Origin of the sequence: Algoriphagus sp. oki45, from assembly GCF_036245605.1 — a bacterium.
Classification (GTDB): Bacteria; Bacteroidota; Bacteroidia; order Cytophagales; family Cyclobacteriaceae; genus Algoriphagus.
The window spans coordinates 230,687-288,357 of sequence record NZ_BTPC01000004.1; the positions used below are offsets into that span (position 1 = coordinate 230,687).

Annotated in this window: 47 protein-coding genes (2 of these 47 running past the window's edge); 26 read left to right on the forward strand and 21 right to left on the reverse strand. The window is 42.9% G+C overall.

The window, feature by feature from the left end; genetic code table 11:
• Positions 1–125, forward strand: partial view of an acyl-CoA-binding protein gene (locus AAA942_RS17000; protein WP_338221497.1) — the end only. It extends 136 nt beyond the left edge of the window; only the last 125 of its 261 coding nucleotides appear in the window; its start codon lies beyond the left edge, outside the window; it ends in the stop codon at positions 123–125.
• A 170-nt stretch (positions 126–295) separates the two neighbouring features.
• The gene (locus AAA942_RS17005) at positions 296–2,893 is read left to right on the forward strand and encodes a mechanosensitive ion channel domain-containing protein (protein ID WP_338221498.1); all 2,598 of its coding nucleotides are present in this window, start codon (positions 296–298) and stop codon (positions 2,891–2,893) included.
• On the opposite strand, the gene AAA942_RS17010 is transcribed toward AAA942_RS17005, so the two are convergent.
• Together AAA942_RS17010 and AAA942_RS17015 are read right to left on the reverse strand one after the other, a co-directional pair.
• Positions 2,890–3,879 (reverse strand): bile acid:sodium symporter family protein, encoded by a 990-nt coding sequence (locus AAA942_RS17010; protein WP_338221499.1) that lies wholly within the window; start codon positions 3,877–3,879, stop codon positions 2,890–2,892. The two genes, AAA942_RS17005 and AAA942_RS17010, sit on opposite strands and share 4 nt — an antisense overlap.
• Positions 3,879–4,625: a TrmH family RNA methyltransferase gene (locus tag AAA942_RS17015; RefSeq protein WP_338221500.1), complete on the reverse strand. Its 747-nt coding sequence runs from the start codon at positions 4,623–4,625 to the stop codon at positions 3,879–3,881. The genes AAA942_RS17010 and AAA942_RS17015 overlap by 1 nt, the downstream gene beginning before the upstream one ends.
• Before the next feature lie 20 nt (positions 4,626–4,645).
• On the opposite strand from AAA942_RS17015, the gene tamL reads away from it, so the two are divergent.
• Genes tamL through AAA942_RS17030 form a run of 3 tightly spaced genes read left to right on the forward strand, consistent with a single transcriptional unit; the run spans position 4,646 to position 8,549 of the window.
• Entirely contained in the window at positions 4,646–7,063 is a 2,418-nt protein-coding gene (tamL, locus tag AAA942_RS17020) for a translocation and assembly module lipoprotein TamL (protein ID WP_338221501.1), read from the forward strand.
• A gap of 5 nt (positions 7,064–7,068) precedes the next feature.
• Entirely contained in the window at positions 7,069–7,977 is a 909-nt protein-coding gene (hemF, locus tag AAA942_RS17025; RefSeq protein ID WP_338221502.1) for an oxygen-dependent coproporphyrinogen oxidase, read from the forward strand.
• Positions 7,974–8,549: a phosphatase PAP2 family protein gene (locus AAA942_RS17030; protein ID WP_338221503.1), complete on the forward strand. Its 576-nt coding sequence runs from the start codon at positions 7,974–7,976 to the stop codon at positions 8,547–8,549. Before hemF ends, AAA942_RS17030 begins: the two co-directional genes overlap by 4 nt.
• A 15-nt stretch (positions 8,550–8,564) precedes the next feature.
• Here AAA942_RS17030 and AAA942_RS17035 read toward each other — a convergent pair whose 3' ends face one another.
• From AAA942_RS17035 to AAA942_RS17075, 9 genes are all read right to left on the reverse strand, one after another.
• The gene (locus AAA942_RS17035; RefSeq protein WP_338221504.1) at positions 8,565–9,371 is read right to left on the reverse strand and encodes a hypothetical protein; all 807 of its coding nucleotides are present in this window, start codon (positions 9,369–9,371) and stop codon (positions 8,565–8,567) included.
• A gap of 13 nt (positions 9,372–9,384) precedes the next feature.
• Positions 9,385–10,350, reverse strand: coding sequence for a transporter (locus AAA942_RS17040; protein WP_338221505.1), 966 nt, complete (start codon positions 10,348–10,350; stop codon positions 9,385–9,387).
• A 9-nt stretch (positions 10,351–10,359) separates the two neighbouring features.
• A complete protein-coding gene (locus tag AAA942_RS17045; protein WP_338221506.1) occupies positions 10,360–11,958 on the reverse strand; it encodes an arylsulfatase in 1,599 nt (532 codons plus the stop codon).
• Between the two features lie 165 nt (positions 11,959–12,123).
• A complete protein-coding gene (locus AAA942_RS17050) occupies positions 12,124–12,510 on the reverse strand; it encodes a hypothetical protein (RefSeq protein ID WP_338221507.1) in 387 nt (128 codons plus the stop codon).
• A 28-nt stretch (positions 12,511–12,538) separates the two neighbouring features.
• A complete protein-coding gene (locus AAA942_RS17055; protein WP_338221508.1) occupies positions 12,539–14,941 on the reverse strand; it encodes an arylsulfatase in 2,403 nt (800 codons plus the stop codon).
• Between the two features lie 101 nt (positions 14,942–15,042).
• Complete coding sequence (locus AAA942_RS17060) at positions 15,043–15,642, reverse strand: helix-turn-helix domain-containing protein (RefSeq protein ID WP_338221509.1); 600 nt, start codon at positions 15,640–15,642, stop codon at positions 15,043–15,045.
• A 710-nt stretch (positions 15,643–16,352) separates the two neighbouring features.
• Positions 16,353–17,357, reverse strand: coding sequence for a DUF6515 family protein (locus AAA942_RS17065; RefSeq protein ID WP_338221510.1), 1,005 nt, complete (start codon positions 17,355–17,357; stop codon positions 16,353–16,355).
• A gap of 5 nt (positions 17,358–17,362) precedes the next feature.
• Positions 17,363–18,091: a DUF2092 domain-containing protein gene (locus AAA942_RS17070; RefSeq protein WP_338221511.1), complete on the reverse strand. Its 729-nt coding sequence runs from the start codon at positions 18,089–18,091 to the stop codon at positions 17,363–17,365.
• 800 nt (positions 18,092–18,891) lie between these two features.
• The gene (locus tag AAA942_RS17075; RefSeq protein ID WP_338221512.1) at positions 18,892–20,292 is read right to left on the reverse strand and encodes a sugar porter family MFS transporter; all 1,401 of its coding nucleotides are present in this window, start codon (positions 20,290–20,292) and stop codon (positions 18,892–18,894) included.
• Between the two features lie 388 nt (positions 20,293–20,680).
• On the opposite strand from AAA942_RS17075, the gene AAA942_RS17080 reads away from it, so the two are divergent.
• The 11 genes from AAA942_RS17080 to AAA942_RS17130 all read left to right on the forward strand — a co-directional run bounded on the left by AAA942_RS17080 (position 20,681) and on the right by AAA942_RS17130 (position 31,235).
• Positions 20,681–22,246: an arylsulfatase gene (locus AAA942_RS17080; protein WP_338221513.1), complete on the forward strand. Its 1,566-nt coding sequence runs from the start codon at positions 20,681–20,683 to the stop codon at positions 22,244–22,246.
• A gap of 51 nt (positions 22,247–22,297) precedes the next feature.
• Complete coding sequence (locus tag AAA942_RS17085; RefSeq protein WP_338221514.1) at positions 22,298–23,320, forward strand: HAD family hydrolase; 1,023 nt, start codon at positions 22,298–22,300, stop codon at positions 23,318–23,320.
• Between the two features lies 1 nt (position 23,321).
• Entirely contained in the window at positions 23,322–23,864 is a 543-nt protein-coding gene (locus tag AAA942_RS17090) for an outer membrane beta-barrel protein (protein WP_338221515.1), read from the forward strand.
• A 204-nt stretch (positions 23,865–24,068) separates the two neighbouring features.
• Positions 24,069–25,229, forward strand: a complete 1,161-nt coding sequence (locus AAA942_RS17095; protein WP_338221516.1) for a helix-turn-helix domain-containing protein — start codon at positions 24,069–24,071, stop codon at positions 25,227–25,229.
• A 34-nt stretch (positions 25,230–25,263) separates the two neighbouring features.
• Complete coding sequence (locus AAA942_RS17100; RefSeq protein WP_338221517.1) at positions 25,264–25,812, forward strand: TetR/AcrR family transcriptional regulator; 549 nt, start codon at positions 25,264–25,266, stop codon at positions 25,810–25,812.
• Between the two features lie 372 nt (positions 25,813–26,184).
• On the forward strand, positions 26,185–27,240 hold the full coding sequence (locus tag AAA942_RS17105) for a hypothetical protein (RefSeq protein ID WP_338221518.1): 1,056 nt from the start codon (positions 26,185–26,187) through the stop codon (positions 27,238–27,240).
• 116 nt (positions 27,241–27,356) lie between these two features.
• Complete coding sequence (locus AAA942_RS17110; protein WP_338221519.1) at positions 27,357–27,965, forward strand: outer membrane beta-barrel protein; 609 nt, start codon at positions 27,357–27,359, stop codon at positions 27,963–27,965.
• An 8-nt stretch (positions 27,966–27,973) separates the two neighbouring features.
• Entirely contained in the window at positions 27,974–28,627 is a 654-nt protein-coding gene (locus AAA942_RS17115) for a porin family protein (RefSeq protein ID WP_338221520.1), read from the forward strand.
• A 119-nt stretch (positions 28,628–28,746) separates the two neighbouring features.
• On the forward strand, positions 28,747–29,985 hold the full coding sequence (locus AAA942_RS17120; RefSeq protein ID WP_338221521.1) for a BamA/TamA family outer membrane protein: 1,239 nt from the start codon (positions 28,747–28,749) through the stop codon (positions 29,983–29,985).
• Between the two features lie 119 nt (positions 29,986–30,104).
• A complete protein-coding gene (locus AAA942_RS17125; RefSeq protein ID WP_338221522.1) occupies positions 30,105–30,578 on the forward strand; it encodes a hypothetical protein in 474 nt (157 codons plus the stop codon).
• Between the two features lie 18 nt (positions 30,579–30,596).
• Positions 30,597–31,235, forward strand: coding sequence for a hypothetical protein (locus tag AAA942_RS17130; RefSeq protein WP_338221523.1), 639 nt, complete (start codon positions 30,597–30,599; stop codon positions 31,233–31,235).
• A 56-nt stretch (positions 31,236–31,291) separates the two neighbouring features.
• Here the strand turns inward: AAA942_RS17130 and AAA942_RS17135 are convergent, their stop codons facing one another.
• Positions 31,292–33,826 (reverse strand): phosphoenolpyruvate carboxylase, encoded by a 2,535-nt coding sequence (locus AAA942_RS17135; protein ID WP_338221524.1) that lies wholly within the window; start codon positions 33,824–33,826, stop codon positions 31,292–31,294.
• Positions 33,827–33,997: 171 nt separating this feature from the next.
• Here AAA942_RS17135 and AAA942_RS17140 point away from each other — a divergent pair, with 171 nt between their 5' ends.
• A complete protein-coding gene (locus AAA942_RS17140; protein WP_338221525.1) occupies positions 33,998–35,161 on the forward strand; it encodes a lactonase family protein in 1,164 nt (387 codons plus the stop codon).
• Here AAA942_RS17140 and menC read toward each other — a convergent pair.
• The gene (menC, locus tag AAA942_RS17145; RefSeq protein WP_338221526.1) at positions 35,158–36,237 is read right to left on the reverse strand and encodes an o-succinylbenzoate synthase; all 1,080 of its coding nucleotides are present in this window, start codon (positions 36,235–36,237) and stop codon (positions 35,158–35,160) included. The two genes, AAA942_RS17140 and menC, sit on opposite strands and share 4 nt — an antisense overlap.
• Before the next feature lie 62 nt (positions 36,238–36,299).
• Between menC and AAA942_RS17150 the strand changes: the two genes are divergently transcribed.
• Positions 36,300–37,508, forward strand: coding sequence for an S-adenosylmethionine:tRNA ribosyltransferase-isomerase (locus AAA942_RS17150; protein WP_338221527.1), 1,209 nt, complete (start codon positions 36,300–36,302; stop codon positions 37,506–37,508).
• 59 nt (positions 37,509–37,567) lie between these two features.
• Here AAA942_RS17150 and AAA942_RS17155 read toward each other — a convergent pair whose 3' ends face one another.
• The gene (locus AAA942_RS17155; protein WP_338221528.1) at positions 37,568–37,987 is read right to left on the reverse strand and encodes a LytR/AlgR family response regulator transcription factor; all 420 of its coding nucleotides are present in this window, start codon (positions 37,985–37,987) and stop codon (positions 37,568–37,570) included.
• 133 nt (positions 37,988–38,120) lie between these two features.
• Here AAA942_RS17155 and AAA942_RS17160 point away from each other — a divergent pair, with 133 nt between their 5' ends.
• Entirely contained in the window at positions 38,121–39,650 is a 1,530-nt protein-coding gene (locus AAA942_RS17160) for a hypothetical protein (protein ID WP_338221529.1), read from the forward strand.
• Here the strand turns inward: AAA942_RS17160 and pgi are convergent.
• The gene (gene pgi, locus AAA942_RS17165) at positions 39,647–41,296 is read right to left on the reverse strand and encodes a glucose-6-phosphate isomerase (protein ID WP_338221530.1); all 1,650 of its coding nucleotides are present in this window, start codon (positions 41,294–41,296) and stop codon (positions 39,647–39,649) included. The genes AAA942_RS17160 and pgi overlap by 4 nt on opposite strands.
• Before the next feature lie 249 nt (positions 41,297–41,545).
• Between pgi and AAA942_RS17170 the strand changes: the two genes are divergently transcribed.
• The 3 genes from AAA942_RS17170 (at position 41,546) to AAA942_RS17180 (ending at position 43,889) form a co-directional block, all read left to right on the forward strand.
• A complete protein-coding gene (locus tag AAA942_RS17170) occupies positions 41,546–42,007 on the forward strand; it encodes a hypothetical protein (RefSeq protein WP_338221531.1) in 462 nt (153 codons plus the stop codon).
• 24 nt (positions 42,008–42,031) lie between these two features.
• Positions 42,032–42,784 carry an energy transducer TonB gene (locus AAA942_RS17175; RefSeq protein ID WP_338221532.1) on the forward strand — a complete coding sequence of 251 codons (753 nt, stop codon included), beginning with the start codon at positions 42,032–42,034 and terminating at the stop codon, positions 42,782–42,784.
• A gap of 67 nt (positions 42,785–42,851) precedes the next feature.
• The gene (locus AAA942_RS17180; RefSeq protein WP_338221533.1) at positions 42,852–43,889 is read left to right on the forward strand and encodes an endonuclease/exonuclease/phosphatase family protein; all 1,038 of its coding nucleotides are present in this window, start codon (positions 42,852–42,854) and stop codon (positions 43,887–43,889) included.
• A 25-nt stretch (positions 43,890–43,914) separates the two neighbouring features.
• Here the strand turns inward: AAA942_RS17180 and AAA942_RS17185 are convergent, their stop codons facing one another.
• Genes AAA942_RS17185 through AAA942_RS17200 form a run of 4 tightly spaced genes read right to left on the reverse strand, consistent with a single transcriptional unit; the run spans position 43,915 to position 46,879 of the window.
• Positions 43,915–44,895 (reverse strand): MlaD family protein, encoded by a 981-nt coding sequence (locus tag AAA942_RS17185; protein ID WP_338221534.1) that lies wholly within the window; start codon positions 44,893–44,895, stop codon positions 43,915–43,917.
• Entirely contained in the window at positions 44,892–45,650 is a 759-nt protein-coding gene (locus tag AAA942_RS17190; RefSeq protein WP_338221535.1) for an ABC transporter ATP-binding protein, read from the reverse strand. Before AAA942_RS17190 ends, AAA942_RS17185 begins: the two co-directional genes overlap by 4 nt.
• 4 nt (positions 45,651–45,654) lie before the next feature.
• A complete protein-coding gene (locus tag AAA942_RS17195) occupies positions 45,655–46,452 on the reverse strand; it encodes an MlaE family ABC transporter permease (RefSeq protein WP_338221536.1) in 798 nt (265 codons plus the stop codon).
• Positions 46,453–46,510: 58 nt separating this feature from the next.
• Entirely contained in the window at positions 46,511–46,879 is a 369-nt protein-coding gene (locus tag AAA942_RS17200; RefSeq protein WP_338221537.1) for a response regulator, read from the reverse strand.
• Between the two features lie 386 nt (positions 46,880–47,265).
• On the opposite strand from AAA942_RS17200, the gene AAA942_RS17205 reads away from it, so the two are divergent.
• On the forward strand, positions 47,266–48,639 hold the full coding sequence (locus AAA942_RS17205) for a TIGR00341 family protein (RefSeq protein WP_338221538.1): 1,374 nt from the start codon (positions 47,266–47,268) through the stop codon (positions 48,637–48,639).
• An 11-nt stretch (positions 48,640–48,650) separates the two neighbouring features.
• Positions 48,651–49,106 (forward strand): YciI family protein, encoded by a 456-nt coding sequence (locus AAA942_RS17210; protein ID WP_338221539.1) that lies wholly within the window; start codon positions 48,651–48,653, stop codon positions 49,104–49,106.
• A gap of 70 nt (positions 49,107–49,176) precedes the next feature.
• Here AAA942_RS17210 and AAA942_RS17215 read toward each other — a convergent pair whose 3' ends face one another.
• Both AAA942_RS17215 and AAA942_RS17220 read right to left on the reverse strand, forming a co-directional pair.
• Positions 49,177–52,014, reverse strand: a complete 2,838-nt coding sequence (locus AAA942_RS17215) for a PD-(D/E)XK nuclease family protein (RefSeq protein WP_338221540.1) — start codon at positions 52,012–52,014, stop codon at positions 49,177–49,179.
• Complete coding sequence (locus AAA942_RS17220; protein ID WP_338221541.1) at positions 52,011–55,256, reverse strand: UvrD-helicase domain-containing protein; 3,246 nt, start codon at positions 55,254–55,256, stop codon at positions 52,011–52,013. Before AAA942_RS17220 ends, AAA942_RS17215 begins: the two co-directional genes overlap by 4 nt.
• A gap of 175 nt (positions 55,257–55,431) precedes the next feature.
• On the opposite strand from AAA942_RS17220, the gene AAA942_RS17225 reads away from it, so the two are divergent.
• On the forward strand, positions 55,432–57,591 hold the full coding sequence (locus tag AAA942_RS17225) for an alpha-glucuronidase family glycosyl hydrolase (RefSeq protein WP_338221542.1): 2,160 nt from the start codon (positions 55,432–55,434) through the stop codon (positions 57,589–57,591).
• Between the two features lie 11 nt (positions 57,592–57,602).
• Positions 57,603–57,671, forward strand: partial view of a VOC family protein gene (locus AAA942_RS17230; protein WP_338221543.1) — the beginning only. The gene runs 420 nt beyond the window's last position; 69 of the gene's 489 nt are visible here — the first part of the coding sequence; it begins with the start codon at positions 57,603–57,605; the stop codon falls past the right edge of the window.

Below are 57,671 nucleotides of genomic sequence, written 5' to 3' on the forward strand. Positions count from 1 at the left end.
GAGGATTTGATTTTAAGGCAGCAGCAAAATATATGTCTTGGCTGAATTATAAAGGAAAATCTAAGGAAGAAGCAAAAGAAGCTTATCTAGAGCTAGTGGAAGAATTGTCAAAAAAATACATGTAACTAAAATGGAGAGCGATGCTCTCCATTTTCATTTAATTGAACTATTTTTTCTATGGCAATTCTTTTCTACATCATGAGCATATAATTAAAAAGTCATATTGGCGGGGAACAAAGGTTTTTGGTTATTAACCCTCTTTTATTTAGTTTAATGATCATTTGAATCCTCAATAATGAGAAAAAAAATCTCTAAAACAGCCCTGTTTTCAGGAAAGTCTCTGACATCCATTTTTGTCTTTCTCATTTATTCCTTCCCTGCATTTTCTCAAAATCCTGATTCGATACCAGCAAATGATTCCTTGAAAATCCAAGAGCTCTCTTCAGAGAATCAACCCTCATTTACTCGAATTTTCCCATCAGATTCCTCTTTGGTCAATTTGCAAAAAACACAAGAGATTGATCTGATGAAGATCATGGAGGTAGAATTGAATAAAGCTTATACCAAAAATCTGGAGAAATACCAAAGCCGCAAAAATTACCTTACTCAAAACCTTCTGATTGCTGATTTCAGAAATGAAATCAATACACTGAAAAGAATCTTGGCCAATCACCCCGATTTTGACCTCATTTCTGATGAACTTCTTGAAATTCAAAATCTTCTTCCAAAAATTTTAATCGGGATTAATGACAATTTTTCAACGGTCAAATCAGAAAGAAACCTAGCCGTGTCCTCGGCCATCTTACGAGAAATCACCCAAAAAACTGAGGCCAGAAAGGAGGAGGTAGATTCTTACGCGAAAGAAATGAGACTTTCTCATTACAGAATCGACTCCATTTCCGCCCAACCAGAACTTTTCAAACTACCCTTGGATACTTTGGAGGCAGTTCAATACACAAAAGATGTAACTGAAATATCCATCCAAACACGCCCAGTAGAAGATTCCTTACTTTCCAGAAAAAAACAAGTAGACGAGATCCAAACTTCATTAAACGAATTGATTTATCAACTCAATTCTCTCATTGATGGAATTGAAATATCCAGAAGTGACCTGAATTCCAAGATCTTTGAGTCCGAAGTTCCTTCTGATCCTCAAGACCGATACTATACTCAATCCCTGAAAGAATCTATAGAAGCTTCGATAATCAAGGAAAAATACGCCTTAAGGTACTATGTAAATATTTATCAAGGCAGAGTCTTATTCACAGTAGTGATTTTCTTTATTGTTTGGCTTTTTATCAATCGGCTTAAAAATAAACCGAGTGAAAGTCTAAGTCATGACCCTATTGATGAAAACAACCTAATCTTAAAGAGTCCAATCCAATCGGCCTTGGTCATTACCTTGGGGATTTTCCAATTCTTTTTCATCAACCCTCCTTTTATCTTTTATTGGACAGTTTGGTTGATTTCTAGCATTGCTCTCTCTCTAATCTTTAAAGGGTATTTGAAAGCCTTCTGGCGCTTTTTCTGGGTTTGTACTGTGATATTTTTCCTTTTGGCAGGCTTGGCAAATATGATTTTACTCCCTACAATTCAAGAACACTACTTGATGTATGGAATAGCATCCATCGGTGTAATCTTTCTGATCTACATGGTTTTCAATAAAAAATCTGAAGACCTCAAAGAAAAAAGGATCATGTATTTCATTTGGCTTTTGGGTATTCTTGAATTTATCTCCATGGTCTTAAACTTCATGGGAAGATTCAATTTAGCCAAGTCTTTTATGGTCTCCGGATATATGGGGATAGTCTTGGGGATTCTTCTTCTTTGGACTGTCCGATTAATCAACCAAGGTTTAAATATTGCCAATAAAGTCTATGCTACTCCAGAGAAAGACATGTTCTTCATCAACTTTGATAAAATAGGGACTAGAGCACCTGGGATATTTTATTTCTTCTTGATCCTTGGCTGGGCCTTATTGATTGGTAAGAATTTTTACGCCTTCACCCAAATTTCACAGAATATCAATGAGTTTCTCACTGAGGAAAGAGTAATTGGTTCTTATGCTTTCTCAATTAATGGGGTCTTTGTTTTTTTGGTCATCTTGTTTATTTCTGTACTGATTTCGAGGCTACTGTCTTTATTTTCTGCAGATCCGGATTCTATCAATTCTGATGATCAGCGAAAGAGAATCAGTTTTGGAAGCTGGCTGCTATTAGTCCAAATCTTTGTCATTTGCCTCGGATTATTTTTAGCGTTTGCAGCTTCCGGAATTCCTTTGGATAAAATCACCATCATACTCGGCGCTTTATCGGTGGGGATTGGTTTGGGTCTGCAGGGCTTGGTAAACAACTTGGTCAGTGGATTGATCTTAGCCTTTGAAAACACAGTAAAGGTTGGAGATTTGATTGAAATTGACGGTAAACCAGGAACAATGAAGTCCATTGGATTCCGAAGTAGCGTGGTCAATATGTTTGAAGGATCCATGGTAGTAATTCCAAACGGCGATTTGATCAGCAAGCAATTGATCAATTGGACTACAGGCAAAGGAAGAAAGCTCAGCTTGATCGTTGGAATTTCCTACGAATCAGACCTTCAAAAAGCTGTCGCCCTTGTCAAAGGAATTGTCTCTGAAGATACCAGAATCAGAAATTTCCCTGTCCCGAGAGTAGTTCCTGTCGAATTTTCGGACAGCAGTATTGAAATCGAAGTGGTATTCTGGTTGAATAATTATTTTGATTATCCTTTTGTCAAAGGAGATCTGGTGAGTAAAATCAATGAACTCTTCAAACTAAACGGCATCAAAATTCCATTCCCGCAGCGGGATTTACACCTCATTTCCCCTCAAGGAAATTTGGAAATTCCAAAGAAGAAGGATCAAGAGGGAACTTAATTTGGTTTTCTTCCAAAGTATCCTGCCAGCATGCTTCCAAAAATGAGCTGTTGAATATGATAAAGCATTACAGGTAGCAGGACCAATCCCAATACTGCGGGATTGGGGAAAATCACTTTTCCAATCACTACCCCATGAACCAGGGATTTTTTGGATCCGCAAAAAAGTGTGGTAACCCGATCCTTAAAGGAGAATCCCAGAGTTCGGCTTAATACTTCTAAAATCGCCATCACAAGGATAAAAATCCCCAGCATGGTCATTGCGACTAAGACTAAGGAAGATATTTCATAGGATGAAAAAATATGTTGAGCAAAAGATTCTGCAAATGAAGTAAATACGATGATCATAATTACGGATTGATCTACGTATTTCAATTTGAGCAAAACTCCCTTCAACTTAGGGAAAAGCCAACCATGACTCAGAATCCCTAAGCAAACCGGCAAAATTACTTTTAAGGAAAGCTCGCCCAAAGTAGACCAAAAATCCAACTCCCCCTCCACTCCTCCTGCCATAACTCCCATCCATGCCGGGGTGAAAATCACACCCAAAAGACTGGATATGCTGGCATTGAATATCGCAGCAGGTAGATTACCCCCGGCAATAGATACCATGACCACGGATGCACTGACCGTCGAAGGAAGAACCGAGAGGTAAATTATTCCCAATTTGAAATCCTCATCAATCCAAGGAATAAACTTCATCAAAGCCCAAACCAAAACAGGGAAAAGCAAGAATGTGGCCGACTGGATAAGCAGATGAAGTTTCCAATTGCTAAGGCCAGCCTTAAGTTGTTCTGGATTTAGCTTGACTCCATAGAAAAAGAAAAGCAAAGCGATTCCCACATTGATGATGGGTTTCCAAGGAATAACTGCTTGCTCAGAACCTATTTCCGGAAACCAGGATGCGAGTGCTATAGAAAAAAATATTCCCAACAAAAACCCGTTGATCCCAACTTTGGAGAGCGTTTGGAAGAGCTTGAGCCTCATCACTGCGAAAGACGTTTGAAATTATCGCAGATAATGGCCGTAGCAATAGCCACATTGAGAGATTCGGCCTGTCCAAAGCCCGGGATGGTCACTTTCTCTGTCACCCATGTGCCGGATTCTTGAGAAATGCCATTGGATTCATTTCCCATCAGTATCACCCCAGGCTGGACATTTTGAAGAGAATGGATGTTTTTGCCATCCAAAAACGCCCCATATACAGGGAGCTTCCAGCGATTGAAGACTTTTGCCAAATCTTCGTAAAAAAACTCCACTCGGGTGAAGGATCCCATCGTAGCTTGGATGACTTTTGGATTATAAAACTCGGCTGTATGAAGAGAAAAAACCAGGCGCTTGATGCCATACCAGTCAGCAATTCGGATTATGGTCCCCAAGTTTCCCGGATCTCTTATTTCATCCAAAGCCAAAATCCACTCACCCGGAGAGGGGTTGAATGCTTGATTAACCTTCATTTTAACCAATGCAAGAGCAGAATCGTTGGATTGAAACTGACCTATTTGCTCAAGTTGGTTTTGAGTGACTATCTCCACAGATCCTGAAGAAGACTTTAGAAGAGTAAAATGCTTCTGCTCAAAGGACTCAGTGATGAAGAGCTTTTCAATCAAAAAATCCGAATCCAACACCTCCAAAACACTCTTTTCACCTTCCACAAAGAACATCCCGGATTCGGTACGGTATTTTTTTTGATGTAAGGATTTTATAAACTTAACCGTATTTTTGCTTAGCATCCTTTCCGATTATTCCCAATTTGAAATCCTCCAAATATATACTTTTTATTACTCTGCTTGGAATCTGTTTCGGTTGTTCACTGACCAGAAACTTAGAGGAAAATCAATATGTAGTTTATGAAAACAAGCTCCAAGGCGTAGAAAATTCAGATCAAGAAGCCTTGTCTGGCCTTCTGGACCAAGAGCCAAACACTCGATTTCTTGGGACCTCCTTGGGTGTAAACATTTATCGTTTCGGGGAGAAGTTTTATGATAGTCTGGAAATCGCAGATAATCTGGAAGCGCTCAAAAAAGAGAAAGCAGAAATTGAGCTGGCCGAAGAAGAAAGCCCCAAAGATAGGAAACTGGAAAAAAGAGAAGAAAAGCTAAGCTCTAAAATCGAGAGCTTAACCAAAAAACTGGAATACGGAAATGCACTCATGCGGACCGGAAATCCGGTGGTACTACTGGACAGTAATTTGACAGATAAATCATCCAAAAACCTCGAAGCCTATTTGGTCAATCACGGCTTCTTCGACGCCAAAGTAGATTACGGAGTGGAAGTAAAAAATCAAAAAGCGACTGTGACCTATGAGATCGTGGAGAAAGAACCTTATCGTATCGACTCTCTTCAGTATAGACCTTCCAGCGAAAATGTAGAAGCCATACTCAAGGCAAATCGGGATAAAACTCATCTGAAAAAAGGAAATATCTACGTACAGGACGATATCATCCGAGAACGAAACCGAATAGAAGAGGTCCTGAAAAACAACGGGTTTTTCATGTTTTCCAAGTCCTATATCAATTACATTGTTTACAAGGACACTGCAAAAAAGATCGTCAATGTAGAACGGATTATTCTTGACCCAACCTTTGCTGAAAAACACCACGCCTACACCCTTGACTCGATCACCTTCCGAATCAATGCTCCAAGTAACGATTTTACTGACCGGAGAGTCCTGCGAAGTTTCAACAATATAGATTTTTCTTTTTATCTAGACCGATACTCTGAAAAGGTCCTTGCTTCTAGGATTTTACTTCAGGAAGGCACCACCTACAGCCGAACCAATGCAATAGAAACCCAAAGGTTGTTGAGCAATTTGGACCTTTTCCGGTTTGTCAACATTACTTTTGATACGTTAGGCACTAGACTGAGGGCTGATATTATCACCCAACCCAATCAAAAATACCAATTGACCAATCAGGCGGGATTAACCATTACCGAACAGCTTCCAGGGCCGTTTTTCAGCACTGCTTTGAGAAATAGAAATTTTTTCCGAGCCGGGGAAATATTGGAGTTTAATTTCCGGGCTGGGCTAGAAGGAGTGGCTTCGGCTACAGGGCAAGGTGTATATCAAAGCAGTGAAGTGAATGCTGGATTTGCCGTGATTTTTCCCCGGTTTTTGATTCCATTTGCTCCACAAGCACTTCAGAAGTTTGGAAAATACAACCCCAATACCCGAGCTCAGTTTGGTTATAATTACACCAATCGCCCTGAATACACGCGGAACTCTATCAATGGAAAGCTCTCCTACAATTGGCAGACTCGGGATAGCAGACAAATATTCACCTTCAATCTTGCGGATATCAGCTACGTCCGTACTCCACGAATTCAGGATGAATTTTCAGATATTTTGCTGGAACTTCAAGAGCAGGGCAATAATTTGATTTGGTCTTTTCTCCCCTCCTTTGTCAGTAGTATTTCTGGACAGACCATCATCAATTTCAACAAATACGGGAATTTCAATACCAATAAAGCATCCCTCCTCAAGCTGTTTTTTGAAAGCGGTGGAACTTCCATCAACTTTTTTGAAACGCCAAGCAATGACGAGCCGGGAATTGAATTTGCCAATTTCCAATGGCTCAAGACCCAGATTGATTTTCGGAGGTACTACCCGGTAGATAAAAAGCAGACCTTTGCCTATCGATTTAATTTTGGCTGGGCAAGGCCCTACGGGGTCAGTGCAGGAATCCTTCCTTATGAAAAATATTTCTTTGCAGGAGGGGGTACCAGTATACGGGCATGGCAAGCGAGACGACTTGGCCCGGGGAGTTCGGTACCACAGACCGGTGAGGGAGGCGAATATGACTACACCAATGAGCAACCTGCCGAGATGATCTTGGAGTCCATGCTGGAATATCGAAGAAATCTTTTTGGCTATTTTGACATGGCCTTGTTTATCGATGCCGGCAATAGCTGGATGATCGGAGTGGATCCGGCAAGACCCGGAGCAGATTTTCGTTGGGATAGATTTTACAAGGAAATCGCCGTTGGAGCGGGAATCGGCCTTAGAATGGACTTCGACTTTCTGGTCATCCGACTGGATTTGGCTACCAAAGCGGTGGATCCATCCAAGCCAGAAGGGGAAAGATGGGTCTTTGACAATATTTCCTTCAAGAGCCCCTTTGGGCGAAGAGGGCAGACTGTATTTAATTTTGGCATAGGGTATCCTTTCTAATCATCATGAGAAAATCTAAAGAACAAATAGCGGATATATACCGAGGCATACAGGACCACATCTGCAAGGAGCTAACTCTTGCGGACGGAAAGGGAGAATTTAGGGAGGATGCTTGGGAAAGACCCGAAGGAGGAGGCGGAAGAACACGGATTTTTGAAGGCGGAAAAATCATCGAAAAAGGAGGTGTTGCTTTCTCTGCCGTCTATGGACCCACTCCTGAGAAAATCCTGCAAAAACTTGGGCTGGAAAAGGCTGAATTCTTTGCCACAGGTGTATCCATTGTTTTGCATCCCTTCAGTCCCATGGTGCCGATCATTCATATGAATATCAGGTATTTCGAGATGGAAAATGGAGTGCATTGGTTTGGTGGAGGAATTGATTTGACTCCCCATTACATCAATCCGGAGGATGCTAACTATTTCCATCAGGAAGTAAAAAAAGTCTGTGATCAGTTCGATATGAACTATTATCCCAAATTCAAGAAATGGGCAGATGATTACTTTTTTCTGAAGCACCGAAATGAAACCCGGGGAATCGGAGGGATTTTCTATGATCGGTTGAGTGCCAAATCTGATGAGGAGTTTCAGAGTCACTTAGATTTTTCTTTATCCATCGGAAGGCTTTTCCCGGAGGTCTATGGATATTTCATGAAGAAAAATCACTCCTTACCATTTGGAGACCAAGAAAAAGCATGGCAAAACCTCAGAAGGGGTCGATATGTAGAATTCAACTTGGTTTGGGATGCAGGGACAAAATTCGGGCTCGACACCAACGGTCGTACGGAAAGTATCCTAATGAGTATGCCTCCACAAGCCGAATGGGAATACATGCATCAGCCTGCTCCGGGCAGTCCCGAAGCTTTTACCCTGGAGCATCTGAAAAAAGACCTCGATTGGTTAACTTATGAGCTATGATAGAACTTTTTAAACAATGGGATGAGGAGTTTTTCCTCTGGCTAAACTCCTTTCACGCAGACTGGCTGGATCCAATTATGTTTCAAATGACCGAAACAGTCACCTGGATTCCCCTTTATGCTTTTTTGGCTTACAAAATTTACATAGCAGACCCCAAAGCAAGTTGGTGGGTATTTGGTGGAGTGATGTTGACTATTTTGGCAGCGGATCAATTTACCTCGGGTTTTTTGAAGCCCTTAATGGAGAGACTTCGCCCCTGCCATGACCCTAGGTGGGAAGGAATTATGCATAATTATGGTAGATGCGGAGGTTTGTATGGATTTGTCTCTTCCCATGCTGCAAACACCTTTGGATTGGCCACCTTCCTCAATCTGAAAATGAAAGGGAAAATCAAGCATCTGGGCTGGCTGTATCTCTATGCGGTGGTCGTTAGCTATACCCGAATTTACCTTGGAGTCCACTACCCTTTTGATATTCTTCTAGGCGCTAGCATCGGGGCTATTATAGGGTTTATTTCTTGGTTTTTTATAGTGTTTGTCAAACGGGAAATCATCAAATCAGCTTTGAAATAATAAGCTCGGAGAAGCTTATTTCCCGCTTGGTGGGAACATGGCATTGAGCTGAAACCGAAGGGTAAAATCTCCCTGATTCGGGCCTGAAAGCATCACTTCTGGAGCAATGAAAACACTTAGGTTTTTGGCGAAAGCTTTTCCAAAGGCCACCGAAATCGGAATATTGTAAGTTTTATTCGTCCAATTGAAATTCATGATCGGGTTAAATTGAACAAACTTACCTCCACCAAGAATCTTGTTGAAAATGGGCTGAAATAGCATAAAGCTTTGATTTGGGCGATTTTCATTTCCCCCAGAAGTGAAGTATTGCTGCGCCAATGCTCCCCATTGCAATCCTTTTGTTCGCGTATTTAGGGCAACCATAGCCGGTCCAACTCCCCATTTTTGCCCACTGATTTGGGAAGGGTTCATAGTAGGAATAATGAATCCAGGACCCACACCCAGCAAGCCCCATTTTTGCTTGAAAACCACTGCATCCAATAGCACCAAATCTCCCAGACCAGTTCCATTGGATTGAGGAGATTCCGGAAAAGTCTGGCCAATTAAGGGTAGTTCAAGTCGGTAAATGGTATAAACTTTCTCTGGATTTTTACTTTTGATAAAAGGCAATCCAATCGTGGCCGTAGGCTGGATAATCCTGGAGGTCAAATTGATCTGACGGGCCCCATCACCCTTCCATGTAAAATTGGGTTGCACCTGCAGTTTGGTGACGAAGGCCAGTGGGTTTGTTGCATTGGCAGCTGCATCTCCATTGTCTTGAGCTTTAGCGGGACGACTAAAGGACAAGATCAAGCCAATAAATAGGATGGACAAAAATTTCATAACATGGCTAGATTTAGGCTCCTTTTTTCAGATTGACATAGGTGAAAATCAAGCTCATTCTGAGCATATTTCCCTTCAATTCATTTTGGCTTAATAAGACTCCCCCATAATCCACCTCAAAACCAAGCGGGGGAAGGAGTTGATAGCCAAAGCCAACTCCTCCACCTAAAGCAGTGACGGAATTTTCATCCTTCACCCCATCTGCAGAAGTTTGTCCTCCGGTCTGAAACCTCAGATTGAGCAAACCCCAGAATTTGGGATTAAAATTATGAGAGAGGTGGTTTTCAAGAATCAGCATGGGCTTTTGTTCAATTCTGCTAGTCGAGGAACCCCTTGCAGGATCTGTATTGGCTGAGAAAATTTGAAGTGAAGGGGCTATCTCCAGCCAGGTAGCTTTGGCCCTGATTTTATTTAATGGGATCGCCATGGGAAGTCCCAATTGAAAAGTTCCCCTATTAGTCCCAAGATTAAATAGCTTTTCAGAAGTGTAGGTCCCTGAATACCAAAACCTCAATTCCCCAAAAAGGGAGAATTTCATATCACTGGTCACAAAGGTCTGAACATCCAGAGCGGGTGCACCAAGAAGGCCAAGTTTGAAGGCAAAAAAACCATCTGAAGTTCCAGAAGCTGAAAGTTCATTGACTGGAATAGGCCCGATCGGAGGTCCTATAGTTGCTCTAGCGGTAGAGGATCCGGGAGGAACCATGAAGAAAACTTGCGCAAATCTACCTTTGACCGAAAAAGTATGAAAAAGGGTAATCGGAAAAATATCCGCAGTAATTTTTGCACCGGGAACTAACACGCTCCCCGAAGGGATCAAATTTCCTGACATTCCTAACCACTTCACATTGATTCCGGTCACTCCTTTTGGAGAAAGCAGATAAGACCGTGGTCCATCGCCTTGGGCAAAAAGGGCATTTGTTCCCCCCATCAGGCAAAATGTGAGAAACAGGAATGTTTTTAAATATCTAACTTTCATGAAGAAGATTTATTGACCCAACCCCACATCCTTTGGAGGGAACTTTCGGAAGCTCGCTGCATGATATTTGGCCTCTGCTGCCAAGACCGCTGTCCATGGACTCAGGGCATGTCCCATTACTCTGGATTCTTTTGGATCTAGGTATAGATTGAATAACCAAGGAGCCAAGCCGGTTTTGGTGACTGTAGATTGATCAATCATCAAGTGCGGGTCTTGAGATTCAGTTACCTGAAAATACATTTTGTATTCATGGAGGCGGATAGAAACCAATTGGGTTTCCACCCAAGTATGAATCCGGTCTCTTTTCGATTGCCCATCATCGGCCAAGAGGAATGAGGTCTGATTAATCCCGTCGATGGGGCGGTCGGTAGGAATTAGATCTAAAGCTCCAGCGATATAAGCCGAGGTATTGTATAAATCCATAAGGTCAAAAAGCTCAGCGCTTTCCCTTCCAGGTCCAATCATTCCTTTCCAATAGGCAACACCTGGAACTCTGGTACCTCCTTCCCAAGCCGAACCCTTGGTGCCTCGAAAGGGAGTAAATCCCGAATCCGGCCAAGCATCCATCTGGGGACCATTGTCTGAAGTGATGAAAATAAAGGTGTTTTCAAGCAGCCCTTGCTTTTCTAATTCTGCGACGATTTCTCCTATAATGGCATCGACTTCTACAATACCATCTTTGTAGGGGTATTTGCTTGCACTCTTGCCTTCAAATTCCTTGGAGGCCCATACATCAGTGTGAACTTTCATGAACGAATGCTCCAAGAAAAAGGGCTTACCTGATTGAGCAAATTCTTTGATTTTTTTGAGAGAAAATTCTTTGAGAACTTGGTCCGCCTGTGCCATATCCTGAGTCCCAGTGGTTTCCTTGACCAGCTCCTCTTTCCCTCCTTTTTTGCCATAGACCAAATCTTTGGAAGCTCCCATTTGCTGGTACGCGTTCAATTTGAAAGGATCCAGAACCAAATCCGGGTAGCGTCTCTTGTCAAATGATTGGGAAATTTCCTTCTCAGCAGCATAGTATCCATAATATTCATCAAATCCGACTTCAAAAGGTCGCATGCCCTCTAACTCACCAATGTGCCATTTGCCAGTCAACACGGTGGAATAGCCCGCTTGGCTAAGAATCGCAGGAAGACTCATTTCATCAGTCCAAGGATTTTTGGTCAGCTTATCTCCTGCTAAAATCGGACGAGTCAAGCCCGTACGCGCGGGAATTCTCCCGGTAAGAATTGCTGATCTGGTTGGGGTACAGGTGGGTTGGGAATAGGTAGAAGTTAGCTTGAGTCCCTCTTTTGCCAATCGATCCATATGTGGAGTAGCTGCTCCTATGCTGGCTCCCCCTCCATTGAAACCCGGATCACCATAGCCCATGTCATCAATCAAAAACCAAAGGATATTGGGCTTCTTACCGGTCTTCTTTCGCAAAGCTGCTAGTTTATCAGCCGCGATTAGATCTTGTTTGGGTCTGGGAATTTCAGCTTGCCAGTTTTCTTTTCCCTCTATTGGCTTTGCCATGCTGAGCGGTGTCTCCTGAGCAAAAGTGGAGAACGAGATCATTCCAAAAACCAGAAGGAATACTAAACGTGATTTTTTCTTGGTATACATATGCAGTGAATTAGTCTAGGGATACTTTAACTTTTTTAATCTTCCCATTGAAAGCAATGGGGGCTTTTTCATGGTATTTTAAGGAAACTAGTGAGCCAAAATTTTCCCTGATATTGAAGGGAAGTGTTAAAAGCAATCAGCTTTTTGAAACAGTTCAATTTTTTCTCACAAAACCAGCTTTGCTGCTTTTATTTTAAGTCGAAGGCCTCTGGTTTTCTTTCGGTAGGTTTTTCGGGTATCCTCTATTTTGGAATCAATACCAAAAAGACCTTCCACATCTTTATCTCGCTTATCAAAAATCCGATCCACTTCTTTATCTCGATCAGCCTTGGGAAGATTTTTCTTCTCCAAGTCAAGCAGACTATTCGCAGTGGAATTATTTATCGATTTGTATTCCTTTTTCTGCTTGTCATCCAGCACCATGCCTTCTGTATCGTTCAAATCTTTTAGCAGAGACTTTTTATTGATGATTTGAGCTTGAGCTTCCACAGTTCCGAGACTGTACAAAAAGATGGAAAGAATGGAAACAAGAATAAATTTTGAAGTTTTCATTGGTCAGATCGTTTAATCCAAATGGATTTTAATTCAAGGATACTTTTACAGATTGAATCTTCCCATTGAACGCAAAGGGAGCTTTTTCATGGTATTTTAAGGAAACCGGTGAACCCAAATCAACTCCCACATCGAAAGTTTCTGTCGCGCTGAATGCTGCTGGAACTGTTTGTTTTACATTACATACAGCGACTTCCTTCCCATTCAAAGAAATAGTGACTGTAGCAGGGGCTCCGGGTCTTTCCAATTCGGTCTTTAATTTAATCTGATGCTTACCTGCTGGGATTTTATCGGTAGTGACCGAGTAATTTTCAATCAAAAACATATTGTACTCGTAAGTCAGCTTGCCATTTTCCATAAAAACAGTCAATCCACCTCCTGAGCCTCCCAGGGCATACAAGACTCCGTTGGAATTGGCTGGTACCTCCAGATCTATCACCACAGTATTATTGGCTTTACCTAAACCTGGAGCCGAGAATTCAGGCATTCTTCTGGTACTCTGAGTAAAAGTCCATTCACGGTATGGAGACTTAATCACATCTTCCGGATGCAGACGCAGCCAGTTTCCGGCACCTATTGGAAGGTCTTTATTCTTTTTAGCTTCTTCCATGAATAAGGCTTTCAACTCAGCCAGCTTTTCGGGTTCCTGTGCAGCCAAATCATTCATCTGGCTGAAATCTTCTGCAATGTGATACAGTTCCCAAACATCATTCTTGGGATCCCAGGTCTTCAATCCTGGACCTCCACCAGGAACCCAAGGAAGAAAAGGTCCAAAGGTGCAAGCATACCATCCATCTTTGTAAATTCCTCTGCTCCCATTGTTGTCAAAGAATTGAACCTTTGGAGCTGGTGTAGCTTGCGGGTCATCGAAGGTATATTTCATGCTAATTCCATCCATAGGCATTTGGGCAAAACCATTGACTACTTTCGGCGGGGTAATCCCAAGAATATCGTAAAGGGTGGGTACGATATCATTCACATGGTGAAACTGTGATCTTGGCTTAGAGTCAGGTTTGATGTTATTGGGCCAGCTGATGACCATAGGATTTCGAGTTCCTCCAAAATGAGAGGCAACCAATTTGGTGTACTTGAATGGAGTGTTTCCTGCCCAAGCCCAACTTCCATGGTACATATTTTCTGTGATTCTTCCTCCCAGTGCATCTAAGCCGCCAATTTTCTCCAAGGCCGCCAATTGCTGCTCCACGGTATTGGGAATGAGGTTTTGGGCTAGCAATTCACTGATACTACCATTTTGCCCTTCTGCACTGCTCCCATTGTCTCCCCAGATGTAGATGAAGATCGTGTTGTCTTTTTCTCCCATCTCCTCGATGGCATCATAGACTCGTCCAACTTGGACATCTGCATGCTCTACAAATCCGGCAAAAACCTCCATCAGTCTTCTTTGAAAAGGACGTTCCGACTCAGGAATACTTTCCCAAGAAGGTTGAGTTTCAGATCGGGGAGTTAGTTGCGCATTGGCAGGGATCAAGCCTAATTCCTTTTGACGCTGGAAAACCCGCTCTCGATAGGCATCCCATCCATCATCGAATTTTCCTTTGTATTTATCTGCCCATTCCTTCCAAATATGATGTGGACCATGACCTGCACCAGGTGCGAAATAGAGCAGAAAAGGTTGATCATCGGCAAAAGCTTTTTGATTTTCCAGCCATTGAATGGCGTGATCAGCCAAATCCGTGCTTAGATGATAATCCTCAGTCCGAGGGGCAGAAACAGGTGTGAAATCATTGATCAATGCAGGTTCCCATTGGCTGGTCTCCCCACCCAAAAATCCATAGAAATGCTGGAATCCATAATTCACAGGCCAATAGTCAAACGGTCCTGCAGCTGAGGTTTGGTTAGCTGGAGTATTGTGCCATTTTCCCAAAGCAGCGGTTTTGTATCCGTAGTTTTTAAGCACTTCAGCTACAGTTGCTGCCTCTTTGGGAATAATTCCGGTATAGCCATCCCAATCCACGGCCCGTTCTGCTATTGTCCCACTTCCTACACGGGTATGATTTCGTCCGGTAAGTAAAGATGCCCGAGTTGGAGAACAGATTGCTGTGGTATGAAACTGATTATAAGCAATTCCATTAGCAAGCACTTTGCTTAAGGTCGGAGTATTGACCTCGCCCCCGAAGGTGGAAGAAACCCCAAATCCCACATCGTCCATTAATACGATAACTATATTCGGGGCATCCGCTGGCAATCGTCTGGGGTATTCCCTTCGTTTGTGCTCACTTTCGTATATGGTTTCTCCATAAGTACTTGCAGATGGTGGTTCCGGAAAAGGAAGAATGGAGCCATCTGTCGCATTTTTTGAATTTTCTGAATTAGATTCATTTGATTGGGAACAGGCACCCAAAATCAAAAAAAAGAGTAGGGAGAAAATTGAAGGAAAAAAAAGAGTTTTCCCTTTAGACTTTTTTATCATAAACAGAAGAATTGGATAAGAAGTAAATTACCCAATTACTAGTGCCTATGCGCTCCCATCAGGATTCAAAAAGTAATCATTTCAAAAATCCGAACAGAAATTCAAGATTTTTGACTTTTTAGACTTCTGAGGTAATTCCCCGGGGTATTCCCAGTTTGCTTTTTAAAAGAATTGATCAATGTCGTTCTAGAGCTAAACCCACATTGTTGGGAAAGAGAATCCAAGGTATATTTTTCACCTTCTCCACTTTCTATCAACTGAATGAAAAAATTTACTCGGTAAATATTTAGCCAAGAATTAAAATTCGTTTTGGCTATCCCATTGATGATGGTGGAAATTTTATAGGCAGGGATATCCGTTTCCTGCGCGAGCATATGAATCGTAAATCCAATCTGTTGGAAGGATTTATTTGATAAAATATGCTTCTCTAAGTTTTGGTAAATTTTTATTTCATCTTCTTGAATCCCTTCGGTGACATCATCCCTCTTTTTGTTGGAATCAATGGTATCATTTACAATTTTAATCTTCTCTAATTCTCCCTTATAATCCCAGATATAGCCGTACAAAAGAGAGGGATAAAAGAACAAGCTCAGGGAGATTAAAATGAGCACCATTGCTAAAGTGACTGTAATAAAATATACAGTATATACCTGTAATTTAACTACCAAATTAAATACAGCAGGAACCAAAAGAAGAATCACAAAAATCCCCCAGATCAGAACCAAAAACTGAAAGAAAGACTTTTCACGTCTTGAGCTCTTGAGGAATTCTGATTTATAATTCCAAAGAATTTTTCCGATCAAAATCAAAAAAGAAGTCCCCCATAAAGTCCTGAAGACAAAATGGAATTTTTCAATCCCAAAAAGGCCCTCATCTGCCTTAAATAAGGCTTCACTATTGCTCACTTTTCCTGAAAAGATTTGGATTTTCTCTTGGGAGTCTAAAACAAAAAAAGTTGAGAAATCTATTAGATAAACTAATGAGGGGAGAAAAAACAACCAATATTCAGGTTTCCATTTTTTTTCTCCGGTAATAGCTCCTTTGTAAAACAAATAGAGAAAAGGGAAAATCAAATAGGTAGGAATATGTCCTGTTCTGATGAGGTAAGGAAATTCTAAAATTTTCCCAGTCCCATTGAAATAGGATATCAATAAAACGTATCCGAGAAAGATTACCGTAATTCCCAGATACTTATTGAGGCTTTTTCTCGAAGCTGGAAAAAAGAGCAACAAGCAACTTGTCAGAACACCAAAGAATACCCCTGCGAATACTAAAAACTCCATTTTATCTCTAAAACCCTCAAGTTAGGAAAGGCTTTGGAAATTATACTAGAAAAAATTGGTCTTTACCCTATAACTAAAAAGAAAACCCGAAGTCTCCTCCGGGTTTACTTAGGTTGGCGGTAATATTCTTAATCCTCCTCCTCTACCTGCACAATCTCATACATATTCTTTCCATCTACTTCTACGGGCATATAATAGGTGTCTCCGTATTTCACAAAGGTTTGATCACCTACTTTTACTTCTTCAGCTCCTTCAGGAAGGGCTGAAACTACAGAACCTGCCGGAGGTGGCACCACGGTGTAGGTTCCATCTTTTTGTTCATAGAAGGTACCCCCATAGTAGTAATTATTGACTGTTGGACTCACTTCTACCACTTCCGATTCTTTTGGAATTACGGTAACATTCGCGCCCTGAGGGGCTTCTACCACCACATAGCCATCAGTTTCTTTGACATAAAAAACACCTTCATCGTAGTGATAATCCTGATTATCCACCGAAACCACAATGGCAGTCACTGCCAATGTCGCTACGAAAAAGCCCCATGGATGCCATACTGGTCCCCAATAGAAAGGAACAAATGGATGATAGTAATAGGGTCGATACCAAGAAAAACCAAATCCTCCCCACATGTATGGAGGTCTTGGATAAGGACGATAGGGAGGTCTGTAGGCAACGTTTCGATTGTTTCTGACATTGACATTGGTACGCCGGCTATTGTCTACATTAATATTGACGTCTCCTCTGCTTTTGTCAACATTGACCCGATTGTTTGATCCTCTATCACCGGTATTGATGTTGTTGGTTCTATTGCCTGAATTATTGCCTTTCAGTGTACCAACTTTACTTTCAGGCTTGGAAGGCCTAGTGACTCGATTGGATCCTCCATTCAAAGATTCCTTATTGGTAGGTCGAGAGGTAGGTCTTGCCTGACTTGTCGTCGGTCTGGATTGGGTAGGTCGGCTAGCCGGTCTGGCTTGAGTAGGACGTGAAGTCGTAGGTCTCGAGGCAGCAGGTCTTGCTCCTCCTCCACCTCTTCCGGCAAATCGCTGAGCGAGTCCCTGCTCTGCAATCGAAAAAACCATCAGAAATATTAAGCCAATGGCAAGTGAAAATTTTTTATTCAAGGTCTTCATAATCTTCAGTCTTTTTTAGTCCAAATAATTTGACGGGAATTCGGAGGAGGCATAAATTCAAAAATTGACTCGGGATAGCTTTGATTGATTTGCCATTCTTCAAATGTCACTTCCAATTGACGGGCATAAGGCTCCTCCAAATAGGTAATCACGACCCGCTTGGGTCTCATCACCAAATCCTGAGAAACCCAAATCTGAAAAGTCATGGAAGAATTGGCACCACCTATATGGAGGTATTTTTCCCCATTCACTTCAGTCTTTCCCAAAAACTCAATATAATCCATACTCTCCATCAGATTGGCTGTGAAATCAGGGTAAAGAAAATCAGCGACGACCAACTCAATCCCAAAATCTTCACTGACCTGATCCAGCATGTCCAAAGTATTGGCCGGGGCCTCTGCTGCTGCATACGTATTGTCTTCTAATGAGTAATAGACCATTTGTTTGCCATCATACAGATAGAATTGATCCTTGCCGTTATGAGAGACTTTTGCCAACAAGCGGTCAGGGCCCTGAAAAATGTATTCTCCGGATTTGTAGTCTTTGATTAAATAATCCTTGCTAAAGGCTACATCTTGGGAGGTTTGAGTTTTAAACTTGAGGGATTTCAATTCCCCGATAGTCTGACTCATCTTGTCCAAAATCGCAAGGGCAGTAGAGTCATGATAGGTTTCCTGAGCCTCAGCAAGGAGAAAACTCAGAAAAGCTAAAGTGAAAAGAAGTGTTTTTTTCATAGAACAAGGTTTTGGTAAAAATCAAAATTCGCTTGGAGATCAGATTAGCATTTAGATGTCAAGCTGTCTGAATTTACCAAATGTTGGCAAATGAAAAAAATGACTGGATTTTTTGCCTTAGGTATTAACCAATCTCTTTAAATGATTATCCACAGTGATACCACATGACAAATTAAATTAGTAGATAGGGATACCCATGTTTAGTAGCCTAAGATCCAAAGGATCGACACAATTCATAACCCCCAGTGTAGCCGGGGGCAAAGTCAGAATAGTAGAAAATGAACCCTGAAGGGGTGAATGGTCGAAGTTTCACCCCTCCAGGGCTCAACGAAGGGAAATTTTCAATGGCTGCCCTACACTTCGTACAGGGTCATGAATGGTTTGGCTCCTTCGGAGCTACTTAAAAATTCTGTGAAATTCTCAATCTCAAAATCTTAATCTGTAGTTACTTTAGTGCTGGTACAATTGCGGATATACATTCTCTTTTAATATCAAACTTTCCGACCTTCCACTTTTAAAACCACAAAAGGACTTGGAGAATTGCTCTAGGAAAAACCGAAATAAAATATCGAGAGTTTCGTCACTGCGAGCCTGTCTGCCAACGAGGCAGGGAGGAACGACAGCCTGTCCGCCTAGGTGGAAAGCAGTCTTTTAACTTCTAATGAGATTGCTTCGCGACTCGACTGATTTCATCTCACCTTTAGATTTTCAAGTGTCACTCGCAATGACGCAATATCGGTCATCGGTCATCCAACTTCCTAACTCACTCCAATGCTCCCAAACTGCCTACCGCCTACTAATCATCCTAACTCCCGGTCCAATTCCTCCAAGGATTTCCCCTTAGTCTCAGGGAGTACCTTCCAAAGTACCAGAAAACCCAAGGCACAAATCGCCCCATAGAGCCAGAAATTATTGGCCCAACCTAGGTTTTCTTTGATTGCAGGGAAGAAATAGGTCAGCGTGAAGTTGCCTACCCAATGGGCCAAAGCACCAATAGAGATAGCTGCTCCCCTAACCCGATTGGGAAAGATTTCCGACAGCAACACCCATAACAAGGGTGCTAAAGAAATGGAATAAAACATCACATTCGCCAAGACCAGGACCACAACTATTCCTCCTCCCAACTCTGCAAAAAAAGAGTACCCAATTCCCAAATAAAGCAAGCTCATCGCTCCTAAGCAGGTCAAAAGAATGGACTTTCTGCCGTACTTATCTACTGTCGCCAAAGTGACAAAAACCGAAAGAACCATTACACCTCCTATCACCACGATATTGAGCATCATCTGCTTTAGGGTAAAACCGGCTGCCTGAAAAATATCCGCGGCATAATAAATGACCACATTGATTCCACTCCACTGCTGAAGAAAGGCCAGAAAGATTCCTAATGCCAAAAGCTTTATAATCTTTGGCTGGAACAAAGCACGTAGATTGATTTGGGATTCATCGCCTCTAGAGAGGGTATCCAAAGTCTCCCGAATGGAATCCTCGGCATAAGTAGCTCCACCCAGCTTGGTCAATACGGTCCTAGCTCGCTCCACTTCACCATTTTTGATCAGCCATCGGGTACTCTCTGGGACAAAAAACATCAGAATGAAAAACAAAGCAGCGGGAATCACTTCCGCTCCAAACATCCATCGCCAGCCTTCCTGCCCGCTCCAGCTCGCCGCGATCTGATCAAAAGAAGCTCCCTCTACCAACCCGGTATCCAAAAGGGAAATCTGCCAATTGACTACTTGGGCGAGAAGCACCCCAAACATGATCAAAAGCTGATTGATGGTCACCATTCGGCCACGCTTCTCCGCAGGAGACATTTCCGAGATATAGAGCGGAGAAAGATTGAGTGCTATTCCCATAGCCGCTCCTCCCAAAATCCGATACAGGTTAAACCCAAAGAAACTTTCAGTCAGGGCTGTTCCGACGGCAGACAGAGAGAAAAGAAAACCAGCAGCGATCAATAATCTCTTTCTACCCAATCGGTCGCTCAGGAATATACATCCCGCTGCCCCGACCATACAGCCTACCAAAGCTGAACTCGTCGCCCAGCCTTGATCAGCCGCAGAAGTAATGTCAAAAAAAGGTTCATAAAAAGGCTTGGCACCCCCGATGACCACCCAATCGTATCCAAACAAAAAGCCTCCCAGGGCAGCAGTCAAAGTGATCAACCAAAGATAGGTCGGACGATAAGTAGAGGTTTGGTCCATGCGAATACAAGAAATAGAAAGTCAAAAAATAAGGGAAATTCTGAGCAATCCAATCCTGCTTTTATCCTTAGGAATTTTGGAAGGAATGTAATTTAAATCAAATCAATTAAATGAAGATCAAGTAAAATATCATGAATTAGGTGGGGAATTATCGCCCTTGGTATTCGGAATAACTGCTCGGTCTTTGGAAAAAAAATTAAAATAATATTTTAAGAATCGAAGTATAACACTTAATTTCTGGGCAAGTTTTGTCAATATCAGCGAAATAATGACAGGTAAAACGCTTGGATTACCGCTCATCAGTTGGTCTGGACTTTTAAAATTGTCAGTTTTAGTTTCTGAATATTTTCTTTAATCAATTTCAAGTACAACAGTAAAAACCCTTTCTATGAAAAAACCGATTTTTCTATTAACCCTTTTTTCTCTGGCGGTCCTGACTCTGCAGGCTCAAGAGAAGAAACCTAACATTCTGGTCATCTGGGGAGATGACATAGGCACTTGGAACATCAGCCACAACAATCGGGGCATGATGGGCTATATGACTCCGAATATCGATCGTATCGCAAAAGAAGGAGCCGGATTTACCGATTATTATGGTCAGCAGTCTTGTACTGCCGGAAGAGCCGCCTTTTTGGGAGGAAATGTTCCTGTCAGAACGGGCATGACCAAGGTAGGTATGCCTGGTGCTTTGGAAGGATGGCAAAAGTCTGATGTGACCATTGCCACTGTTATGAAAAGCTTGGGATATGCTACCGGACAATTTGGTAAAAACCACCAAGGAGACCGGGACGAGCACTTGCCTACCATGCACGGATTCGATGAGTTTTTTGGAAACCTATACCACCTCAATGCAGAAGAGGAGCCTGAAAACGAAGATTATCCTACAGGTATGATCTTGGCAGACGGCACCAAATTCGAGGACAGATATGGTCCAAGAGGAGTCATCCACAGCTGGGCTGATGGGAAAGGGGGACAAAAAATTGAAGATACCGGTGCTTTAACTAAAAAGCGTATGGAGACCATCGACGAAGAAACCCTCGCTGCTGCCAAAGAACACATCAAAAAACAAGTAGCGGATGGCAAGCCTTTCTTTACTTGGTGGAATGCCACCCGTATGCACTTCCGAACTCACGTAAAAGAAGAAAACCGGGGAATTTCCGGTCAGGATGAATACAGTGACGGGATGGTAGAGCATGACCGTATGGTAGGTGAATTACTGGATCTTTTGGACGAACTGGGAATCGCAGACAATACCATCGTATTTTACTCTACTGACAACGGTCCACACTACAATACCTGGCCGGATGCAGGAACAACACCATTCCATGGAGAGAAAAACTCCAGCTGGGAAGGTGCATTCCGTGTGCCGGCATTTGTAAGATGGCCCGGTAAAATCCCTGCGGGTGTAACTTACAACGGCATCGTATCTCATGAGGACTGGCTTCCGACTTTTGCAGCCGTGGGTGGTGATCCAGATATCAAATCAAAAATCATGAAGGGAGTTACACTCAACGGTAGATCCTATAAAAACTACATCGATGGGGTCAATCAATTGGATTACCTTACCGGGAAAGTAAAGGAATCTCCTCGAAGAGGATTTATCTATGTAAACGATGCAGGTTCTATAGCTGCCTTGAGATATGCAGATTGGAAAGCCATGTTTTTGGAAAACAGAGCTGACCAACTTCAGATTTGGCTGGAACCTTTTGTGGAATTGAGAGCCCCATACCTGATTCACCTCAGAAGAGACCCGTTTGAAAAAGCGCTCTATGGCTCCAATACCTACTATGACTGGTATATTGATCGAGCTTATATCTTGGTCTCTATTCAGGGCTATGCATTCAACTTCCTGTCTACCTTCAAAGACTATCCTCCTAGCCAAACTGCCGGAGATTGGAGTCTTGGTAAGGTGGAAAAACAAATTGAAAACATGGTCAAAGGCCAAAATCAATAAAAACCTAGAGAGCCATGGCAATTTTCCCATGGCTCTTTTTTTTACTCAGCTATGAAAAAGATTTCGCTTACAGCCCTTATCATTTCCTTCCTTTTCCTAACTCTTCACTCCTGTCAAACCTCGGTAAATACGGAATATACCGAAGAGGTCATCAGCCAAAAAATATATTTAGAATCATGGAATGAAGGCAGTTCTAAGTCTGCAATTGAAGACTTTGTAAGGAAAACCACCACAGAAAACAGTCCTGACTTTATCCCGGAAAAAGACAGAATTGCTGTTTTTGACAATGACGGCAATCTTTGGGGCGAACAGCCCTTTTATTTCCAATTGGCTTATGCTTTAGACTATGTAAAAAAGGAGGCTCCAAATCATCCAGATTGGGCAAAAGACCCCATACTCAAAGCAGCCATAGATGGGGATGTGATGGCAGTAATGGCCGGTGGTGAAAAAGCTTTGATAGATGTCGTCATGAAATCTCATGCTGGAATGACTGAGGATCAGTTTTCTGCTGCAGTAAAAGACTGGCTCAGTACATCCAAGCATCCGGACACAGGTAGGCCCTACAACCGGATGATTTACCAACCCATGCTGGAGCTTTTGGAATACCTCAGAGCCCATGGATACAAAACTTTCATTGTCTCAGGCGGAGGAATCGATTTTCTTCGAGTTTGGGCTGAGGAGGCTTATGGAATCCCTCCCTACCAAGTAGTGGGATCATCGATCAAAGCAAAGTATGAAGAAGTAGACGGGAAATTTCAAGTGTTGAAAATCCCGGAATTAAACTTTATCGATGACAAAGCCGGAAAACCTATTGGAATACATCAGCATTTGGGAGTAAAACCGGTAATTGCAAGTGGAAATTCGGACGGTGACTTTCAGATGCTGGAATACACTACCAATCAACCAGGCGCCAGACTTGGTATTATTCTTCATCATACGGATTCAGTGAGAGAATATGCTTACGACAGCCTTTCTCATATCGGCAATCTCAAAAGAGGACTTTTGGAAGGGCCGGGAAGAGGTTGGGTCATAATCGACATGGCTAAGGACTGGTCAACAATTTATCCAAATTGAGATGAAGAATGTCTTGATTTTTATACTGGGCTTTTTGGTCTCTGCATCTGCTTTTGCCCAAGAAGAGGAAGAAGAAAAGGAAGAATTCGCTCCCCAAATCCGGGTGGCTTTAATCACTGCCAATTCTCATGTACCGAAAGCTTTTGAAGGGGATAAAAAAGTAGCCATCATCCCCGCTTGGGGGTTTGATGTGGATTACTATTTCCACTCTCGCTGGTCAGTGGCTTTGCAAGCTGACCTCAAGCTGCAAAGCTTTGAGGTGGAAGATGAAGGGGCATTTTTGGAAAGAAACTATCCATTTTCTTTGGCACCTGTGGTCCATTATCATTTAAAAAGGCATTGGTCATTCTATGCAGGTCCAGGTTGGGAATTCGAGAAAAATGAAAACCTTTACTTTTGGAAAATCGGCTCAGAATACAGCTTTGAGATGAGTGAGACTTTTGAAATTGCCCTCAGTATAGCCTACGAGAACAAGCAGGAAATCTATGATTCTTGGACTTTTGGAATAGCTTTCAATAAGCGGATTTGGAAAAAATCTGAATAAGTCGACTTCAAGAATTCAAAACTTTAAAGGATAAAATACTGCTTTTGACTGCATTTTATATTACTCCTTGATTTTCAGATCGCTAAATATTTTTTCTAAATAATATTCCCTCTTTAATCCCTTCCAAAAAAACATAATTCTTTTCTTTTTTGGAGTTCAATCCAAATCCTAAGTAATTTCAGTCCAAAGAGGAATGGAAGACTTATGGAATTTGTACTTAGCGTAAAGGATTTAGTCTACCTGAGCGCTATCCTTTTGGGTTTTGTGACGAGTATCATACTCATTTTATTTTCCCTTCGAAAAAGAAGAACCAACCTCCTAATAGGCCTCTCTTTCTTCACCCTTTCCTATGCAATCGCCTTGGCATTTCTGATTAGTTCGGGTTACCATGCCTTATTGCCTTCCCTTTACAGAACAGGGAATATTGCTGCTTTGAGCTCTATGCCTCTTTTTTATCTATACATATTTAAAGAGACCAAAAATGAAGGATTTAGGCTAATAGACCTGATTCACTTCCTGCCTATGATTATTTACCTGATTGATTTTTTTCCGATTTTGTTTTTTACTTCAATGGAAGAAAAAACCCGGCTGATCCTATCAGAAATTGATAATCCTGCGGTTTTCGTCTATTTCAATCAAAGCCGGATCTTCCCCCCCAATTTTTACACTTTGGGAAGGACCTTTCTGATTATGGTCTATTGGGTATTCTCCTTAAGGCTACTGCACAAAGAACAGAAACTGGTAAGCCTTGGAAAGTCTCACCTTAGTAAAGAGTGGGTAATTTGGGTTAAGACTTATGTATATGGGGTCACTATCCTATTTCTTCCCTTTTTTGCTTTGTATAGCATCTCCAATTCCCAACTTTCATATGATTTGATTCACTTTACAGGTGCATTATTTATCCTCGGCAATTCGATTATTATTTTATTTTTCCCAAAAGTTCTTTACGGAATCCAGGAAGAAAAAGCCTCTGAAAAAATCAAGGAAAATGGAAACTTGGAACCCCTATCCGGCTCCAAAGCGAAAGAAATAGAGGAAAAGATGAAGGAAGTAATGGAGGTGTCCAAAAAATTTCTCGAACAGGGATACAATATCAACGACATGGCAAGGGACGCGGGAATTCCTGCCTACTTGCTCACCCAATATATCAATAGAAATCTTGGAGTTAGCTTTTCCGAACTGATCAATCGGAAGAGAATCGAGGAATGTTGTGATAAAATTTCAAGAGGGGATCACAAACTGATGACTTTGGAGGGATTGGCCATGGAATGCGGATTTAACAATAGAAATTCCTTTATCACCTCCTTCAAAAAATATAAAGGCACTACTCCTTCGCAGTATTTGAAAGATCTTCAGGAAAATTAAAACCTCCTTCCTTCCTCATCGAAATAATGATTCTATGCGACCAAAAAAACCAGCTTTCAGTAAATGGGTGAATGCTGGGTATGAACTTTTTTGCAAAGAAGGGCAGGAAGGAATTCAGATAGAAAGACTTGCCAGGATTACTTCACTAAATAAATCCGGCTTTTATCATTATTTCTATGATCTGGATGGCTTTTTTGAAGCACTTATGTCAGAGCATGAAAACCGAATGGACCAAATTGCTGCACAACTTTTTCAACTGGAAAACTATGACCCTGATTTTCTAAAATTGATTGCGCAGAATAAGTCCGTCTTTTTCTTTCATATCCAACTGGTCAAAAACAAGCAAAATTCACTATTCAAAGCCACCCACACGAAGACCAATGCTAAACTTGACAAACAGGCCCAAATTCTTTTTGCCAAAGATTTAGGCTTGAATGAAGAAGCCTCCTCCAAATACCATGATATGGTCAGAGACTTGTTCTTTACCCGTGCGGAATTCTATAATCTTACTTATGAATTTCTCCACCAGCTCTTTCTTGAAATCAAAGAAACAGCGAGGCTTCTGCAAAGAGGAAAAAATTAAGCTCGACGTATTTTATTAGATTACTTTCACCAATTCAAGAAATATTGGCAGACTAAACGAGACCGTTTAATTGATCTCTGAAGAGAACTCTATTTTTGTGTAATTAATCTTCCACCATGATCGAATATAATATCTAACTTCAATCAGAATAAACAGAGAAATTCCAACAAATAAATAGAATACAAATTTTCGACGCTTAAGACTTTGATTTTTCTAGTTGTGAACGGTCATAAAAAATTAAAAATTCGAGGAAATGAGCTGATGATTGCAGACCTTATTCTCCGGATAAAAGGGAACTTTCAAGGTATGCAAAATGATAAGAACTAGTTTTATTCAGGGGATTTACATCAACACTATTTAAAATATCGACACATGAAACCGATTCCATGGATTAATTTTTTATTGATTTTTATTTTTTCCTCACTCCTATCAACACACTCAAAAGGACAGGGAGCCCAAAAGGTTTTCAATCCTATCTACGAGGACTATTTCGACAGTCTCCGGCAAATGGATTATCCTTACGTATTTCCGATCTTGGGAGCGAAAGCTGCCAAAGCCGGATATGATTTACCTTTTGCTTACGGGATCAGCGGTATCTATTTCACCCAAAGACAGGAAATTTCGATTGATCAAATCCTCATCGGATTTAATGACAGTGAAATGGCCGATCTTAGCAGCCTGATCAAATTTGGTCCCACCATAGCCACTACTAATGCATACACGGTCAGGCCGGACCTTTGGGTATTGCCCTTTTTGAATGTGTACGGTATCCTTGGCGGAGGTACGACCCAAACAGACGTCAATCTCGTTTCCCCGGTCAATTTTCAGACTTCCCAGAGATTTTCTGTGTCCAGCTTTGGACTTGGAGCTACACTCACCGGAGCCTTTGGCCCTGTATGGGTAGCCTGGGACAATAATTACAATTTTGCGGATGTGGAAGTAGTAGTTGAGCCTGTCCCGGCCTTCAACTCCAGTCTCAGATTAGGTCACACCGTTCCCTCATTTACAAAACCGGAAAGAAACCTGTCAGTATGGGTGGGTACTTTCTACCAGTCTATCCAAAATGATACAGAGGGCTCCATATCAGTAGAAGAAATTTTTCCGGGATTGGGAGACGGGAACGTGATTGAAAGACTCAATGATTGGGCAGAAACCTTGCCTCCTGCACAAAAAGTAATCGTCAAACAGATTATAGATAAGCTGGAAGACGTGGCCAATGGAATAGATCCAGGCGAGGCAATGATCAATTACAAGCTCGAAAAAAGAGTGTCCGCACCCTTTAACATGATTTTAGGAGCTCAATATCAATTTGACAAAAACTGGATGCTCCGAACAGAAATGGGGGTATTTGGGAAAAGAAGCCAATTTTTGCTCAACTTAAATTATCGCTTTCCAGGTTTCAAAAAAGTGAAAAATCCAGATAAATGACTCTTATGAAAAATTCAAAGTCCTCGATTCTTATCGGGTTTATTTTGTTGTGTTTGACCTTACCTTCGACGCCTGGAAGGGGCCAAGTGATTCTTAGCTTAATTTTTGGAGACGAATTGAATTCGGAAAAAAATCTATTTGGCATCCATTTAAGTGGTGCGACCAATCATTTTTCGAATTTTCAAGACACCCAAGATCTCAGAGCATTCAATTTAGGGCTGTTTTTCACGCACAAATTCAATGAGAAATACATGCTCAACTTTGATTTGCTCGCTAAATATCAAAGAGGAGTAAAAGGGATCCCGTTTTACGATTCCGGAAATGAGGACATTAATGGAATCTTTGAAGGGAAAACCGGTGCCCGAAGGATCAATTATCTGAGTATTCCGGTATCTTTTCGGTATTTGGCCTCGGAAAGGCTGTTTTTTGAGGCTGGCCCACAGATTTCAATGAGGACAAAGGCTTGGGATGTTTTTGAAACTGAAATAGCTGATGATCCTATCGAATACCGACATGACATCAGAGATCAGGTCAGTAGATTTGATTTGGGATATTTGGCAGGCATTGGCTTAATGATCGGGAAAGACAAAATCAACGCACTGGGAATCCGACATCAGAAGGGATTCACTGACGCACTGAATGAGCAGGAAGGAAGTCAAAAGCACAGTCAATGGTCTATTTATGCTAACTTACCCATTGGAAGAGGTAAAATGAAAACTAAATAAATACTACTATGAAAAAAATTACGATTCTCATTATCATGGTATTGACGTTTCAGTTGGGATTCGCCCAAGAAGTCAGACTCAACACCTATGCAGGCTATGTTTTTGATGACGGCGTAGACAGCTATTTTTCCTCAAGCAGCTACTATGAAGGCACCATTAAGGGAGGTTTTCAATGGGGTGCTGGATTGGAATACAAACTACCCAATGGCAAAGGAATTGAGCTTCAGTATTTGAGACAAGACACGCAGGCTCCGATGGTTTACCAAGATGGAGGCATTCTAGGTGGTCAATTACAGCGCACCACATTTGATTTGGCAAACAACTGGATTATGATTAATGGAAGCAACTACTTCCAAGTCAATGACAAAGTGGAGCCTTATTTCGGAGCTGGAATCGGGATGGTGATTTCAAATGTCGATAATCCAGATAATGGCAGATCTCAAAACTTCACCAAATTCGCTTGGGCTCTACGGGGAGGATCCAATTTCTGGCTAGCTGAAAAAATCGGAATCAAGCTACAAGCATCACTTATGTCTGCAGTACAAGGAGCGGGCGGAGGATTCTATTTCGGCACTGGTGGAGTTGGTACAGGAGTTTCCACCTACTCTACTATATTCCAATTTGGATTTCAAGGTGGATTGGTTTTCAGGTTTGCAAATTAACCCTAGAATCTGTTTTCTTGAAAAATCCCAAACATTACCAATGGTGTAGTAGAAAATCAAACATTTATCCTCCTCGGGTTTATTATCTTGAATAAGTGTTTACACCATTATCCCCAGCAATGAAGCGACTCTATCTCTTCCTGATTTCCTTTGTGATCATCTTTTGGGCAAAAGCCCAGAAAGCTGATTCTATTTCCTTTTATCAACCAAACAAAGTCTATCATTTCAGCTTTGTGCCACTCCCGGCAGTGGCATCCAATCCTGCCAACGGATGGATGTTTGGACTTGCCCCTTCTGCCTCTTGGTATATGGGTGATCCTGCTAACACGAAGATGTCCAATTTGGTTGGCAACCTGTTATACACTACCAAGAAACAGTGGATTTTCAGCAGTCGGCATAATCTGTTTCTCTCAGAAAACAAGCTTATCCTAATGGGAGATTGGAGATACTTTATCACTTCCCAGCCTACCTTTGGCCTCGGAAGCTCTACTCCAAACGAACCTGCCCAAAATCCAAATCAGCCTCTTGCCTATTGGGGAGAGCAACAAATGGATTTCAATCTGTTGAGATTTTACGAAGCGGTCTTGAAAAAAATCGGTGATTCTCCTTTCTATTTGGGATTGGGATATCATTTGGATGTACATAGCAAAATTGAAAACTTCTTGGATGAGGATGCAGATCAGGATCTAACCCTTCAGTTTGCTCATGATGCCTACAATATCTCAAAGGGATTTGATACGGATAAATATTCACTATCAGGAGTATCCTTCAATTTTATCTTGGAAAAGAGAGACATGGCCGTCTCCCCATATGAAAAGAATTTTGCCTGGATTCAATATAAAATCAATCCTGAATTTCTCGGTTCTTCCCAATCCTCAAGTACTTTACTCCTTGACTACAGGCATTACTTCAATTTGAATCCAAAGAGAAAGAGACACCTCATTGGAGTTTGGGGAATGGGAAACTTTCTTGTGTCTGGAAATCTTCCATACATGAACCTGCCCTCGATAGGCTGGGATATGTTTGGAAGAAGTGGTCGGGGATATGCTCAAGGCCGATTTAGAGGAGAGAACATGGTATACGGAGAAGCTGAATGGAGATTCCCATTACAAAAGGAAAAGGACACCTTTGGAGCTACGGTTTTTGTCAATGCAGCTTCTTTCAGCAGTTCGAAACCTGAATCTGCTGCGGGCCCTAGTCCGCAATACGAAAGACTGTTTGAAAAAATCAATCCGGGATATGGACTGGGGCTCCGTGTGATGATCAACAAAGAGAAAAGAACCACGATCACAGCAGACTATGCTTTTGGACAAAAAGGAAACAGCGGATTTTACCTGAATATCAATGAATCTTTCTAGACGGGAAAGTTTAAACCCAAGAAAGCATTTAATAATAACTTTATCTTAAATTATTGACGAATTGGAAGAATAGACATTGTTCTACCAGTCATTTACTAAAAACAAACGCTTTACCTTTTATGAAAAGAACACTACTATTTTCCCTTGCACTCTTCCTTTTTGGAATGAATTTGAGCTTCGCTCAAAGTATCGATGATGAAATTTCCTTGATCCAAGAAGCTTTCGGAATGGATAAAAAAATGATTGTCCAGGAAGTCCTCCAACTGCCTGAGGCAAAAGCTGCTGCTTTTTGGCCCATTTATGAAGCCTATGAGACAGAACGAAAAGCCTTGTCCAGAGAGCGGATCAAAATCATCAATGATTACATGGAGCAGTACACCAACATCGGTGAGGCTGAAGCTGACAATCTAGCTCTCCGAACCTTGAAAAATGATCAAGCTCTGTCCAAACTCCACATGACCTATTACAAAAAGTTTAAAAAAGGAGTCTCAGCCCTTGATGCAGCTAAATTTCTACAATTAGACACCTACATTCACAACACGATTCGGAATGCAATTCAACAAGAATTGCCCTTTATCGATGAGTTTAAATAATCCCACTTTCTTACAATTATGAAAAAGTTTTCCTTACTCGCCACTTTGGCATTTGTAGCACTTGTCTCCTGCTCACCCAGCACAAAAATATTAGGTTCTTGGGCCAGTCCTGAGAAAAAAGCAGGAGGCTACGATGATGTAGTCATCATCGGTATTTCTGAGAGTGTAATCAGCAGACAAACCTTTGAAGATCAAATCCAAAGTGTATTGACACAGGATGGGATCAAGGCTTCCAACTCTTCTGTAATCATTCCTCCGGGTACTAAACCCAGCCCAGAGGAAAAAGAAAAATTTGCCCAAGCGCTTAGAGACCAAGGACATGATGCTGTTTTGACTGTTGCCCTCTTGGATCAGACCCAAGAGTCCCGGTATGTACCCGGTACAACTACCTATTCTCCCATGATGTATGGAGGGTACTACAGATCCTATTGGGGATATTACAACTACTATAGCCCAATGATGTACGACCCAGGCTATTACACTACAGACAAAAACTACTTCCTCGAGGCCAACCTCTATGATGTAGAAACCGAACAATTGGTATGGTCTGCTCAATCGGAAACTACCAATCCGGCAAATCTTGAGGCTTTTGCCCGAACCTTTGCCATGGTAATTTCTGACCAAATGATCAAAGACGGAGTGATCGTCAAAAAATAAGCTTCTCTTTAATGTCAAAAGGCCCTTGAATTTTTAAAATCCAAGGGCCTTTTTTTTTATGCTGCATTTCTCATCGCATTGATAATCCCAAACATTGCCCGTAGAATAAGCTTATCCAGTGTATTCGTGGATTTTCCATCTTCCAAAATTTTCTGGATTGCGTATTGCTGAATGGTAATTAATGGAAGGACAATTTTTTCCCGGATTTCTATAGATTTTTTGGTCACCGGATTATCCTCCAGCAGTTCGTTCATTCCGGAGATATCCTTAATTTTTTCTACAGATCTTTGGTATTCCTCAAACAAGACATTCCAAAATTCTCCATACTCCTCATTTTTGGATAAGTAGGCAGTAGCCGGATAGAAGCACTTATTCAGAGACTGCATGGAGTTGCTCAGCAAGGTTCTAAAGAAAAGACTCTCTTGGTAGAGCTTTTTGATTTCTTTGAGATTCCCTTCTTTTTCGGCTTGCTCGATCGCTGCACCAACCCCAAAAAATCCCGGGATATTTTGCTTCATTTGAGCCCAAGACCCTACAAAAGGGATGGCCCTTAGGTCCTCAAATTTCAAGCCTGAACCTTTGCCTCTTTTCAAAGGTCGACTCCCAATATTGGTCATTCCAAAATATTTCAGGGGAGCCACATGCTCTAAGTATGGAACAAACTTGGGGTGATTTTTCAGTTTCTTATAAGATTCATATCCTGAATCAGCCAATGCCTGAATGATGGCTCTCTGCTTGGAATTCAGATTCTTTTCTCCATCCTGATAAAGATGATTTTCCAATCCTGCACTTAGTAATTGCTCAAGATTGTAGGTACAGGATACCTGCTTTCCGTAATTGGAGGAAATGGTCTGACCTTGAATAGTCACCTGGATTTCGGAGTTGTCCACTTTTTCTCCCAAGGAAGCATAGAAATTATGAAGGTTCCCTCCTCCTCTGGCTACAGGACCGCCTCGCCCATCAAAAAAGACCACTTTGATCCCATACTTTCTCGATACTTCGGACAGTTCCTCTTTGGCCACTAAAATCGACCAATTCGCCTTTAAATAGCCCCCGTCTTTGGTACCGTCTGAGAACCCAAGCATGATATTTTGCTTCATCCCACGGGACTTCAGGTGCTCTGCATACTCCGGTGTCTCATACAGCTTGGACATGATTTGGGGTGCCATCGCCAAATCATCTATGGTCTCGAATAAGGGGACAATGTCCAGAGGAAGGGGACTGGATTTGGCTCCTAACGTCAATCTTGCCAGCTGAAAAACTTCCAAAACATGAAGAACAGATTGACAATTGGAAATGATGTAGCGATGAAGTCCTTCTTCTCCATTGAGCGCTTGAATTTCCTTAACAGTGCCTAAGGATTGAAGCATTTCCTTATGAAAAGGCTCCTGAAAATCCTCCAATGAAGGAAGCCCTCGGGTTTTCATCACTTTTGAGATCAATTCATCCTCGGTTCCGGTAAACTCCTTCCCCTGAATGGAAAAAATCTCCTCCCAAAGCCCATCATGCTTTCTACTATCCTGCCGCAGGTCCATGTGGGCAAAATGGAATCCAAAAATCCTCACCTTCAGGATAAATTCATCCAGTAGATTCAGGAACAGCCCATCATGGTGCGTAATCAAAGCGTCCCGGGCTTCAAACAAAATGGCCAACAGGTCCTCCTTAGAGTTGTAGACCTGCTTATTCTCAAACAAGGTATAATATATCCCCCGCTCAGCCTTTGCGATGAGCTCTTCGACCTTTTTGAAAGTCAGTCTCTTTTTCAGCTTTCTTAGATCTCTATAGTAGCATCTCATCAGCCACTTTTTGAGGCGATCCGCTACCTGAAGGGTAGTCTCATGGGTCACGAATGGATTGCCATCCCGGTCGCCCCCTGGCCAAAACCCTACTTTTAAAATTCCCGGATTCTCCCAGGTATGGATTGGCTCACCAAGCCCCTTCAGCAGTCGAATCACGATATCGGGTATACTCTGGTAAAACACATTTTCCAGATACCAAATCAGGCTGATCGCCTCATCAAAAGGAGTGGGTTTTTCCCGGTTGATAAAGCCGGTCTTGCCCAGTTGCTGGAGAAGAAGGTTGATGCTTTCCAAATCATCCGTCCGGATCGCAGTTTCTAAATCGGTAATGATCCCAAGAACATTGCCGGGATAAAATTGAGTGGGATGGGCCGTCAGGGTCAGCCTTACCGAAAATGTCTTGAGCTTTTCTATCAGCTCCTTCTTCTTCTTATCGGTCTCAACTCTGGAAATCAAGGCTTTAATTGATCCCTTTCCGTTGATATCGTTGATTTTATCATATGCAGCATCTTCAATCGAATCAAAAAGGACCACTTGCCGCTCCACATATTGAATCATTCGGAAAAGAAAATCGCTCCTCTTTTTTTCGGATTCGCCGGGCATCATTTCTTCAAAAAAACCTTCAATAATTTCTACGGGAGTCTTTCCTTCCCTGTACCCTTTTTCACAGGCCTTACCCAAAAAGGGCAAAAGAGTCCCCGTGACATAGATATCATCAAAGGGGAGATCTAAAAATAAACTGTTGTAAATCGTAAACCTCTTGGCTACTTGGGTATCATAAATTTGTTGCATCTTTTTCCATTTAATAGGCTATGCCAAATTAACATTTTTAAAGCTTAATCGCACTATTTTTAACTTTTCAACAAAAAACATGGCTAATAAATTGATTTATCACACAGAATCATTCTACTTTTTAATTCCTTTGAAAAAAATAGGATTGTCAAAATTCACTACTTTTCAATCATGAAATCAACTCTTACACGAATTCTGTCTTTCTGTCTAATTTCCTTAGGCATCCTAACTTTTGCCTGTAATCCTTCCAGTCCCGAATCTCAAGAAGAACCTGTGCAAACCTTAAGTTACCAATTCTTAATCGGAACCTATACGGATTCCATTCATCATGGCATCAACTATCTAACTTTTTCTCCTGGCGAGAATCTGATGACCATTCAGACTATTGCCGCGGGCATCGCCAACCCCTCATTTGTATTGGCTTCCAGAGATGGAAAAACCGTCTACTCTCTGGAGGAAGAAGCTGGAATTCAAGGTGGAAATGTCCTGACCTTTTCCAGAAATGGAGAAGACAATTCCCTCACACTACTGGATCAGGATGCCTCGCAAGGTGATCATCCCTGCCATATTTCTTTGTCTCCAAATGAGGACTTCGTGATTTTGGGTAATTATACCGGTGGCAGCCTTTCTGTCTTCAAAGTAAATGAGGACAAAAAGCTGGATTTTGTCCAGCTGATCCAGCATAACAGCAAAAGCATTAATCCCGCCCGGCAAGAGAAGCCCCATGTCCATTCTACCACTTTTGATCCCGAAGGAAAAAGGGTGCTGGTAGCAGACTTGGGTACCGATAAGATTTATGTTTATGATTTCAACCCTAATCAAGCCGAACCATTGAGCCTATCGGGAGAATTCCCTGTCACTCCGGGAGATGGTCCCAGACATTTAGCCTTTTCGGCTGACGGCAAGGAAGTTTTGGTCGTAGAAGAAATGACCGCAGTATTGGATGTTTTTTCGTACGAAGCTGGTATACTGAGCCCTAGCCAGAGACTTTCCTTGTTGAATGAAGGTTTTTCAGGGGCAGTGGGAGCGGCTGAAATCCGGGTTTCCCCGGACGGAAAAAACATCTACGTTTCCAACCGGGGAGAGGCCAACACCCTTTCTGTTTTTGCCAAAAGCACCTCCGGTCAATACGAACGAATCCAAAACATTTCCTCAGGAGGAATTATGCCCCGCAATTTCAATTTGACCCCAGATGGAAAATACCTTCTCGCTGCCCATCAGGCCAGTAATGATATTGTGATCTTTGAGCGGGACTTGGATACGGGAATTTTAACCCAAACCCTATGGAAAGCTAAAGTGCATAAGCCGGTTTATTTACACCCTCTACCCAATTAGGCAGGATTCTCCCAAAGCCTATCTCCATAGCGGATTTGCCCCTTTTCAATCTCCAAAGGCGAGGCAAGATTATTATGGTAGAGCTTCCCGGTGCCCAGACCTTGGGGAATTTTGGGGTCATAGGAGGAAGCCAATTGGGAAATGGCATTGAGCCCGATATTACTTTCCAAGGCTGAGGTCATCCACCAGCCGATTCCCCGCTCTTCTGCCAAACTGATCCATTGCTGAGTTTCCAGAAAACCTCCCAAAAGTGTGGGCTTAAGAATGATGTGTTGCGGCTTTAGCGTATCCAGGAGAAGTTCTTTTTCTTTAGTCCCGATCAGCTCCTCATCCAAGGCGATCGGAAGTGGAGTTTCCCGACAGAGCTTTCGCATTTCAGCCCATTGTCCGGCCCGAATTGGCTGCTCAATGCTGTGAATATCCAATTCTGCGAGTTGACCGAGTTTGTTCATCGCTTCCATGGGTGAAAAAGCCCCATTGGCATCTACCCGTAGAATGATCTGATCTTTGGAAAACTGCTTTCGGATATAGCTCAAAAGGGCTAGTTCCTGCTCAAAATCAATGGCCCCGATCTTCATTTTGATGCAGTCAAATCCCTCTTTTAGCTTTTGGTCAATCTGCTCCAGCATAAACTCTCTATCTCCCATCCAAATCAGTCCATTAATCGGAATCGGTTTTTTCTCATCAAAAAAGGGATTCGGAAAAAAGCGCTTTTTCCCGCCCTGAATCCAATCAAGCAGGGCCATCTCTACACCAAATCGGAGCGAAGGCAACTCAAAAGGAACTCTGGCTTTGACTTGATCCAAAACCGAACTGGTATCCACTTCCCAAGTTTCCCTAGCCAACTTTTCGAGTTGAGCTGAAATGACTTGTTCAAAATCCTCCCTGTAGTCTGGACTCAGGCCTACCAAAGGAGCTGCCTCTCCCCAGCCCACTTTTTCCTGATCATCCGGGTGAGTCACTTTTATCCAAAAAACCTCCCGTGTTTTTAGCACACCACGGGATGTACCTGCATCAAATCTGAACTGAAGGACCCTTTTTATCAGGGAAAACTGAAACCGAAACGAATCTGCCATAAGGATAAAACCGATTTTGGACCAAATGGATGGCTATATTTGCAGGCAAATCATCCTATCAAATGGAAATTCCAACCATTGATCTCCAAGACTTCGAATATACGCTACCGGAAGACCGGATCGCCAAGTTTCCCCTCGAAAAAAGGGACCATTCCCAACTTCTGCATTATAAGCTAGGGCAAATCAGCCATTACCATTTCTATGACTTGCCCGAATTATTACCCGCAAATGCACTTTTGGTCTATAACGACACCAAGGTGATTCCAGCACGGTTGATCTTCCAAAGAGAAACTGGAGCCAAAATCGAAATCTTTCTTCTTGCACCAATTGCTCCGACCACGGTCATCGCTGAGATCATGCTGGCCAAGTTTCCAGTCACTTGGCAAACGCTGATCGGCAACGCCAAAAAATGGAAAAATGAAGAACTCTTGAAAGGAAGAATCCGAGTAGGTGAAAAGGAAGTCATTCTACAAGCCCGTCTGCATGATCGTGAAGCCATGTCTGTGGAGTTCTCTTGGGATGATCCAGAGGTAGCTTTTGTGGATTTGGTGGAGGCAAGCGGAGAAGTACCACTTCCCCCCTATTTGAATCGAAAGGCCGAAAAAGAGGACAAAGACCGATATCAGACCGTCTATTCCAAAAAAGAAGGTGCTGTGGCCGCCCCAACAGCAGGGCTTCACTTTACAGAAGAAGTATTTGAAAAACTCAGGAAAAAAGGAATCCAAGAAGCCCAAGTCACTCTGCACGTGAGTGCGGGTACCTTCCAACCTATCAAGGTGAAAGAGGTGACTGAACATCCCATGCATTCCGAGCAAATCCAAGTCACCCGGGAAACCCTCAAGCAACTGCTGGAAAACGCTGGAAAAACCATAGCCGTAGGGACTACCTCCGTGCGGACTTTGGAAAGTATCTACTGGTATGGGGTTCAGATTTTGGAAGGAAAAGGGGAAAAACTCGAAATTGAGAAGCTTTTTCCCTATCAGAGCCGAGCTGTTTTGCCTGGAAAAAAAGAAGCTCTTCAGGCAATTTTAGAAGTTATGAATCGGGAGGGGAAGGATACCTTATTGGGACATACCGAGATTTTTATATTTCCTGGATATCGCTATCAGATGATTGACGCGCTTATCACCAATTTTCATCAACCGGGTTCTACGCTGATTCTTTTGATCTCCACGATTTTGGGAAAGGATTGGAAAAAAGTCTATCAGGAAGCCTTGGACAAGAATTATCGCTTCCTCAGCTATGGGGACAGCAGCTTGCTTTGGCTCTGAAAAAGAAAAGGTCTCGCCTAACAAGCGAGACCTTTGATTTATATAAGATTTCAGTTCGATTAGTCTCCCTGACTCCCAATTCGCTGTATGCCTTTAAGCAGTTCTTGATAAAAAGTCCTTCCTACAGGTATCCAATCTTTACCCACCTGTACTTCTTTGTTATTGATGGCGGAGATTTCTCCGATCTGCACCATATAGCTTTTATGAATTCGAAGGAAATTTTCAGAAGGTAAAACAGACTCAAACTCCTTGAGAATATTCCTTACAGAAATCACGGCATTCTTGGTAACCAAGGTGGTGTAATTGCCATCTCCTTTGAGCCAGAGTATGTCATCAAACTTTACCTTGACCAAGCTTCCTTCATGGCGTACAAAAATGGCATCCTTGATCAGGAGTTTCGGCTCCTCGGATATATGGTGCTTTTTTCCATTTCCGTTTCCATTTTTACTGACTCTGATACCCTCTAATAGCTCTTTCATACCTCAGGATGTTATGGTTGTGCAACATGCTGTGGATTAATAATGTTTTGACTTTCGTTTTTATTCTTTGGGAAATAATGGAAACTTCATCCGTATTTTAGTTATTTGAAGAAGCGCCGAAACCGATTCCCTAATGCGACTTTTTTTAAAATGCTTTGTAACGATCCTTTCTCTTTTGCTTTTTTCCTGCAAAAAAGAAGATCCTCAGCCTAGTTTGGCTCGAATTACCTTGACGGGAATCCTGATCCAAAAATCCATACCCAGCGGAAGACTCAGTAACAGCCAAGTTTGGATTCATGAACTTTCACCCGGACTAAATGTGACTTTCACTTCTCAGGAAAACGGGGATGCTTTCTCTATCTCACTGCCTGCTGACCCTGAGGGCTTCACATTTGAACTTCCTTTTGGGACTTACCGGTATGAATCCAACCCTTCCACGGTGGAAATTTCCAACACTCTTCCTGTAAACCTATCAGGAACCTTGACCGCTTTGAATCCAGAAGTGACGACTCAGCTGGAAGGAAGCACCAATTATCATCTGCTGAGTATCCAAAAAACCAATCTGGAATCTCCACCGAGGCTGATTTCTCCCCAGACTGGCGTGATGGCTTCTCAGGGAGATTTTTATTATATCTATTCTTGGAAAACAATCGTGGCCGAAATCCAACTGACCCAAGGTCAGCGCTTTCGATTAGGTATAGATCCCATACCTTTTCAGCATCAATCCTTTTTTTATCCCAAGTCCAGCACCCCAGATGAACCCACAGGATTGAATGACCCGATTTTGGATTTTTCCCAGCGGACGATTTCCCTGACTGATGACAGATACCCTCAAGTATTTCAGCCTTTCAACCGAGTAGAATTAGGATTCCCGCTGGAAGAAACCTCAGGTCTGGAAGCCATCGGACAACGACTCTTCACTATGAATGACGGAGGAAATCTTCCTGAGTTGTTTGAAATCTCGCCCGATTCAGGCACACCCATTAGAATGATCAGAGTAAACAATGCCACCAATGTAGACTGGGAAGACTTGGCATCCAGCGATACTCACTTGTATGTGGGAGATTTTGGCAACAATCTAGGAAACAGAAAAGATCTGAAAATCCTGAAAATCCCTTTGATGAATTTATTGAATTCCACGACAGTCAATGCCGAAATTCTTGAATTTTCCTACCCGGATCAGACAGTTTTTGATGACCCAAACCATGCATTTGATTGTGAGGCTATGATTTTCTATCAGGGCAAACTCCATCTTTTCACCAAACCCGTCAGCAGCAACGAGACCACCCACTACACCCTGGATCCCAACTTACCCAACCAAGTAGCCGTCAAAGTAGAAACTTTCTCCACAGCAGGGAAAATAACTGCGGCCGATATCACCTCGGACGGAAAAAATTTGGTTCTCCTAGGCTATGAGCTTGCAGGAATCTCCTCTCGGGCCTTTGTCGAAGTCTTCTCCGGCTGGGATCCAGAGCAAATTCTAAATTCAAGTCAGAGGTACTCTCTCCTACTGGGAAGTGTGGCAGCCACAAGCCAGACTGAAGGAATTGGCATTTTACACGATGGATCCATCAAAATCTCAGGGGAAAAGATCTCTGTAGCCGGAGCATCCGTTCCCTCGAGACTTTTTGAAATCGATCTGACTGGCTTGCTGGAAGATTAGCCTTTTCGCATCTGCTTATAGGTATTGATCAGGCCATTGGTCGAGCAGTCGTGGGAATTGACTTCTTCCTCGCCCTGAAGCTCCGGCAGGATGCCATTGGCCAGAACCTTACCCAGTTCTACTCCCCACTGATCAAAGCTGAAAATATTCCAAACTACCCCCTGAACGAAGATTTTGTGCTCATACATAGCGATCAACTGACCTAAGGTGTAGGGAGTGATCTGCTTGACCAAGATAGAATTGGTCGGTCTGTTGCCTTCAAAAACACGGTGAGGGGCTATTTGATCGATTTCCTCTACGGATTTCCCTGCTTTGTTCATTTCTGCCTTCACCTCCTCGAGAGATTTCCCTTTCATGAGGGCTTCCGTTTGAGCAAAGAAGTTAGAAAGCAATTTCTGATGATGGTCTCCAAGCGGATTATGGGATATAGCCGGAGCAATGAAATCACAGGGAATAATATGAGTACCCTGATGAATCAACTGGTAAAATGCATGCTGCCCATTGGTTCCCGGTTCACCCCAAATGATTGGACCTGTTGGATAATTCACCTTTTGCCCGTCCCTGCTTACATATTTCCCATTGCTCTCCATATTGCCTTGCTGGAAATAGGCTGCAAACCGATGCAGGTATTGATCATATGGCAAAATAGCTTCAGAAGTAGCTCCCTGAAAATTGGTATTCCAAATACCGATCATAGCCAAAACCATTGGAATATTTCGCTCAAAAGCGGAATGCCGGAAATGCTCATCCATGGAATAGGCTCCGGAAAGCAATTGTTCAAAATTAGCAAAGCCAATGGCGCAAGCGATAGGCAGGCCGATAGCCGACCAAAGAGAATAGCGCCCCCCTACCCAATCCCAAAACTCGAACATATTGTCCAAATCAATCCCAAAAGCCTCCACAGCCTTCGCATTGGTGGACAAAGCCACGAAATGCTTGGCAATCGCAGATTCATCTTTGGCATAGTTGATAAACCAGTTTCTTGCCGAATGGGCATTGGTCATGGTCTCCTGAGTCGTAAATGTCTTGGAGGCGATAAAGAAAAGTGTGGTCTCAGGATCAACCTTTTTCAGGGTCTCGGAAAGATGAGTACCGTCGACATTGGACACGAAATCGATGGAAAGATTTGGGTTTTGATAAGGCTTGAGTGCCTCAGTTACCATCACAGGTCCCAAATCAGAGCCGCCGATTCCGATATTTACCAAATTGGTAATTGGTTTCCCAGTGTAGCCCAACCATCTTTCCTGATAAACCTGATCGGCAAACTTTTTCATTTGGGCCAATACCGCATTGATTTCCGGCATCACATCCTTTCCTTGCACATAGACCGGATGATTTTTTCTGTTTCTGAGTGCAGTATGAAGCACAGCTCGGTTTTCTGTTTTATTTATCGCCGCACCGATAAACATCTCCTCAATGGCCTCATGCACTCCGCACTCTCGTGCCAAATCCATCAAGGCAAGTAGGATCCCGTCAGAAATCCGGTTTTTGGAAAAATCTACCAAAATATCTTCAAAGCGGATACTGAATTGGTCAAACCGTCCAGCGTAGTCAAAATGGGAATAGATCGAGTGGTTTTTGTGCTTTTCTTTGAGCTGAAGCAGTCTTCCCCAAGCGGGGGTGATGGTAGGATTGATCGAATTCATGAATGAAAATGAATAAATAGGTCTCGGTAAAAATAAGGGATATCTTCAGAATATTTCTTAAGATTTCTTAGTTAAAGGTTTGGGGGTTAAATAAGATCACCTTAATTTTCAAAACAAATATTTCCATTTACTGCATCAATGGGATGTTGTCAACTTTTACCGCATTTAATTCTTTATTCATGAAAGTAGCGTACTCAAAGATCTACTCGTCAAATCAATACCCTGCTTTGTTTTAAATCTCCTGAATGAATGATTAGGCTATTTCAAACCACCTCATTTGTCCTGATTGCAGGATTGCTCATTTCCTGCGACCCCTGCAGGAATCTGGATTGCCTGGCTTCCAAATACGATTTTGAATTCAGAATCCTGGATGCAGAATCCGGTCTGGATTTGGTTTTTGGCCCCAATGCCCAATTTAAGGCCGAGGAATTCCGACTCTATTCGCTACAGGGTAACGAGCAGGTGGAATACGTCCTTCAACCCCTCTTTTCTCCCTATTATGAGGGAGATACTACCTTCTATGCGGAGGTTATCCCTCCTCTCGGACCGGTTTTCTTAAGCTACCCAAATGGCAAAATCGATACACTAGTCCTGTCCTACACCCAATACGACACCGAATGCTGCGGACGAATTACAGAAGTCCGAGAGCTTACCCGAAACAATTCTGAAAAATTCAACGATCTCTGGCAAATCCTGGAGTTCAGCTATTAATGCATCATTTCAAAATTCCACCAAATGCGCATTCTTTACACTTTCATTCTTTGCATTTGCGTCTGTTCAATGACTTGGAGTCAAAAGAAGGACGGTAAGCAAAATGAACCTTATCTCAATCGTCATTTTTTTGAAATAGGAAATAAAGACCTAGAGCGCCGAGCTTATCGGAAGGTCACAAACGAACTTGAAAATGGAGATCAAGTCTTCTGGATTTTTGATATGGAAAATCAAATGGTGGTCCAAGGGAAAGTGGAAATCAATCAAGAGGGACTCTTTAAGCAAGAAACCAGGGAGTATTTAAACGAGGAAGGGTCCATAAAAAGACAAACCATCAAAAATCTGGATAATGGAAAATATGTCACCAGTTTCTTTGAAAATGGGGAGAAAAAAGGCCAAGTCCTCAGGTTGGAAGATCAATCCTACTCTCTGTGGCGAATAAGCCCCGAAAGGGAACAAATCCGAGACCGTGATGATTTCAAACCTGGCTTGGATATGGATAGACTTCAGGAGCTTTTTGTCCAAAATCTTCAATATCCGATTGCGGCAAGGAGATTAGGACAAAGCGGTACAGTACAAATCGCCCTCCTGATATCAGAAACAGGAGAGCTCAAAGAACTCGAAGTTGCCAACGGGTATGGCCTCAATAAAGAACTGGTAAAGGAGGCATTAAGAGTAATCCGACTTTATGAAGGTCCATTTTACCCTGCCTTGGACCTTCAAGGCAATCCGGTGGAGGCTTGGATGTATCTGCCGGTCAGATTCTCTTTGGGTTGATTCCTAAAATCAAGTTAGGATACTCCTTGGATTGAGTCTATTTTTATTTTTCTCGATCAATTGAATTTTGATACTTTCCGGAATTACAGCTTTTTTTATCCTAGCCACCTTCATTCCACTGGTGAAATTGGACCATTGGTGGATTCGAGTTTTTGATTATCCCAGATTACAAAAGTTGATCATTTTGATCTTACTGGGCATATTTTGGATAGTTTCTGAAAAAATCGGGGTAGAAAAATGGATGGGTTTGGGATTGATATTTTTGTCAATCGTTTACCTTACTATTCAGGTATGGCCTTACACCCTCTTTGGTAAAAAAATGATTGCCCGAGTTCCATTTTCCAAAGAAAATGGGATTCATCTTATCGTAGGCAATGTCTATCAATTCAATACCCAGTATTCAAAAACTGTCCGACTGATCAAAAAAAGGAATCCCGATATGGTATTTCTGGTAGAAACCAATCAGACCTGGGTGGATGAATTAAAGGCGATTGAGGAGGCTTATCCCTATTGTATTCTTTTGCCCCAAGAGAATACCTATGGGCTGGTTTTCTATTCTAAACTTCCCTTTATCAGAAAAAAGATCAATTATTTACTCGACCCGGAGATTCCCTCGATCGAAGTAGATTTAAATCTGAAATCAGGAGAGACCATCACCCTGTATGGAATACACCCTACTCCACCCGTACCGGGAGAAAATGAAAAAAGCACAGAACGGGACGCAGAAATTCTGATCGTGGGAAAAAAGGCCCAAGAAAATTCAAATCCATCTCTAGTCATGGGTGACCTCAATGATGTGGCTTGGAGTTATACCACTTCCCTGTTTTTAAAAATATCAGAAATGGCAGATCCTAGGAGGGGAAGAGGGTTTTACAGTACCTTCCATGCCAAAGTCCCCTTTTTCCGTTGGCCCTTAGATCACGTTTTTTTGAGCAGGCACTTTGGCTTATCTGGTTTGAAAGTGCTCAGTGATATAGGCTCGGACCACTTTCCAATCGAGATTAAAGCAACGCTTACTTCTGAAAAAACCACAGACACCTTTCAAGCCAATGGGGATGAGAAGATCGAAGCCAGGGCTAAAATCATCAACGGGCATAAAGAATAAAGCCGGCTTTTGACCGGCTTTTAACTTAATTATCAGCAGCTTTTGCTTCCTCTTTGGCTTTTCGCTTAAATCCTTTTCGGAATGGCCAAGTGTACTCCAGTGCCTCCAAACCTTTGTTTAGGTTGTAAGTGGCTGAATCGGTATTGACCAAGGTACTTTTGAGAGATTCTGCAAAAGCAGGGTCGTTAAGCATAGTTCCGAGAGCATTATTGGGATCATCGAGCTTGGCGGAGATTTCTTCCAGCTTTTTGGTCAATTCTTGGGTGTTTTCAGCGCTTGCCTTAAAGCTGGCAATAGCGGCTCTCAATTCATCCGCTATCTCGGTATCCGTAGCCAAATCATTGAACAGGTTCCCTTCCTGATTCAGCTTACCTGCGAAAGTGTTCAGTTCGGCCAGCATTCTGTTACTGTTAGCAGAGGCTCTGTCCAGATTGGCGACAATCTCCTTGAATCGGACGGCCAATGTAGAATCGGTCATGACAGCTCCTACGATCCCTTCTCCTGCGGCAAGTTTCCCGGTAAGCAGCTTGAGGTCGGCGGTGATTTCCACCAGATTCTCATTGTTTACCTGCAGGGTTTCCATCATCTGATCGGTATCAAGCGGCATCACTGCCTCAAGCCGATCTCCCTCCTCTACCTGAGGAAAGTCCGTGCTGCCTCCATAGATGACAATAATCTTATTTCCGATCAATCCATCCGAGCTGATCGTGGCCTTGGAGTTTTTTCGGATAAATTCAGAAACACTTTCCTCCACATTCATTTCCACTTCTACTTGGGAATCTCCATAGAAATTGATTTTCCTTACCGTCCCGATTTTCACACCGGAAAACCAAATATTGTTCCCGGTCTGCAGTCCACCCACATCATCAAAAACAGCCTTGAGATGTATGGCCTTCACGAATTTTTTTTGCTGTCCACCCAGGGTCAATATCCCTGCCACCAAGATGGCTATTCCCAGGAAGACAAAAATTCCTACAATGACTGATCGTTTGTTTTCTCCTCTCATGAGTAAATGAAATTATAATCGTAGAATGATTTGATACGCTCGTCCTCAGCATGAGGAAATACTTCTTCGAAGGTACCCATTGCGTTAAATTGGCCATCCAAAAGGACAGCCATTCTGTCTCCAGTCATCTTGGCACAGGCCAAGTCGTGGGTAATCACGATGGAGGTGGTTTTGTAGCGCTCTCTCACTTCCATGATCAGATTATTGATATCCACGCAGGTGATGGGGTCAAGACCTGCTGTAGGCTCATCATAAAGCATGATTTCGGGATTGAGAACGAGTGTTCTGGCCACCCCAATCCGTTTCTTTTGACCTCCGGAAAGCTCAGAAGGCATTTGATTGATGGTTTGGGGAAGTCCGACTGCCTCGAGAAGCTCTTCGATACGCATGGTTATTTCTTTCTTGGTCAAATTCTTAACGTTTCTAACCAAAGGAAATTCCATATTTTCTCTCACTGTCATCGAATCGTATAGCGCTGAATTCTGAAAAGAAAAGCCGATTTTCAAGCGGAGAGCATTCAGGTCTTTGGTATTCAACTGAGAGACTTCTTTGCCCAATACTTCCATGGTCCCTTTGTCCTGATAGAGAAGCCCGACCATGATTTTGATCAATACAGACTTGCCTGTTCCGGACCTTCCTAAAACAACTAGATTTTCTTCTCTGAAAAGATCCAAATCCACCCCTTTGAGGACATCCAGATCCCCAAAGGATTTATACAGGTTTCTGATTTTGACGACGATTTCCCGATTTTCCATAGCCTTACATTCCCCGGATAGCATTGACAATCTGAAGAGCCAAAAGCTCTTCAATAAAGATCAAAAACATGGATATCACCACCGCTGAATTGGCAGCACGGCCCACTCCTTCTGTCCCTTTGGAAGAATTGTATCCCTTATAGCAACCTACAATCCCAATTGTAAATCCAAATACGAGAGATTTGATCACAGAGGAAAATACATCCAGAAATGTAATTGAATCAAATACCTGAACAAAAAAGGTGGATAAGCTCACCAATTCGTTTTTGTTCACATTGATGAAAGAGCCCATCAATGCCACAAAATCCGTATACATGACCAATAAAGGGATCATAAACGTAGTAGCCAAAACACGCGTAACCACCAAAAATTTGAAGGGATTGGTAGCCGAAACTTCCATGGCATCAATCTGCTCGGTGACTTTCATAGAGCCGATTTCGGCTCCGATACTGGATCCGACTTTACCAGCTGCAATCAGAGCAGTCACCAGAGGTCCCATGGCTCTCACCACCGCTATCGAAATCAGCGAGGGCAACCATGAAGATGCACCAAATTCTGACAGAGAAGGTCTCGACTGGTTGGTAAAGACAATACCTACAATGAACCCAGTGAGAGAGATAAGAGGAAGAGACTCTACCCCTATTCGATAACACTGGTGAATGACTTCTTTGAATTCGTAAGGAGGCAGAAACACTTCCCTGAAAAATCGTCGGACGAAGTTCCAGGCATCCGCCAATCCCGTAAAAAACTTATCTATTTTTTTCGAAAGCAAGGGCTTCCGATCATCTGCTTCTTCGGCCATAATATTTTTCGGATTTTCGAAAATAAGGAAATTTCAACAATGCCGGGCTTAATTTTCTTTAAGCATCCAGGATTTGAATGAGAACGTCTTCCGTAAGAGGTTTTTCAAAAAAACCAGAAACTCTAGAATCATCATTAGCCCGCACCAGATCCGAGTTAATTATCGAGGAAGTCATTAGGTAAAACTTACCTTGGAATCCTTGGCTAAACAGAGAATCCAGAAATTCCCATGCTTCCATATCTCCCAAATTCAAATCTGAAATCACAAGCGCTTTGGGAGTACCCGCAAGAAAATCTAAAGCCTCAGAAGCTTGATCGAAAAATTTTAGATTTGATTTTATCCCCAAAAGGTTTATTCTTTTCCTCAATAAAAGATGCATGATTTTATCGTCATCAAGCACGACTAGTGGGTTGTCAGACTGGTTCATTTTGGTTGGAAAAAATCAAGGTAAATTCAAAATTTTGGAGCTATGAGTTGTTTTTAAAATCTCCCAAAAATAAAGAATTCGATTTTAGAAAAAAGCAGAATACCTTTTCCTTTCAGACATTCAATTTTACAAATATCATTTTTTAAGGCTTGTCTAATTTTTTTAGCCTTATCAAATTAAGTTGAATCAAAATCAGACTTAATAAAATATAAATCAGTGTTTTAAACGCATTCAAATTAAGTTAAACTTATTGCCTAAATACGACTATAAGTTCTCCTACAAGCCCTCCCCTCCTCCAAACTTTTACTCAAGCCTCCTATCAAATATTTTTTCCTTTCCACTCGCCCAAATGAAAAAAGACCTATTTTCACCTAGCATTATCTATTATGGAAGACACCCAAAAACCAAGGAAAAACCGGAGCAGAATCATCCGGGTTTTGCTCTACCTGGCCCATCGCTTTGATCTCGAGGAAGGCAAGGAAGACGAACTGGAGACCATCGAATACATCTCCAAAAACGTAGAGTTTAAAGGTGCAAACCTCTGGATTCTGATCTTTGCCATTTTGGTGGCTTCGGTGGGATTAAATGTCAACTCCACAGCAGTCATCATCGGTGCCATGTTGATCTCTCCACTCATGGGTCCTATCATGGGGATCGGCCTGGCCGCAGGAATCAATGACTTTGATTTGCTGAAGCGATCTTTTAGAAATCTTGCCGTCGCTGTATTTATTTCCATCCTAACTTCCACGCTTTACTTCTTGGTCACTCCGATCAGTGATGCCCAATCTGAACTTTTAGCCAGAACAGAGCCCACAGTTTGGGATGTTTTGATTGCTCTTTTTGGAGGGCTTGCCGGGATTGTTGCCGGTTCGAGAAAGGAGAAAAGCAATGCAATTCCCGGAGTAGCCATTGCGACGGCTTTGATGCCTCCTCTTTGCACCGCAGGCTATGGAATAGCTACAGGCAATCTCTTTTATTTCTTTGGTGCCTTCTACCTATTTTTTATCAATTCTGTTTTCATCAGCTTATCCACTTACCTGATCGTCCGATTTATGGGATATCCCAAAAAGCATTTTTTGGATCCCAAAAGGGAAAAGCGGGTTCAGACTTATATCACACTGTTTACCTTGATGACCATTATTCCCAGTATCTACTTGGCTTATGGTATCGTCAAGCAATCTCTCTGGAATCAACAAGCCAGAAAGTTTGTACAAACTGAAATGAAGTTTCCTAAAACTCAAATTCTCAATGCCGACTATGTCTACAACAGCGATGAGCGAAAAATCGAAGTTAGTCTTATTGGGGAAACCATTTCTGACGAAGAAATCGAAATTCTAAGAACCAAAATAGTTGATTTCGGACTTACCGAAACCGAATTGACCCTCAATCAAAGCGGCAGCAGTACCGATATGCGAGTTTTGAGAAATGATATTCTGAAGGACCTATACGAGCGGAATGAGGTCCTGATTCAATCAAAAGACGAAAAGATAGCTTTGCTGGAAAAAGAGTTGGCCCAAGATGCCGAAATACGAATCTTAAGCACAGAGATGGCAGAAGAAGCCAAAATCAATCATCCCAATCTCAAAACCTTCAGTTTAGGAAGATCAATTTTCAGTGACTTGGAAAAGAAAAAGACAGATACGCTTTTGGCAGCTTATGCCTCCTTCAAATCCAGACCCAATACTTCCGAAATCAAGAAGCTGAACGATTGGTTAAAAATTCGCACAAAAGCGGATACAGTAGCTTTAATCCTTGATTAATTCCCCCATCTATGAAAAAAACGATTTTTACCCTCGCCTTCTTGGTTGGATTTCTGGGATTCAGCCTAGCCCAAGAAAGCTACGATGAAGCTTTGGCCAAAAAACTCGGAGCCGATGACTACGGCATGCGCAAGTACGTCATGGCCTTCCTTATTCGAGGAGATCGAGTCTCCGAATATACTTCCGAACAGCGCTCGGAAATCCAAGCTGGACACATGGCAAATATTGGAAGAATGGCTGAAATGGGTAAACTGATCGTAGCAGGGCCTTTTTTCGGGAATGATGACCTACGAGGTATTTACATCTTTGACGTGCAGACTTTAGAAGAAGCCAAAGCCCTCACCGAGACAGACCCCGCAATCCAAGCCGGAGTCCTCAAAATGGATCTCAAAGAATGGTATGGCTCTGCAGCCCTGATGATGCTACCGGAATTATACCCAAAAGTGACAAAAACAGCTATTCAGTGATCAGCCGCAGTTGGCAGTTGGCAGTAAACTAAATGACTGAATACTGTCTACAAAAAACGGCCTACTGCAATTACCTCCCGCAAATCTCCTTGTACGCACAGTATTCGCACTTTTTCTCGTCTTCGGTCTGATCAAAGGGAACTTCCAGATTGAAAATTTCTGCCAACAGCCCACTTAGTCCTTTTTCAAACTCCTCAGCAAAATCCCTGTAATCGCGGATTTCCTCCTTATTCATGACTAGGAAAGGATTGAATTTAGAGTCATAGATTTCCTTCATATTGAAAATCCCCGGTTTGATCGGAAGCTGGTTTTCGGCGTGACTGTGCTGGTAGAAGAAGGCATAGAGCAAAGTCTGCATGGCTGCCTTGTTTCGATGATCATCATTCCGATTAAAAAGAGAGTTGATTGTGCTTACCTTCTTGTTGTCTTTGCCGGTTTTGTAATCCAACAAGCGCACCACACCGTCTTTGATATCCATTCGGTCAATCACCCCTTGAAGTGACACCTCTACTCTCCCCAAAGCTGTTTCCACAGGGATTCCGGCCAGGTATTTCTTCTCCAGTCCGATTACTCGAAATGGTCCGTTTTTTTGATCGTAGGACAGGATTTCCTTAACGTACTTGATAAAAACCTCCCTGGCGATGAGTAATTGCCCACTGAGCTCAAATTCCTCTCCTTCTTCTTTCTTATAAAAAATCCTGATCGCCCGATCCACAGCTGCAGGAACCTGGTCCTTCAACCGATCAATCGTATGGGAATCTATGTCCCGGTGAGAATTCCCCTCCTCGATAGCATACAGGAGTTCGATAGCACTATGTAAGAGCGTCCCAAAGGTCATCGGATCAATCTCCGAGACCACCTCCTCTTTTTCTTTGAGCTCTGCCACATAGCGGAAATAAAACCTCAAGCGGCAATCCAGATACATGGAAAGTGCCGAAGCGGAAAAACTTTTGGCAAAGGGGTCCTCCCCCTCTTTTTTCAGGTAGAGAGCCAAGCGATCCATAATCTCCGGAGTCTTTTGTATCCGAATTTCCTGACTTGGGGTAAGCTCCACAGGAATCATCACCGGTTCTGGTTTGGAAATGTGCAATTCAGCCTGCATCTGCTGCACAAATCGGCTGACTTCATTGGCTTTTCCCTGATCTGCAGCTGTAGTATAGATCAGGTGAACTTCCTCTGCCCGATGCAAAAGACGGTAAAAGGTGTAGGCATAAATCGCATCGTTTTGCTCCTGAACAGGCAATCCAAAGGCTCGACGGAGGTTAAATGGAATCATGGAATTAATGCCACCTCCAGGAGGAAAACTACCCTCATTCACATCGCAGATGATTACGCGGCGAAAGTCGAGATTTCTCGATTCAAGCACACCCATAATCTGAAGTCCCTGCAACGGTTCACCTTCGAAAGGCAATTTCAATTCCCGGAAAATCTGCCGAAACAGCTTCAGCACAAAGTCTATTTTGCTCGCTTTCTCCAGATTACTTCGAAAGACTTCCTTTAATCGATTGAGCTGCTTAAAGGCCTGATAGAGGTAACTCCTTTGAATCACATCCTCTTTAAGTTCCTTGGCAAGGAATTGAATAATGGACCCGAGGTAATCAAACAGATCTTGGGCTTCGACCTTTTGGAAAACCAACTGAAAAAGTGTCCCTTCCTTCACCAAAGCCTCTAAAGGAACGTCTAGGAGATTTTCTACTTTGATCTTTTCGGAGATTTGCGAAGCAAAAAGCTCATCAGAAGCCTTCAGGTAGGAAAAGGAGAGCAGGTCAATCACCGGTTTGTGGTAAAAGAAGACATGACCTCCTTTCCACTTGGTGAATCGCTGCAAATCCAAAACTGCGTCCAAAAAGGCATAAATCGGCGCATTGCGGATCGGGTAGCCCATGGTCACATTCAGCTTGGAGATCGACTCAGGGAGGGTATGAAGGACTGGGAAAAGCAATTGCTCATCAGGAAGAATGATGACGGTCTCTTCCAAAGCTTCTTCTGTCCCTACTTTTTCCAAAAGCTTTCCGACCAAATTGGCTTGATTGGTCTTGAGTGGAATGGCATGGGTATGGATTTGGGCTGCTTTTTGGCTGATTTGGGCGGGTATCACCTCCGGAAAAGTTTTTCCCAAAACCGCATCTTTTTGATAATCCCTAAAAAACAAACCCGCTTCCTGCAATCGATCATCCAAGTAATAGGAATCTACATCCCAAAAGATCTCCGCTCCGAATTCTTTGACAAAATGCTTGATCAGCTTTTCCTCGGTCAGCGTAAAGGCATTGAAACCCACAAAGACGAAGTGCTTCTCAGGCTTTGTAATTTCTCCTGTATTTTCAGCAACCTGACGGTACAGCTGTCCGGAATAAGCCAAACCTGCCGTCCGAAGTCTCGCCTGAAAACTCTCGTACAATTGGGCCAAGACCTGCCAAAAACGAAGAAAGCGCTCCTGCTCGGATTCGTTTTGCCGCTCAAATGCCTTCCAAAACTGAGAAATCAGCTCTTTCTGCTCCTCTGTGAGGTAACTTAAATCGGATTCAAATTCCTTGATCTCCGCTAAATTGGTATAAACGGTCTTCGCCGGTGCCAGAAATTGATCCAGGTCATTGAAGTCCTTCAGGATCAATTCTCCCCAGAAATAAAACCGATCAAAATCCTCAGGATCAGTCTGGATCTGACGGTAAAGCTCATAAAGCTCAAAAATCAAAGTCAACTCATCTGCAGGCGTATTTCCTGCCAATCGGTAAAAAAGCTGCTCAATCGTGATCACTTCGGGCATCCAGACCGGCTCATCGATCAATTCCCCCAAGTACCGGGTAAAAAACAAGCCTGCACGTCGGTTGGGAAGAATGACGGTAATCTCCTTCAGGTCTCGGCCCGAATTGAGGATTTTTTGGGCGGTTTCTTTCAAAAATGGATTCATACTTCCAAAATTTCTGTGGGTTCGAGATAGCAGAGGTAGCCTTTCACCGGGAGTTGGCTCAGTTTGGAAACCAAGTCCATGTAATCTTTGACTTGCTCAAAATGGGACTCCCGCTTTTCTCCGGTTTTAAAATCGACAACCAAGGCCCTTTCCTTACCGATCAATATCCGATCCGGGCGTCTTTGGGCTCCTCCCGGCAGCAAAATACCCTGTTCGGAAAGGGATTGGAAAGCTGGACTAAACCACTCTTGAATTTGATTCAAGGAAAAAAGCATCTCCAGCTGGACCTTTACTTCGGCAGCGGTGTCCTCATCCCAACGGCCTTCGAAAGTAAACTCCCGTAGCAGCAATAGGGCATCTTCCAAACTTTGGGATTCTGCCAGCAACTCATGGATGATGACGCCCAATTTCCGCTGATTACGGGCATGGATACCCTCCTCGGAAAAATCCCAGGCGTAGTTTCGGGTTTTAAGCTTGTCTTTCCAGTCCGAAATTTCCCATCGCAAGCCAAGCGGGGCTTTGCTGATTTCCTCTTTCGGAGGGAGTTTCCTCCCCCATTCTCCCCAATCAAAAGTCAGTTTTTCTGAATCCCAACCTTGACCAGCAGGATCAGGGAGCTGAAATCCTGAAGAGAAAAGGGAAAAAAGAACATTCCCAGTTTGGTTGAGTTTGACCCCATCTTTAGTTCGGCTGAAGTCTGAGTAACCCCAAATCACCTCCTCTGCTCTGGTAAAAGCAACATAGAGCATATTGAGAGAATCCAGAAAGGCCAGCCGAATTTCGTCCTCGTAGTAGCTGCTAAAGTGTGAATTCCCCAGCGCGCTTTGATGGGTGAGCGGAACCACAGTGATGGGCTTATCTCCCGGATAAGGAGCCCATATCACGGGTGCCATTGGACCTGATGCCACGATTTTCCAATCCAAATACGGCATCACCACCACTTTGTACTGCAAGCCCTTGGACTTGTGAATGGTCAAAATCCGCATGGCATCGTGGTCTTCAGGAATCTTCACCGTTCGTTTACCCTTGTTTAGTTCCCACCAATCCAAGAAGCCCGAGAGGTCTGCCCGGTTCTTTTTCACAAAATCAAAAACTGCCTCCTTAAACCCGGAAATGTAGGCCAAGTCCTGCTGCTTTTCTGTTAGTCCCAAAAAAGCCAATCCCTCCTCCATCAACTCCACCAAAGGAAGCTTAAGCAGACTGTTTTCTTTAGCCAGAAGCTGGGCCTCCCTTTCCTTCAATATCTCTGGAAGGCTATTTTTATAAAAAAGGGAGTGGGTCAATTCCACCTCATGAAGCAAGGCATAGTAATGCCAAAGGGTCTTAAGGGCTACCTTGTCCGAGGGATTGTTGAGATAGGTAAAAAAGGCCAAAAGACACTTTACCGCGATGGATTTATCGATAAAGAGTGATTCTTCCGAAAGCACATCAAAACTGTATCCCGAGTCCGGGTTTTCTCTTTGATGCTTCATTAAGCGGTCTGCGATTTCAGCTCCTTGGGCATTTTTCCTGACCAAAAAGGCAATGTCTCTCGGTCTGTAACCTTGATTTTGAAGCTCCATCACCAAGCCTGGCAGTTTGTCCAAAACCGTTTCGTCCACCTCCTCTTCCACTGTGTCTTCATCCTCTGAGGAACTTCTAGAATTGCTCTTTTCGGTAAATTCCAGATGAATTTTACCTTGAAATTCCAGAACCTTTTTCTTTTCCGGTACTTCTTGTTTGACCTCCAAAAATGCATCTGTAAGGAGGTTTTGGGCATCCACCTTATAGGCATCTTGAATACCGGATTCCATCAAGCTGGGCAGTTTTTCGAAGACCAAGTTGTTGAAATCAATGATTCCCGGGAGACTTCGAAAATTGACAGACAGATTTTTCACCTCAATGAATTCCTCCCGAATCTGGCTTTGAACTTCACTCAATAACAACTCCAGCTTCCCTCCTCTCCATCGGTAAATGGATTGCTTCACATCTCCGACAAGCAAGTTGGTGTTTCCTGAGGCTAGAGAGTTTTCAAGCAAAGGCCGAAAGCTTGACCATTGAAAATCGGAGGTATCCTGAAACTCATCGATAAGGAAGTGACGGTATTGATTGCCGATTTTTTCATAAATAAAAGGCGCCTCGTTACCTTCCGTGATTTGCTTGAGAAAGTCATTGACATCCGAAATCAGCAGAATGCTTTCCTCATCTTTCAAATCCCGAAGTTCCAAAATCAAGTCTCGGAATACACCAAAAGCATTCAGGTTGCGCTGTAAGGCGGAGAGCGTATTCCAGTGGAGCACTTTTTCAGGTAAGGACAAAAGTAAATCCCTCAACCCAGCATCAGCAGCTGAGGTAATTGCATTTGCCAAAGGATTCTTTTTTCCCGTATACCAAGAATCAATTCCTTGAATTTTATCCCATTGCTTTTCTGTTGGCTGTGTAAAGGGCTCGTCTTTCTTTCCAAGGTTGGCCAAGCGAACCACAAAATTACCTGTCCCTCCACCACCTGAAAAATCCGTCCATTCCAATCCGAACTGTGCCCGAATCGTCTCTGCCTTTTCTCGCATTTCTTCTGCTTCAGCAATCAGCTTGCGACGCTCAGCATGCAGTTGCTTTCGAAATTCTCCCAAAAAACCTTCCTGCGCCACACTTTCCTGGAAAAGGGATCGGAATGCCTTGAACCGCTCCTGAAAAATCTCCTTTCCCAGTCCTTTGATGCCCATCCGTATATCCCAGGATTTTCCGTCCTCAATCTGCTCTTCTGCATAGCCAATCAGCCAAGCTCGGAGATTTTTATCCTGAGACACCTTCTCCACAATCCGATCCACCAATCGCTCCAAGACCGCATCGGTATCCATCTCTAAGTCAAACTTGGCCTGCAAATCCATTTCCCGGGCAAAGGAGCGGATGACTTTCTGGAAAAAAGAATCAATCGTACTTACCGAAAAATAGCCATAGCCATGAAGAATGCTCAGCAGTGTATTTCTAGCTCTAGTTTTCAGTTGCTCAGCGTCCAGATTCAGGTGCTTCATCAACTGTTGATCCAAATACTCCCCCTGCCTTACCTCATGACTCAGGCGCTCCAAGACCTCCAAAATTCGCTCCTTCATCTCTGCTGTGGCCTTATTGGTAAAGGTCACGGCAAGAATCTGCCGGAAAGCTCCAGGGTGGGCTAGAGCCAATTTGAGGTATTCCAACGTCAGCGTATAGGTCTTACCCGAGCCCGCTGAGGATTTGTAGATAATAAAAGGTCTGTTTTTCATTTCGAAAAAAGTATGGCTTGAAGATAGTTAAGGAGGCCCTTTAATTCCCAATCTAAAAGTTACTGCTGACGAATATTGTCACAAAACCATTTAACCTAGTCTAATTCCACCAAAAAAATCGGAATTGAGTTTACCCTGTTTTTTGGCCAACTTAACCATGCAAATGTTTGATCCCATGAAAACCCTATTCTCCCTTATTTGCCTAATCTTTTTTTCTATTCCGAGCTTCTCCAAGGACGGCTATGAGCTTTGGCTTGATTATTCCAAGATCGAAACTTCGCCTATGCGGGCTGAAATTGAGCCACTCTTTTCAGGAATTTATTTTTTCGGAACAGGCCCAACCCAGGAGGTAATTCGACAGGAACTTGAAATCGCCAGTGTCAAAATGCTAGGAAAAGAACCTCTTTATTCCACGGAAAGATTGAATCAAACCCGGCTTTGGTTGGGCACAAGGGAAGAATTAGCACAGGTGCTCGGGCTGGAAACTCAGATGAAGATCCGCAACCTAGGGCCTGAGGGGTATTGGAGAGGGTCAATCGATTTTCAGGGAAAAAGCTATTATGCCATCATCGGTAATCAACCTGTTGGGGTACTGTATGGAGTCTTTGATTGGCTCAAAAGCATTCAAACCGAAACTTTCGATGCCAAAACCGAAAAATCTGATGCTCCTAAAGTTAAGCTTCGCATGCTCAACCACTGGGACAATCTCGACCGAACCGTGGAAAGAGGTTATGCAGGCTTTTCGATCTGGGATTGGCATAAGCTTCCTGGCTATATCGATCCCCGATACATTGATTATGCCAGAGCCAATGCCAGCCTTGGGATCAATGCTGTTTCCCTGACCAATGTGAACGCAAACGCCCGAATCCTGACCACGGATTTCATGAAAAAAGCCAAGGTGTTGGCTGACCTTTTCCGGCCTTATGGGATCAAAGTATTTCTTACTGCCAGGTTTTCCGCTCCAATGGAAATCGGTGGATTGAAAACTGCCGACCCGCTAGATCCGGAAGTGATTGCATTCTGGAAAAAGAAGACGGAAGAGATGTATTCTTTCATTCCGGACTTTGGAGGTTTTCTGGTCAAAGCCAATTCAGAAGGACAGCCTGGCCCACATGAATATGGAAGAAACCATGCCGAAGGAGCTAATATGCTGGCCGAGGCCTTGGCCCCGAATGCGGGAATTGTGATCTGGAGAGCTTTTATCTATTCCCACGAGATTGACGAGGACCGGCATAAGCAGGCCAATCTTGAATTTGAACCTTTGGATGGAAAATTCAGGGATAATGTGATCATTCAAGTCAAAAACGGCGCGATCGATTTTATGCCAAGAGAGCCTTTCCATCCGCTTTTTGGAGCAGTGAAAAACACCAATCTAGGGATGGAGTTTCAGATTACTCAAGAGTATTTGGGACAAGCGACCCAGCTAGTTTATTTGGCTCCGATGTGGGAGGAAGTATTGCGAAGCAAAACCTACCGCCCCACTCCTACCTCTACAGTGGCGGGAATCATTGATGGAAGCGACTCGGGGCAAAAGCTCACTCTTATGGCCGGAGTTTCCAACATTGGTACAGACCGAAACTGGACAGGTCATCTATTTGGACAGGCGAATTGGTATTCATTTGGTCGGCAAGCTTGGAATCCCTACTTGACTTCAGAGGAAATTGCCAAAGAATGGATAAAAATGACTTTCGGTCAAAATCAAAATGCGCTCTCTAAAATCAGTGAAATCATGCTGAAATCCCGTGAAGCCGCCGTCAACTACATGAATCCACTCGGCCTGCATCATATCATGGGCAGAAGTCATCACTATGGCCCTGCCCCTTGGGTGGAAGGTGGTAGGGCCGATTGGACTTCTCTATATTATCATCGGGCGGATAGTTTGGGAATTGGGTTCGATCGAACTGCCACAGGCTCGAATGCCTTAGGGCAATATGCCCCTGAAATTTCGCAGGTTTGGTCTGACCCAACTCAAATTCCGGAAAAATACCTGCTTTGGTTTCATCATCTTCCTTGGGATTTTGAACTGAAGTCAGGCCGTTCACTTTGGGAGGAAATCGGCCTACACTACGATCAGGGGGTGAAAACCGCCCGGTCGATGAAATCTGAATGGGATTCACTTCAAGGCCAGATTGATCCCGAGCGTTTTTCTCACGTAAGCCAGTTATTGGCTATCCAAGTTCAGGAAGCCGAATGGTGGAGAAATGCCTGCCTGCTTTATTTCCAGACTTTCGCTCAGCGTCCTTTTCCTTCCGAAATCGAGCAACCGCAAGGCGATTGGGAGTATTACAAAAGTCTGGAATTTCCATTCGCACCCGGTATCCGTCCACGCTGGTAAATAATCTCCTTATGAAACCCTACTCCATTCCTTCGACTACACGAATCGGACACATTCACCTCAAAGTGAGTGATTTGGAA

Coding starts and splice junctions, on each gene's coding strand:
- AAA942_RS17080 (WP_338221513.1), top strand. CDS start 20,681: ATGAAAAAACCGATTTTTCTATTAACCCTTTTTTCTCTGGCGGTCCTG.
- AAA942_RS17010 (WP_338221499.1), bottom strand. CDS start 3,879: ATGAGGCTCAAGCTCTTCCAAACGCTCTCCAAAGTTGGGATCAACGGG.
- AAA942_RS17125 (WP_338221522.1), top strand. CDS start 30,105: ATGAAAAGAACACTACTATTTTCCCTTGCACTCTTCCTTTTTGGAATG.
- AAA942_RS17070 (WP_338221511.1), bottom strand. CDS start 18,091: ATGAAAAAAACACTTCTTTTCACTTTAGCTTTTCTGAGTTTTCTCCTT.
- AAA942_RS17175 (WP_338221532.1), top strand. CDS start 42,032: ATGCGCATTCTTTACACTTTCATTCTTTGCATTTGCGTCTGTTCAATG.
- AAA942_RS17220 (WP_338221541.1), bottom strand. CDS start 55,256: ATGAAAAACAGACCTTTTATTATCTACAAATCCTCAGCGGGCTCGGGT.
- AAA942_RS17050 (WP_338221507.1), bottom strand. CDS start 12,510: ATGAAAACTTCAAAATTTATTCTTGTTTCCATTCTTTCCATCTTTTTG.
- AAA942_RS17105 (WP_338221518.1), top strand. CDS start 26,185: ATGAAACCGATTCCATGGATTAATTTTTTATTGATTTTTATTTTTTCC.
- AAA942_RS17090 (WP_338221515.1), top strand. CDS start 23,322: ATGAAGAATGTCTTGATTTTTATACTGGGCTTTTTGGTCTCTGCATCT.
- AAA942_RS17190 (WP_338221535.1), bottom strand. CDS start 45,650: ATGGAAAATCGGGAAATCGTCGTCAAAATCAGAAACCTGTATAAATCC.
- AAA942_RS17065 (WP_338221510.1), bottom strand. CDS start 17,357: ATGAAGACCTTGAATAAAAAATTTTCACTTGCCATTGGCTTAATATTT.
- hemF (WP_338221502.1), top strand. CDS start 7,069: ATGAGAAAATCTAAAGAACAAATAGCGGATATATACCGAGGCATACAG.
- AAA942_RS17115 (WP_338221520.1), top strand. CDS start 27,974: ATGAAAAAAATTACGATTCTCATTATCATGGTATTGACGTTTCAGTTG.
- AAA942_RS17120 (WP_338221521.1), top strand. CDS start 28,747: ATGAAGCGACTCTATCTCTTCCTGATTTCCTTTGTGATCATCTTTTGG.
- AAA942_RS17030 (WP_338221503.1), top strand. CDS start 7,974: ATGATAGAACTTTTTAAACAATGGGATGAGGAGTTTTTCCTCTGGCTA.
- AAA942_RS17130 (WP_338221523.1), top strand. CDS start 30,597: ATGAAAAAGTTTTCCTTACTCGCCACTTTGGCATTTGTAGCACTTGTC.
- AAA942_RS17075 (WP_338221512.1), bottom strand. CDS start 20,292: ATGGACCAAACCTCTACTTATCGTCCGACCTATCTTTGGTTGATCACT.
- AAA942_RS17140 (WP_338221525.1), top strand. CDS start 33,998: ATGAAATCAACTCTTACACGAATTCTGTCTTTCTGTCTAATTTCCTTA.
- AAA942_RS17045 (WP_338221506.1), bottom strand. CDS start 11,958: ATGTATACCAAGAAAAAATCACGTTTAGTATTCCTTCTGGTTTTTGGA.
- AAA942_RS17195 (WP_338221536.1), bottom strand. CDS start 46,452: ATGGCCGAAGAAGCAGATGATCGGAAGCCCTTGCTTTCGAAAAAAATA.
- AAA942_RS17160 (WP_338221529.1), top strand. CDS start 38,121: ATGCGACTTTTTTTAAAATGCTTTGTAACGATCCTTTCTCTTTTGCTT.
- AAA942_RS17200 (WP_338221537.1), bottom strand. CDS start 46,879: ATGAACCAGTCTGACAACCCACTAGTCGTGCTTGATGACGATAAAATC.
- AAA942_RS17095 (WP_338221516.1), top strand. CDS start 24,069: ATGGAATTTGTACTTAGCGTAAAGGATTTAGTCTACCTGAGCGCTATC.
- AAA942_RS17210 (WP_338221539.1), top strand. CDS start 48,651: ATGAAAAAAACGATTTTTACCCTCGCCTTCTTGGTTGGATTTCTGGGA.
- menC (WP_338221526.1), bottom strand. CDS start 36,237: ATGGCAGATTCGTTTCGGTTTCAGTTTTCCCTGATAAAAAGGGTCCTT.
- AAA942_RS17015 (WP_338221500.1), bottom strand. CDS start 4,625: ATGCTAAGCAAAAATACGGTTAAGTTTATAAAATCCTTACATCAAAAA.
- AAA942_RS17100 (WP_338221517.1), top strand. CDS start 25,264: ATGCGACCAAAAAAACCAGCTTTCAGTAAATGGGTGAATGCTGGGTAT.
- AAA942_RS17055 (WP_338221508.1), bottom strand. CDS start 14,941: ATGATAAAAAAGTCTAAAGGGAAAACTCTTTTTTTTCCTTCAATTTTC.
- AAA942_RS17155 (WP_338221528.1), bottom strand. CDS start 37,987: ATGAAAGAGCTATTAGAGGGTATCAGAGTCAGTAAAAATGGAAACGGA.
- AAA942_RS17170 (WP_338221531.1), top strand. CDS start 41,546: ATGATTAGGCTATTTCAAACCACCTCATTTGTCCTGATTGCAGGATTG.
- AAA942_RS17225 (WP_338221542.1), top strand. CDS start 55,432: ATGAAAACCCTATTCTCCCTTATTTGCCTAATCTTTTTTTCTATTCCG.
- pgi (WP_338221530.1), bottom strand. CDS start 41,296: ATGAATTCGATCAATCCTACCATCACCCCCGCTTGGGGAAGACTGCTT.
- AAA942_RS17205 (WP_338221538.1), top strand. CDS start 47,266: ATGGAAGACACCCAAAAACCAAGGAAAAACCGGAGCAGAATCATCCGG.
- AAA942_RS17035 (WP_338221504.1), bottom strand. CDS start 9,371: ATGAAATTTTTGTCCATCCTATTTATTGGCTTGATCTTGTCCTTTAGT.
- AAA942_RS17150 (WP_338221527.1), top strand. CDS start 36,300: ATGGAAATTCCAACCATTGATCTCCAAGACTTCGAATATACGCTACCG.
- AAA942_RS17135 (WP_338221524.1), bottom strand. CDS start 33,826: ATGCAACAAATTTATGATACCCAAGTAGCCAAGAGGTTTACGATTTAC.
- AAA942_RS17005 (WP_338221498.1), top strand. CDS start 296: ATGAGAAAAAAAATCTCTAAAACAGCCCTGTTTTCAGGAAAGTCTCTG.
- AAA942_RS17085 (WP_338221514.1), top strand. CDS start 22,298: ATGAAAAAGATTTCGCTTACAGCCCTTATCATTTCCTTCCTTTTCCTA.
- AAA942_RS17215 (WP_338221540.1), bottom strand. CDS start 52,014: ATGAATCCATTTTTGAAAGAAACCGCCCAAAAAATCCTCAATTCGGGC.
- AAA942_RS17185 (WP_338221534.1), bottom strand. CDS start 44,895: ATGAGAGGAGAAAACAAACGATCAGTCATTGTAGGAATTTTTGTCTTC.
- AAA942_RS17040 (WP_338221505.1), bottom strand. CDS start 10,350: ATGAAAGTTAGATATTTAAAAACATTCCTGTTTCTCACATTTTGCCTG.